The organism is Pedobacter nototheniae (assembly GCF_004335085.1).
Classification (GTDB): domain Bacteria; phylum Bacteroidota; class Bacteroidia; order Sphingobacteriales; family Sphingobacteriaceae; genus Pedobacter; species Pedobacter nototheniae.
On the sequence record NZ_RQRS01000021.1, the window covers coordinates 57672 to 108136 of the forward strand.

A 50465-nucleotide genomic window follows, 5' to 3' on the forward strand; every position below is an offset into this window, starting at 1 on the left:
AAATTAAATCATCTTTAAAAGAAGAAAAACGTAAAATTGCTGAAAATGGAAAGGAAATTTTAGAGCGCAAATTAAAATCTCTTAAAATTACTTACAATACCGATAACTTAAATAAACTGAGTTATTTCTTTAAACTACCATCAACACAAGAGCTTTTTGTGAATGTTGCTTTAGGTAAAATAGAACTTAAAGACATTAAAGAATATTTATCCAGCGAAAAGGAAATTGAAACCCGTGGGCCTGAGCGTCCAGAAAATTTATCTGTTGATGGAATTAAGAGTAAAATTAAAGGTTCAGAATCTGACATTTTACTAATTGGCGAAGATATGCAACGCATTGATTATACACTTGCTGCATGTTGTAACCCAATTCCTGGTGATGACGTTTTTGGTTTTATTACCGTAAGTGAAGGCATTAAAATACATCGAACCAACTGTCCTAATGCGGCTCAATTGATGGCGAATTATGGCTACAGAGTAGTTAAAGCCAAATGGAATAAGCAACAAGAACTTACTTTTTTAACTGGTTTACACATTGTTGGTATTGATGATGTTGGCTTAATTAACAACATTACCCGTGTAATTTCTACCGATTTTAAAGTAAATATGCGCTCCATTACTGTTGATACTAACGAAGGGATTTTTGATGGTTCGATTATGATTTTTGTAAATGATACCGAGCACCTTGAAAACCTGATTAAGAATTTACTTAAAGTACGCGGCGTAACTGGTGTAACACGATTCGACGCTTAAAATTAGCAAGCAATCTGCTCTAAATATCTAATTTATAAAGACTTAGATATTTGTATCATTATTTATGTAAATGAAAATACTAATTCTCATACTAATGTTGTTTGGGCTGGGCTGTAAGCAAAAAGTCGATAAACAAACTTTCACAAAAAATAAAGCTAACTCAAGTAATAACGTTGCAAAAAACACGAAAATAAATACAGCAAAACCAAAGGATGATGAATCCAATGCTATTGAAGAAAAAGATGTTTTCCTAGCAGAGTTTAAAGGCAAATCAATCAAATATGACCGGGTTTCTTACGATTATGGTGATGGATATGCAACCATTTATATAAAAAATGGCATCAAGAAATTGGTTTTGCTAACCTATGATTATAATGGTTATCATCCTGGTGATATAAAAATAGTGACCCTAAATGGTCATCCGTTTATTTATATAACTTCTACCCATAGTCATGGGCATTTCAAAGGACAGCTTTATGCATTAGATTTAAGAGCTGGTAAAGCAGACTTGGTTGATGAAAACAAAATAAGGTCTTCGGCAAGCATAATTAAATCTTATAAAGAAGATGGTTTAGAATTTAGAAATGAGAACGGGCTTTTATTAGACAAAAACAATAATATTACTTCACAAGATTACTATAGAAATAAAGATGGCGAAAATTGCACTTATAAATGTTCCTTTAAACTAAAAAAAATTAAAAACAACACTTATATTTTAAACTTGGTAAAAGCAAATATGATATGTCAGTATTAATTTTTATATAATATGTTCTAACCAAAAGAATTATAGATTATCTACTAAATGAGGTCACAACTTTTCTTGAGTTAGGTTTTAAGCAATTAGAAAGAAGATTTATACCTGTGATTAATAGCCACTTATTTTATAATCTGAGAACATTTAAACTTTAAAATAGCTCAATAATTCTTACAACAATTAAACAATTGAACGCTACAACAATCAAACAATTTACCTACCTTTGATTGGAGTTTAAAAACTATGTCTGAACAAAAAACAAATGAGCTCGTTCGCAAGATTTTTGAGGCTTATTTAGAAAACAAAAATCTTAGGAAAACGCCGGAACGTTTCGCTATCCTGGAAGAAATCTATTCTCGAGACGATCACTTCGACGTTGAAACCCTATACATCCACATGAAAAACCAAAAGTATCGTGTAAGTCGTGCTACGGTTTACAATACTTTAGAGTTATTGGTTTCATGCGATTTGGTTACCAAACATCAGTTTGGTAAAAACATGGCTCAATTCGAAAAATCTTATGGATACCGCCAGCACGATCACGTAATCTGTATAGAATGTGGTAAAGTGGTAGAATTTTGCGATCCCCGAATCCATCAAATTCAAACGATGGTTGGCGATTTGTTAAAATTCGACATCAAACACCATTCTTTGAATCTTTATGGTTTCTGCTCTGATTGTAGCGTAGCTAGAAAAGTAAGCGAAAATGCTGCCGAGGCTGCAAAAACTGAAGCAAATTAAATAAATCCACAAAATAAAACCAGCTTAATTTATTAATAATGACGCAAGTAGATGTACTTCTCGGCCTGCAATGGGGCGATGAAGGAAAGGGAAAAATCGTTGATGTTCTAAGTCCAAAATATGATCTTATCGCTCGTTTCCAGGGCGGACCAAATGCCGGGCACACGTTAGAGTTTGATGGCAAAAAGTTTGTCCTAAACACCATTCCATCAGGTATTTTTAATGAAAAAACCATGAACCTTATCGGTAATGGTGTAGTAATAGATCCTATTATCTTAAAAAGAGAATTAGATAATTTAAAAAAAGCTGGTCATGATCCTGTTGCCGAAGGCAAATTGGTTATTGCACGTAAAGCACACTTAATTTTGCCTACGCACCAATTATTGGATGCTGCAAATGAGGCAAGAATGGGTAAAAATAAAATTGGTTCAACCCTAAAAGGTATTGGCCCAACTTATATGGATAAAACCGGCCGTAATGGTTTACGTGTTGGTGATACTACGCTTCCTGATTTTAAAGAGCGTTACGCTAAATTAGTAGAAAAACATACAGAGATTCTTTCTCACTATGATTTCGAATATGAATTGGCAGAAAAAGAAGCATCATTCTTTGAAGCTATCGAATTCTTAAAAACTATTCCTCATGTAGATAGCGAACACTTTGTAAACGGCTATTTAAAAGAAGGAAAGGCTGTTTTAGCTGAAGGTGCACAAGGAACTTTGTTGGATGTTGATTTCGGATCATATCCTTTTGTAACTTCAAGCAACACTACAACTGCAGGTGCTTGTACTGGTTTAGGTATTGCGCCTAATAAAGTTGGTGCTGTTTATGGTATTTTTAAAGCCTATTGCACACGTGTTGGTGGCGGTCCGTTTCCAACAGAATTAGATGATGAAGTTGGCGAAAGTTTACGTCAAATCGGGCACGAATTTGGTGCGACAACAGGTCGTGCACGTCGTTGCGGATGGATTGATCTTCCTGCTTTAAAATATGCAATCATGTTAAACGGTGTAACCGAATTAATTATGATGAAAGCAGATGTTTTAGATGGTTTTGATACCATTTATGCTTGTACACATTATGAACACAATGGTGAAACAATTGATTATATGCCTTACGACATTATTACAATTGAACCAAAACCTGTATTAAAAGCAATTAAAGGCTGGAAAACTGACGTTACAAAAATCACTTCCGTTGATCAAATCCCTACAGAATTAACAGAATATATTCAATTTTTAGAAAAAGAATTAGAAGTGCCTGTTAAATTCTTATCAGTTGGACCAGATAGAGCACAAACTTTAGAGTTAAATTAAGATGCGCTGAACTAACATTCAGAATATAATAAAAAAAGCAATCCGCATGGGTTGCTTTTTTGTTAAACAATACTTTTAAAATTTAATCTCGGATAAACATAACTTTTAAACATACAATTTTATCTATCCTCTAATCACAGTTGTTTTATCTGCCTGATTCATTCTCTATCTGTGGTTAAATCCTATTTTTATACCTCGGCATATTTCCACTTATACTACGATTAATTACCTTTGCGGCAACTTGAAAAATCAAAATAATATATCTGATTTCAAACACAAGGCATTAAACTGGGCAAATCAGTTTGATGTGTGTTGCTTTTTAGATTCTAATCATTATGAAGACAAATATTCTGCTTACGATTTCATACTGGCAGCTGGAGTTGCAGAAGAATTAAATTCGACTTCAAAACAAACATTTGAAGAATTAATAATCTTTTACGAGACATACAAGCAATGGATTTTTGGCTTTTTTAGTTACGATTTAAAAAATGAAATCGAAGATTCAAAATCAGAAAACTTAGATTATCTAAAGTTTCCAGATGCTTATTTCTTTATACCAAAATACCTGATTGCTTCCAAAAATGGTAAAATAGAAATATTAATTGGCGATGTTTCCATTTTAAAGCAAATTGAAACTTTTAAAGCTTCACAACAAAATAATCCATCAGGTTTATTAATTCAACAGCGATTGAATAAAATCGAATACAAATCAAAAGTAGAAGCTTTAAAACAACATATTTCCAGAGGCGATATTTACGAAATTAATTTCTGTCAGGAATTCTTCTCAGAACACGCAGAAATAGATCCAATTCATACTTTCGAATTACTAAACAATCTCTCTCCCACCCCATTTGCAGGCTTTTTTAAGGTATACAATCATTATATATTATCGGCAACACCAGAACGGTTTTTGTGCAAACGCGATCAAAAATTGATTTCTCAACCTATCAAGGGAACTGCAAAAAGGAGTTTAAATAATGTAGAAGATCTTCATATTAAAGCAGCGTTGAGGGCTGATATTAAAGAACAGACAGAAAATGTGATGATTGTTGATTTAGTACGTCACGACCTTACAAAATCTGCGGTTAAAGGCTCCGTTAAAGTTGATGAACTTTTTGGAATTTATACTTTCCCCCAGGTACATCAAATGATTTCGACTATTAGCTGTGATTTAGATCCTAAAGTACATTTTATAGATGCTATAAAGAATGCTTTTCCGATGGGCTCCATGACTGGGGCACCAAAAGTTAAAGCCATGCAATTAATTGAAGAATATGAAGTAACTAGAAGAGGTGTTTATTCTGGCTCTTTTGGTTGTATCAATCCTGATGGTGACTTTGATTTTAATGTAGTTATTAGAAGCATTTTATACAATGCACAAGCAAAATACTTGTCCTTTCAGGTTGGTGGCGCAATTACATATCAATGTGATGCAGAAAAGGAATATGAAGAGTGCTTATTAAAAGCGAGTGCAATTTTAAAAGTATTAAGCTAAAAAGGTGATGAAATAAATTCAGCATTACAATAAAAAAGGTGGAAGGTTATGCGCTATACATAACTTTCCACCTTTAACCTTCAGTCTTTCAGAAAGTTTAAATCTATTTCTTGTAGTACTGTCTTGCCTCAGGCAAGTATTTTTGAATTTGAGCAATACGTGTTGCATCACTTGGGTGAGTACTTAAAAATTCTGCTGGTTTTTGAGCACCTGCTGATGAAGCAGACATTCTTTGCCAGAAACCCACTGATGTTTGAGGATCATAACCAGCCATAGCCATAAAAATAAGACCTAAACGATCGGCTTCTAACTCTTGGTTTCTGCTAAATTTTAACATTGCAACTGGAGTTCCGATACCGTAAAAGGTATTAAATATAGACTGTGTTTTAGGATTTTTAGATAAAGCTACTCCAGCAGCACTGCCAATTCCTTGTGCTATCATTTCGTTAGACATGCGCTCTGCAGAGTGCCCAGCAATAGCGTGGGCAATTTCATGACCCATAACGGTAGCTAAACCGGCATCATCCTGTGTAACTGGTAAAATACCTGTATAAACTACAATTTTTCCACCGGGCATACACCATGCATTTTTCTCATTATTTTGAACTACGTTAACTTCCCACTGATAATCAGCAATTAAATTTCCGTAGTTATTGTTATTCATATACGATTTTACAGCCGTAATTAACCTGCTACCAATTGTTTTAACTCTCAAAGCCTGGGCATTTGAAGCAGGTAAAACCGTTGATTTATTTTCTGTTAAGAAAGTACTATACGCTTGGAAAGCCATTGGCAAAACCTGATCGTTACTTACCAAATCAAATCTGCTACGGCCCGTTAATGGTACTGTAGAGCACGAGTTAAACAAAAGTGTTGCAGCAACACTTGCTGTTAATAATATTTTTTTCATGAGTTTAGTTTTAAATCCTTTATCTGATGACTTGATTGAAGCTTACCTATAAACAGGAACACTTAAATTAAGTTTCATTGAACTGATAATTTGTTAGTTAATTAGTCTTTTTCCTAAACAAATACACTTTGGATTCTTTGCCTTTCAGCAATCTTTCAAGATTTTTTTGGTGTGTAACGAGGATTAGAATGCACACAACCATTCCATACAGCACCTCGGATTTTATAGATACATGAAACAAAAATACAATACTAAGCGGAAACGTAAATCCTGCACATATTGAGCTTAATGAAACATACTTAGTTAAAAGCAAAACCACCACAAAAACCAGAACGCAAAGCATAGATGCCGAAAAGTTAACTGCCAAAATCATTCCAAAAAGTGTAGCAACTCCTTTCCCGCCCCTAAAACCTGCAAAAACTGGAAATAAATGGCCCATTACAGCCGTTACGCCCAAAGCAAGTTGATAATTAACGAAAACAACTGAATTTTGTGGCCCGGTTACAGACATGCCTATTAAATAAGCAAGATTTGTTGCTGTATAACCCTTTGCGATATCAATAATCATTACGGTTATACCTGCTTTTTTACCTAATACCCTAAAAGTATTGGTTGCTCCAGCATTACCGCTACCATATTCTCTAACATCCACACCGTAAAAGGCCTGGCCTAACCATACAGCTGTTGGTATTGATCCAAATAAGTACGCTACTAAAAGAGCGCTGAGCGAATAAACCGTAACCATAGCCTACAATGATACAAAAAATAAGCCTTTTATTTTATAGCAAATCAACTTTAATATGCTTTTAAGCTCATATCCAGACTCTTTACCGAATGAGTAAGCGCACCCATAGAGATAAAATCGACACCGCATGCCGCATATTGGGCAACATTTCCTTCTGTTATCCCACCAGATGCTTCTGTTACAAAACGACCATCAACTAGATTAACTGCTTTGGTTAAATTTTCAAAATTGAAATTGTCAAGCATAATGCGGTCTACACCACCAATAGCCAAAACCTCATTTAATTCCTCAATATTCCTCACCTCAATCTCAATTTGGAGTGATTTATTTTGATCTTTTAAATATTTCTTTGCTGCTAAAATTGCATTTGAAATACCACCAGCGTAATCCACATGATTATCTTTAATTAAAATCATATCATACAAACCGATACGGTGGTTTACACCGCCTCCAATCCTAACCGCCCATTTTTCAAGATAGCGTAAGCCAGGAGTTGTTTTTCTTGTATCTAAAATTTTAGTTTTGGTATCTTTAAGTAAAGCAACAATTCTACGAGTTGTGGTTGCTATGCCGCTCATGCGCTGCATACAATTTAACACTAATCTTTCGGCAATTAAAATAGAATGTGTGCTTCCACTCACCGTAAGAGCAATATCTCCAACCTTAACTTGAGCTCCATCTGTTAATAAAACTTCAACTTTTAGATTGGCATCAACTACTTTAAATATTTCAATAGCAAGTTCAATACCTGCTAAAACACCATCTTCTTTAATAATAAGTTTTGCTTTACCCTGAGTACCAGCAGAAATGGTTGATAATGAGGTATGGTCGCCATCTCCGACATCTTCGGTTAGGGCATTTTTTATAAACTGATCGACTAATTGTTTGTCCAAAATAGAAATATTTATGCCGTAAAAATAAGAATTATTTGTTATCAGGCAATTTATACTTGAGGATAAGACGCCTCAAAAGGACAGGAGGGTAAATTAATCTTTAGCGGGTTCTATTCTTAATTCTGTGATTAGGAAATTAGAATTAAACTTTTTCATGGTAACAGAAATCCTAAATGTTTCTTTGGAGGTGCTTAAAAGTATAACTCCAAAACGATAGCTTGGATTGGTATTTATTTTATGAAAAATACTTGTTTTAACTGGCGGATGTTTAACAAAAAAATCTCTTAATATTTGTTCACCCTGTGCTTTAGAGTATACATCTTCTTCATCAACAATAATTAATTCTATCGTTGAAGCAAAGTTTTTAGCAATTTCTTTGGAGTTACTGGTCTTAAAATACGAAGACAAATCATCGATAATATCTGCCTGAAAGGCTGCAGGACGATAAATTGAAGTAATAGAGATAAACAATAAAAATAAGCTCCGGATCATTTCTGTATTTTATACTGAATATCACAGCTAAAATTATGCCATTAGCTTATCAAAAAAAGGATTTCTTAATTTGTATAACCTTCAATAAAGCTATATTTGCTTTTGTAAATAGAATACTAAAACATGTTAAGTACCAAAATGTTTTGATATTATTATAATTATTTGAATGAACATGACAAAAAATAAAAAACTCGCACTTATTATTCTAGATGGTTGGGGCTACGGAAAACAAGATAATTCTGATGCTGCATACGCTGCCAACACGCCTTTCTTCGATTCATTATTACAAAAATATCCAAACTCAAAGTTGGAAGCTTCTGGTGAAGCAGTAGGCTTGCCTGCTGGGCAAATGGGAAACTCAGAAGTTGGGCACATGAACTTAGGTGCCGGACGAGTTGTTTATCAAGAACTTGGACGTATAAATAAATCCATTGCAGATCACGAACTACACCGTAATCCAGTTTTATTAGAAGCATTTGATTACGCTAAAAAAAATAATAAAGCGGTACATTTTATCGGCTTAGTATCAAATGGTGGTGTACATGCGCATATAGAGCACTTAAAAGCATTGAGCGATGCTGCTCAGGAAGCTGATTTAAGTAAAGTTTTTATTCATGCCTTTTTAGACGGTCGTGATACAGACCCTAATGCTGGTTTGGGATTTATTACTGATCTTCAAAACCACATTCAAGGTTCATCAACCAAATTAGCTTCATTAGTTGGTCGTTATTATGCGATGGATAGAGATAACCGTTGGGAACGCGTTAAACAAGCTTATGATGTGATGGTTAACGGTGTTGGTGAAAAAACTCAGGATGCTTTAGCGGCAATCCAAAAATCTTACACGGATGGGATTACCGATGAATTTTTAAAACCAATTGTTTTAACTCAAGATAATGGCGAAGCTGTTGCAACCATCCAAAATGATGATGTTGTAATTTGTTTTAACTTCCGTACGGATAGAGGGCGTGAGATTACAACTGCATTAACACAGAAAGATTTTCCTGAGCAACAAATGCATAAACTGCCATTGTATTATGTTACGATGACTACTTATGACGAAAGCTTTGAAAAAGTGAATGTGATTTTCACTAAAGATGATTTAAGCAAAACGCTGGGCGAGGTTTTAGCCGGAAATCAAAAGAATCAAATTCGTATTGCTGAAACCGAAAAATATCCGCACGTTACCTTCTTCTTTTCAGGTGGTCGCGAATCTGAGTTTGAAAACGAGAAACGTATTCTTATTCCATCGCCAAAGGTGGCAACTTACGATTTACAACCAGAAATGAGCGCTGCAGGAATTACAGAGGCCATTACCAAAGAAATGGAAAGCGGTTGGGCAGATTTTATTTGCTTAAATTTCGCAAACCCTGATATGGTTGGTCATACAGGTGTTTTTGAAGCTGTAATTAAAGCAGTAGAAACGGCTGATAAATGTGCTGAGATTGTAGTAAATAAAGGTTTAGAGAACGGCTATTCTTTCATTTTACTTGCAGATCACGGCAATTCAGAGTTTATGGTTAATAATGATGGATCAGCAAATACAGCACATACTACCAACCTTGTTCCTTGTATTTTAATTGATAACGATTACAAAAACATTGCTGATGGTAAGTTAGGAGACATTGCCCCTACTGTTTTAAAAATATTAGGTGTTGCCATCCCTGAAGAAATGACAGGAAACGTTTTAGTATAATGACGAAAAACCTTTACATCTTGGTATTTGCTTTAGCTTTCTTTTCCTGCAACCAGCGAAAAGAATCTGAAGCAAATACTGATTTACTATATTTTAATACCAAGGGCTATTTTGAGAAAGAAGCTTTACGCTTGAAAAAAATTAATCCTACGGTTCAAAAATCTGTTTTTATAAATGGCTCGATAGAAAGTAAGGCCACAAAAATTGATGATTGGGAAAAAGAGCTTTCCATATTTGTTGATGCTGACATTAATAAAACATCATGGAAAGGTAGTTTTAAGATAATTAAAGCCGCTGATACAGAAAGCTACACATCTGACAACAGAAAAATTCCAGTAAAAAGAATAACGGTTGTTAAGCTAAATGATAAAATTACTTCAATAAAAATTATCAGAGAGAATAAAAACATCATTTATCACTCTACAGATACTTTATCTTATTATCCTGATAGTTTATACGAGATTAGGAAACAGCAAAAAATTAAATTGCTCAATCCTAAAAAATATGTAATTACAGGTAAGCTGAAATAAAAAAGGAGCATTGAAATTTCAATGCTCCTTTTTTACAATTATAATTTCTTACTTACTTTAAGCTTGCAATTTGTGCCTTATCATATGTAATCCAGTCGATAATATCTTTTCTTAACGGCTGCATAGTTAGTACTTTCTGAAAATCTGCAATAGAATTATTAAACAATGCTACACAAGCAACTTTTTCGGGTCCTTTTTTAGCTTTATAAGATTTAAAGATAGCATAATCCTTGTAAGCAAGTGCTCTATTTTGAAGCCCTTGAGTATCTTCTTCGCCACTAATTTCAATTGCTTTGGTAAAATCCTTAATTGCGGTAGTATAAAAGCTTTCACGCATTTGGCTTAAAGATTCTTTAGGATCGTTCGCAATATTTAACCTTGCCTTACCTCTATAATAATAAGCCGAAATTTCGGTCGGTTTTAAAATAATTAAGCGGCTGTAAGTTGCAATAGAATTTTCAAAATCTCCTTTTTGGAAATAAGAATAGCCAAGCATTTTTAAAACATCTGCATTGTTCGGATCTTTGGCATCGGCTTTTTCTAACTGCGCAATAGCAGTTTTATAATCGCCTTTCATCATAGCCTGCATGCTCTTATCAGAACTGTTTTGAGCAAATGCACCGCTTGATGAGAAAATAATTAATCCTAAAATGGTTTGTTTAAAATAGTTCATGTATTAATAATAAGTTAACAAATCTAACACATCGGTTAAGATTTCCATAGAATATATTGCGCAATATAATTGAAATCCGATAATTTAAAAGATTTTTATTTTTCTTTAACTAAACGTACCCAACTAAACAACATTAACGTTAAATATTGATTAATATGATTTTCCTTCTAAAAAAATTAAATTTCTACTGCCTTTTTAACATAACATTAATATAATTTTCACTTTGGCACAAGAGTTGAATTTATTATCCTATTAAATAATATAAACAAATTTTTAACGATATAACTGCCAGTTTGTCGTTATATATAAATTCGAGAATGAGTAAAAACGATATATTTGATTTCAATTCTGCAATGCCCATGATAAACGAGGATACCGAATTTTTCCCTTTAATGTCTCAACAGGATGAGGATGACATGAATAATGAGGAAACTCCTGAAACATTGGCGATATTGCCGTTAAGAAATACTGTTTTATTTCCTGGTGTGGTAATTCCGATTACTGTTGGCAGAGATAAATCAATCAAATTAATAAAAGAAGCATACAAAGGGAACAAGATTATTGGTGTTGTTTCGCAAAAGGATGTTTCGATAGAAGACCCTACTTTTGAGCAATTAAACAACGTTGGTACAGTTGCCAACATCATTAAGTTGTTACAAATGCCTGATGGCAATACCACTGTAATTATTCAGGGAAAGCAACGTTTCAGGTTATTGGAAGAAGTACAGAATGAGCCTTACATTAAGGCAACTGTTAAGAAATTTGAAGAGCAGAAACATAAAACAGATAAAGAGTTTAAAGCGCTAATTGCCTCTATCCGTGAAATGTCCTCTCAAATTATTCAGCTTTCGCCAAACATTCCAAGCGAAGCTAGTATTGCGCTTAAAAACATTGAAAGTAATTCATTTTTGATCAATTTTATTTCTTCAAACATGAATGCCGAAATGGCGGATAAGCAACAAATCCTGGAAATGGATAAATTGCAAGAAAGAGCGCAAAAAGTAATGGAGCTTTTAATGGTCGAATTGCAGATGCTTGAACTGAGAAATCAGATTCAATCAAAAGTTCGTACCGATTTAGATAAGCAGCAACGCGATTATTTCTTAAATCAGCAATTAAAAACCATTCAAGAAGAACTTGGAGGCAATTCTGCCGATTTAGAATTTGATGCTTTACAAGAAAGAGCTAAAAAGAAAAAATGGGCTAAGCCTGTTGCAGAGCATTTTGATAAAGAATTAGATAAGTTGGGCCGTATGAATCCGGCTGCGCCAGATTATTCTATTCAGTTAAATTATTTAGAATTGCTTTTGGATTTACCTTGGAGTGAATTTACAAAAGATAATTTTGACCTTAAAAGAGCGCAACGTATTCTGGATAAAGACCACTTTGGCTTAGAAAAGGTGAAGCAACGTATTATAGAATATTTAGCTGTTTTAAAGCTTAAACGTGATATGAAAGCGCCTATCTTATGCTTAGTTGGCCCTCCAGGAGTTGGTAAAACTTCTCTGGGTAAATCAATTGCTAAGGCATTAGGTCGTAAGTATGTGCGTATGGCTTTAGGCGGTATTCGCGATGAAGCCGAAATTCGCGGTCACCGTAAAACTTATATTGGCGCAATGCCTGGTCGTATCATTTCATCAATTAAAAAGGCTGGAGCTGATAACCCTGTTTTTGTATTGGATGAGATTGATAAAGTTGGTACCGATCACCGTGGCGATCCTTCTTCTGCTTTGCTTGAAGTTTTAGACCCTGAACAGAATAGTGCTTTTTACGATCATTATGTTGAAATGGATTACGATTTATCAAACATTTTGTTCATTGCCACCGCAAACTCTTTAAGTACCATACAACCTGCTTTGTTAGATCGTATGGAGATTATTGAAGTTAATGGATATACGATTGAAGAGAAAGTAGAAATTGCCAAGAAATATCTTTTACCGAAACAAAAGGAAAATCACGGTTTACAAAATAAAGATATTAGCATTAAACCTGCTTTAATTGAAAAAGTAATTGAAGATTATACTCGTGAATCTGGCGTACGTGGTTTAGAGAAAAAAATAGGTTCGCTAGTGCGTGGTGTTGCAACAAAAATTGCAATGGAACAAGAATACAATGCAAACTTAACAAATGAAGATGTGGAGCGTATTTTAGGTGCTCCAATTTACGATAAGGATTTGTATGAAGGCAATGAAGTTGCTGGTGTAGTTACAGGTTTAGCCTGGACAAGCGTTGGTGGTGATATTTTATTTATAGAATCGAGCTTAAGCCCTGGTAAAGGTAAATTGACTTTAACAGGTAATTTGGGTGATGTAATGAAAGAATCGGCGGTAATTGCTTTAGCGTATTTACGTGCACATGCGGCAGAATTTGGTATTGATTATTCATTATTTGATAACTGGGATGTTCACGTACACGTACCTGCAGGCGCAACGCCAAAAGATGGCCCATCGGCTGGTGTAACTATGCTTACCGCCTTAACATCCGCATTTACACAACGTAAAGTTAAACAAGATTTAGCCATGACGGGCGAAATTACCTTGCGTGGTAAAGTGCTGCCTGTTGGTGGAATTAAAGAAAAAATATTGGCAGCGAAAAGAGCAAACATCAAAGAAATTATTCTCTGCAAAAGCAACCGTAAAGATATTTTAGAAATTAAAGAAAGCTACATCAAGGATTTAAAATTCCATTATGTAACTGAAATGAGCGAAGTGATTGATTTAGCTTTAACCAAAAATAAAGTTAAAAAACCTTTGGATTTGAGCATTAAAATTGCACCAATTGTAAACTAATTTGTAATCTTTTGGCTTAACAGTCAATAATTTCAGATACAATAAATACTTTTACAGCCCGGGATAAAATGCCCGGGCTTTTTTATGAAATTAATTTTATCATCTCTCTGCTTTATCCTGATTTCTTTGAGTGTTAATGCCCAAAGTTTTAAAAACGAATTTGGCTTTAAAACCGAAAACGATGCCTATTTGGCAACACTAAATGATAGGTACTATACAAATGGCTTGTTTATTTATTTCAGAAGGGCTTTAAATCCAAAAAAATTTACCAAAAATATCGAAAAGAAAACCTACGAAATTTCTGTAGGACAAAAAATGTATACGCCTTATTGGGGATCAGTGCCTAATAAAGAAGATCAAGACAGACCTTTTGCGGGTTATTTATATGCAGGCGGTGCTTATTCTATTTTCTACAAAAATGAAAGTGTTTTAAAATTAAGTGCAGAAATTGGTACGGTTGGTCCAAACTCTTTAGCACAGGATGCACAAAAGTTTTTACATCAAACGGTTGGTTTTTATACACCAGCGGGATGGGATTATCAAATAAAAAATGAAGTTGCTGTTAATCTATCCGGAAATTATAGCAAATTGCTTTACCGCAGCAACAACAAAATTATAGATTTTAGCGGTCAGGGATATGCCAATTTAGGAACTACCTTTTCGGGTTTAGGAACTTCTTTACTTTTTAGAGTGGGGAAATTAAATCAGCTTTTCAACAGCGCTTATCATAACGCAGTAATTGGTGAATCTAAAACTAAAAGTTTAAACAAAAATGAATTTTTCTTTTATATAAAACCGCAATTAAATATTGTGGCTTACGATGCAACTATACAAGGCAGTTTATTTAACAATAATAGCCCGGTTACTTTTGGTGTTAAACCTATTGTTTATGAACAGCAATTTGGCTTAAACTATAGCTCCAAACGTTTTACAGCAGATTTTAATGTGATTTTTAAAACAAAAGAAGTTGAAAGCATAGCTAAGGCACAAAATTATGGAGGACTGAGCCTATATTATAGGTTTGGAAAAATATAGATAAATTACAACCCAATTAAAGAGCCGTAAAAAATCAATCGAAACTTGGTTTTTTACGGCTTTCTTTTTTAAAGGCAGTTACAGCTTTTGTTTTTAACCGTTTCTGAATAACAGCTTTGGGTATTTTAGTCGGCTTGCGTTTCTTTTGTACCAACAGAGATCTTTTTAATAAATCCAATAGCTTGGCTACTGTTTTTTCTTTATTTAAAAGTTGACTTCTGTCTTCTTGGGAAACAATGTGTAATAAACCATCTGAATCCAAACGATTTTCAAGTCTATTTTTTAGGAGTTCTTTTTCTTCCTCGGTAAAAACTCCAGCTTCCTCAAGGTTAAAAATAAGCTCAACCTTACTCGAAACTTTATTTACATTTTGCCCACCTTTACCTCCACTTCTCGATGTTTTGAAGGTAGCTAATTTTAATATTTCTTCTCTTGTGGGTAACATGCCACAAAAGTATTAATTGCTTTAACAATTAAAAAGCTTTATTCCTCTTCTTTACTTTCGCTTACTTTAGTTCTTAAACCAACAATATCTTTATCCAGTTGGTAAATTCCTCCCCTATCATTACCTACTAATTGAAGTTTCTCTAACATTGTTTTAGCCATTTTCTCCTCCTCTAGCTGTTCATCCAAATACCATTGTAAAAACTTAAAGGTTAAATAATCCTTTTCATTTAATGATAATTCCACTAAATCATTAATGCTTTTAGATACAAGTAATTCATTATCTAAAAAATCCTGAAACACCTCAATAACCTGGCTATAGTTATTTTTAGGCATATCTAAGGCAGTAATAATAGCGTGTCCATCTCTATCATTTATATAATGAATTAATTTAAGCATATGATGTCGTTCTTCATCGCTTTGCTTATAAAAAAATTCTGTATAGCCTTCTAAACCGGGCTGTGTTTCTAACCAAGAGGCAATGCCTAAATATACTTGTGATGATTCGGCCTCAAGTTTAACTTGATTGTTTAATGCCGTTAACATTCTTTCTGATAGTAACATAATATTCGATTTTACATTAAAACAGCTGGTTTGGCGTAATGTTTCGGCTAAGTCTTGTTTAGAATTCTTCTTTATACACTCAAAAAATTCATCAATACCTTTCTATTTTTTTACCTTTGCAAACGATGAGAAAAAATGTAGTAGTAGCAATTGATGGCTATTCATCTTGTGGAAAAAGCACTTTGGCTAAAGCTTTGGCTAAAAAACTAGGTTTTATTTATGTTGATAGCGGCGCCATGTACAGGGCTGTTACCCTATATTTTTTAAGAAATAAAATCAATATTGCTGATGATGCAAATGTTACAGATGCATTACAACACATTGAATTGAACTTTCACTCTCGTGATTACGAATCTCATATCACACTCAACGGCGAAGAAGTTTCCGATGAAATTCGCTTAATGCCAGTTTCAGAAAATGTAAGTGAGGTTTCTGCCCATAAAATTGTACGCCATGAAATGGTGAAACAACAACAAAGAATGGGAAAATCTAAAAATATCGTTATGGATGGTCGCGATATTGGTACAACAGTGTTTCCTGATGCTTCTGTGAAGTTTTTTATGACAGCTGACCCGAAAATCAGAGCAGAACGCCGATTCAAAGAACTAGAAAGCAAAGGCAATAACGAAACTACATTAGAAGAAGTTTTTGAAAATCTTGCTCACCGTGATTATGCCGATACAACTAGAAAAGAAAGCCCTTTGGTTAGAGCCGATGATGCCATAATTTTAGATAACACCGAACTTACACAAGAAGAACAATTGGCTTTTGCATTAGATAGAGTTGAGCCTTTTTTAATTAAAACAGCATAACCCTTTACTGAAATTAGAACTGGTATAATTAATTTCTTACTTTTAAGCGCTAACCATAGCTTCTGAATATGAAATTTAAACTATGTCTATTTACCATTCTTTCATTATTATATGTGAGTCATGCTTCAGCGCAAAAGGGCTGGATTAATCTTTTTAATGCAAAAGATTTAAAAGACTGGAACATCAAAATTTCTAAACATAATTATAATGAAAACTTTGCAAATACTTTTCGGGTAGAAAATGGTTTGTTAAAAGTAAGTTATGATGGTTATCAAAATTTCGACCAGCAGTATGGTCACATTTTTTATAAAAAACCTTTTTCTTATTATCTGTTACGTGTAACTTATCGCTTTGTTGGCGAGCAAGCCAAAGGTGGCGAAGCCTGGGCATTAAGAAATAGCGGTGCAATGCTTCATTGCCAAGCACCCGAAACAATGTTGAAAGACCAGGATTTCCCAATATCTATTGAAGGACAAATTTTAGGCGGAGATGGTGAACATGAACGCCACACAAGTAATGTGTGTACGCCAGGTACACAAATTTTCTATGAAGGCAAATTATTTACGCCACATTGTCTTGATTCTAAATCTAAAACTTATGCAGGCGACCAATGGGTTACAGCAGAATTTTTAGTCCTTGGCGATTCAGTAATCAAACACATCATTAATCATGAAGTAGTACTCGAATATACCAAACTGCAAATTGGTGGTGGAAACGTAGCAAATTACGACCCTAAAGTAAAAGTTGACGGCAAACCATTAACCGGAGGCTATATTTCTTTGCAAAGTGAAAGCCATCCTATCGAGTTTAAAACGGTGCAACTATTTAACTTAGAGCCCTACGCAAAAGATAAAATGAAACTTAATGGCGTACTGGCGAAAATTTTAAAAGAATAAATGTCACACATATTTAATTCTAATTGTTTCTTTTTTTAATCTTCTTTAGCCTTATAGAAAGTATTTCATACTTTTGAGCCATCTGATAAACACTCGCATTCTACTTTAAATTTTGCATGCATTGGCTATTACTAATGCTTATTTACCTATGATTATGAAAAGAATATTCTTCCTATTAATTGCTTTCCTTACACTCACTATACATTTAAATGCTCAAGATATGTACCGCGTAACAGCGGATAAGTTAAGAGTAAGGGAAACAAACGATCCAAAAAGTAAAATCATAGGTTTTATTCCACAAAATGAAAATGTAGCTGTTCTCGATTCGGCAAATGCCAAGTACTTTAAAGTAAAATTAACCAATGGCGAGGGATGGGTAAGTAAAGAATTTTTAATAAGAGTTAGCCCCGTTCACCCTAAACCTGTAGTAAAACCAGCAAATATTGCTACTCCTAAAGCCGTAACAGATAATTCAAATCTTATTTTCTTCGGCATCGTTGCTCTAATATTAGTTACTATCTTATTCTTTATATTTAAATATTTAAGACAAAACAGAATTTTAATAGCCTTTTCTACTCTTGTAGTACTCGTAACAGGCTATTTTTGCTACATTACTTTTATTAAAGAAAAAGTGGTTTCCGGAACTTACACAGGCGATACCGATGCGCAATACCAAAGTTTTGATTTTAAATCGAAGGATTCTGTTGTGGTTAAAGACATTTATGTTGATTCTGTATTTACTGCGCATTATGTAATTGAAGGTGATATGATTAAATTACAACAACAGCAAAATACAATTTTATTACTCATTAGAGATGAAAACACCTTAATTGGTGAAGGTTTTACAAAAGGTACTTTCGTTAAAAAGTAAATAGATCATTTTAACTTTGCCTTTGTTATGGAGGGCCGATTAAACGTTCATTTTCAAATAATTAAGAAAAACAACATAATGCAAGCCTAGTTTTCATGACCTAAATTTTGAAATAAATACAGAATGAGGAATTAAGGTTTCATAATATGCTAAAAATCAGCAACATTTATTAAAAAAATCTTTTCTATTAATTAAAAAATTTTTACCTTTGCAGTCCCTAAATAGGGAAAAAAGGAGATAATTAATTAATGGCTAAAAAACAAGTAGCAGAAAAAGAACTAGCAGCTAAGACAGCTGAACTTCAGGATGCAGGCGGACGCTTGACTGAAAAAGAAACTATTGAATCAGAAGCTGATTCAGTATCGATCGAATCGATCAAATCATCATTAGCAACACCATCAGAAGATTTTGACTGGGATGCAGATGAAAAAGTTTTCGGTAATTACAATGATGCAGACCGTAAAAAGTTTGAAGATATGTATGCTGGAACATTCAATCAGATCACTAAAGGTGAAATCATTAGCGGTATCGTTGTTTCAATTAACAACAAAGATGTAGTATTAAACGTAGGTTTCAAATCAGACGGTTTAGTTTCTACTTCAGAATTCCGTGATACACCAGATCTTAAAATTGGCGATTCAGTTGACGTTTTCGTTGAAGCACCAGAAGATGCTAACGGTCAGCTAATCCTTTCTCGTAAAAGAGCTAAAACTCAAAGATCATGGGAAGCTATTAACGAGGCGCTTGAAAATGATAGAATCATCAATGGTTTTGTAAAAAGCCGTACTAAAGGTGGTTTAATTGTTGATATCATGGGCGTTGAGGCTTTCTTACCAGGATCTCAAATTGATATTAAACCTATCCGTGACTACGATATTTACGTTGGTAAAACAATGGAATTCAAAGTTGTTAAAATTAACCATGAGTTTAAAAACGTTGTAGTTTCTCATAAAGTGTTAATTGAAGACGATTTAGAATCACAAAAAGTAGAAATCGTTTCTAAATTAGAAAAAGGACAGGTATTAGAAGGTACTGTTAAAAACATTACTGATTTCGGTGTGTTCATCGATTTAGGTGGTGTTGATGGTTTACTTCACATTACTGATATTTCTTGGGGCCGCATAGAGCATCCAAAAGAAGTATTATCATTAGATGAAAAAATCAACGTTGTTGTTTTAGATTTTGATGATGAGAAAAAACGTATCGCATTAGGATTAAAACAATTAACTCCACACCCTTGGGAAAACTTAAGTGCTGACATTCAAGTTGGTTCTAAAGTAAAAGGAAAAATCGTAACTGTTGCAGATTACGGTGCTTTCTTAGAAATTATCCCAGGTGTTGAAGGTTTAATCCACGTATCTGAAATGAGCTGGTCACAAAACTTAAGAAATCCACAAGAATTCTTAAAAGTTGGTGATGAGATCGAAGCTGAAGTTTTAACTTTAGACAGAGACGAGCGCAAAATGAGCTTAGGTATTAAACAATTATCTAACGATCCTTGGCAAGAAGTTGCTGCTAAATTCCCAGTAGGAAGCAAACACAAAGCTGTTGTTAAAAACATGACAAACTTTGGTGTTTTCGTAGAAATTGAAGAAGGTATCGACGGTTTAATCCACATTTCTGACTTATCATGGTCTAAAAAAGTTAACCACCCTAACGAATTCACTAAAGTTGGTGATGTATTAGACGTAGTTGTTTTAGAATTAGATGTTGATAACCGTAAATTAAGCTTAGGACACAAACAATTAGAAGAAAACCCTTGGGATACTTTCGAAACGATCTTCACTTTAGATTCGGTTCACCAAGGAACAGTTGTTAAAGTAACTGATAAAGGTGCTGTTATTGCTTTACCATATGGTGTAGAAGGTTTCGTACCAACTAAACACATGGTTAAAGAAGATGGTACTTCAGTTAAAGCTGAAGAAACCAATGACTTCAAAATCATTGAATTCAACAAAGAAGCAAAACGCATTGTAGTATCTCACGCCCGCATTTGGGAAGAGGTTAAAGCTGAAGCTGTTGCTGAAGAAAGAGCAACTAAGAAAAAAGAAGCTAAAGCTGCTGTAACTGCTGTTAAAAAAGTTAAAGATTCTGTAGAGAAATCTACTTTAGGAGACTTAGACGTATTAGCTCAATTGAAATCGCAATTAGAAGGCGAAGAAAGCAAAGCTAAAAAAGGCTAGTTCTTTTTAACTGATAATTTAATCCCGATAGCGAAAGTTATCGGGATTTTTTTTGTGCTCAATTTTTCTGACAAAGAAACACTGAAAGCACAGAACAAAGTTGATGCATGGAACCGCTTGAAAAAAGGAATATTGAAATGATCTTTCCGAATTTCGGCTTCCACTCCTACTATACTATTTGGCTAGTTCTTCTTGTTGTAACAAAGCCAAAGTACTATTTCTTCGTTTCACGTTAAACCCCGGCCTAATAAATTTTTCGGATTGCACAGTCAAAGCCTTCCTCCTTCCTTTAATAGAAAAAATTTTCATCCGGCAATTTTTGTTTCTTTTTGTTGTCAAAAGAATAAAGCCTCCGCAGCGAGCGGATAAATATCATAAATCGAGAATTTTGTTAGTTTTCAAAGACTTAGCTTTTTTCTTACTTTTGAGGGCAACAACAATCTAATTATGATGAGATTTTTTACTTTCCTTTTTTTACTTGGTCTTACTTTCAATCTTTCTGCACAGGAAGTAAATATTATTCCGCAACCCGTAAAAGTTGAAGTAAAATCAAAAGAATCACCATTTACCATAAATGATCAAACACGGATTATAGCAGCAGACTCTTTAGCAAATTGTGCTTTGTTTTTAAAAGATTACATAAAAAAAAACTATAACATAGAACTAAAATATGATAAGGATTTAAAATATGACCTGGAGCAAGAAAGTGATGACGCGAAAAGAAAAAATGTAAACGTAATCAAACTTGGTGTTAGTAGCGGTTATGATGAAGATTTAAATAAATATGAACTTTCAGCAAACAGCAAGTATATTGCGTTATGGTCATCTTCTTCTAAAGGAATTTTTTATGGTATTCAAACCATAATTCAACTTCTACCTTATTCTAATAAAGCATTTCCAGTTCAAATCCCAGCAGTTTTTATAACAGATTATCCCCGTTTCGATTACCGAGGAATGCACCTAGATGTAAGTCGACATTTTTTTGATGTTGCTTTTGTAAAACAATACATCGACTATTTGGCTATGCATAAAATGAATTATTTTCATTGGCATTTAACCGATGACCATGGCTGGCGAATAGAAATAAAGAAATACCCTAAACTAACCGAGGTTGGAGCCTGGCGTAACGGAAGTATTATTGGTTTATACCCTGGCACAGGCAACGATGGAATAAGATATGGGGGTTTTTATACACAGGAAGAAATTAAAGAGGTTATTAAATATGCTTCAGATCGATACATTACTATTATTCCTGAAATTGAAATGCCTGCACACAACATGGCTGTGTTGGCTGCTTACCCAGAATTAGGTACCGAGCCTAATAAAAAACATGAAGTGGCGCAAACTTGGGGCATATTTAACAAGTTTAATAATGTTTTACAACCTACCGAAAAAACTTTCTCTTTTTTAGAAGACGTTTTAACTGAGGTAATGGAATTATTCCCTTCTCCGTATATACACATTGGTGGCGATGAAGCTGCAAAAACCTGGTGGAAACAATCTCCTGTTTCTCAACAAATCATGAAATCCAATAACTTAAAGGATGAAAGTGCTTTACAAAGTTTCTTTATCAGAAGAATGGAAAAATATGTAAATAGTAAGGGTAAAACCATTATCGGCTGGAATGAAATTTTACAAGGTGGATTGGCTCCAAATGCTATTGTAATGAGCTGGCAAGGTGAAAAAGGTGGTATTGAAGCTGCAAAACAAAAACATAAGGCTATTATGACACCAGAGTTGAAGTTATATTTTAACCACGCACAATTTGTTAAAGAAGATAGCTTAACGGCCAATAAATTATCGCCTATTGCTGATGTTTATAATTATGAGCCTATACCGGCAGAATTAACCACTGAACAGGCAAAATACATTTGGGGCGGTCAGGGCTGTTTATGGAGCGAATACATCACTAACCCGGCAAAGGTACAATACATGCTTTTCCCTAGATTAGATGCTTTGAGCGAAATTTTATGGAGTCCGAAAAGTAAAAGAAACTACGTTGATTTTAAAAGAAGACTAAAAACACAATTTAAACGCTACGATTTAATGGGTATCACCTATAGTAAAAGATATTTAACAGATTCCTTTTAAATAAATTATTTCAATACTAATGAACCAAGTTATTGAGCACCTGTGTTTGATATGAACCAGGTGTAGTGCCAACTAATTTTTTAAAAGCACGAATAAAATAATTAGAATCGCTAAAGCCAAGCTCATAACTAATGGCGCTGATTTTTGCACCTGGTTTAGCTAAAAGTTGCTTAGCTCTGTTCATTTTCTCTGCTAAAATATAATCATTCGGACTAATACCGAGCTCTCTTTTAAATAAACGATAAAAAGTAGCCTTACTCATACAAGCTTTATCACTCAAACTATTTATACTGATTTTCTCATTTAAATTAGCTTTGATATATCCAATCACATAAGCCAGTGGATTGTGATTATTACTTTCTGCCTGCGTAGTCATCAAATTTTGAGTCTGCATAATTCTTACCAGCAGCTCCTTTAAGGTTAAATCGGCAAGCACATCTTTTTCAGTTGATTTTTCTGAACAAATTCGAATTACCTTATTAATTAAGTAGGCAATTTCTTCATTATTATAAAAGTGATACTCGTCGTAATTTAAAGTCCAAAGTTCGCCAGAAGTGCTTTTAGGGAAATATTCATTCAAATATCTAATAGTTTGTTTAATTTGATCATTATCTATTGCCAGCGCAATACACTGTGTGGGATTAGCATCAGTTGCTTCCGGAAAATCAATTTTCATGGTTTGAGCAGGCGGAACAATAACCGTTTCACCTGGTAAATAGTCAAATTCCTTTTTATCAAAAAGATGCATAACCTTTTTACCCCTCAACATGCTGGTAATCACAAAATCATTAAAAGTTAAGGGCACTTTGTAAGATTGCGTATAAGTTTCAAAAACATTCAATTCGCAACGCTCAAGCGTATACGCCGTTCTGTTTTCTATAAGTGTTTGTAATCTTGATTCATGACTCAGATTAACCAGATCTAATTTATGGTGCATCATACATTTAAAATTGGTTAGATAAAAAGGACTAATTCAAATATAACTTTATTTCATTACTGTTACACGCCATGAAACAATAATGCTATCAATTGCTACAATTTTACTACACAACAGTTTTATAAGCGAGTAGGTTTGTATTAACCAAATCATTTTTCACAAAAGTCAACAGAACAATTCTCTCAGTTTTATAAGACTTTCTAAATTAAAAATATTAATAATTATGGAAAATTTAATTGCAAAACCGTCATTTAAACCACATTACGATAATTACATCGGAGGTAAATTTGTTCCGCCAGTAAAGGGTGCGTACTTCGATAATATTTCGCCAATTGATGGAAAAATCTTTACGAAAGCGGCACATTCTACCAAAGAAGATTTAGAGCTTGCTGTTGATGCTGCTCACGAGGCTTTTAAAACCTGGAGCAAAACCTCATCAACAGAAAGGAGCATTATTCTAAATAAAATTGCCCAGCGTATGGAAGATAATTTAGAATATTTGGCTACAGTAGAAACTATTGATAATGGAAAAGCAGTAAGAGAAACACTTGCTGCAGATTTGCCTTTGGGCGTAGACCACTTCAGGTATTTTGCTGGCGTAATTCGTGCAGAAGAAGGTTCTCTTTCTGAGCTAGATCAAAATACCGTTTCATTAATTGTACACGAACCAATTGGTGTTGTTGCACAGATTATCCCTTGGAATTTCCCTTTATTAATGGGAATCTGGAAGTTGGCTCCTGCCCTTGCCGCCGGAAATTGCGTGGTTTTAAAGCCTGCAGAAAGTACGCCAATTTCAATCATGGTATTGATGGAATTAATTGGAGATTTACTTCCTCCAGGTGTTGTAAACGTTGTTAACGGGTTTGGTGCAGAGCTTGGTCGTGCTTTAGTTACCAATCCAAAAATATCAAAGGCTGCATTTACTGGTTCTACGCCCACCGGAAGATTAGTAATGCAATATGCAACTGAAAATATTATTCCAGTAACGTTAGAATTAGGTGGGAAATCGCCAAATATCTTTTTCAGTTCTGTAATGGCAGAAGATGATGCCTTTTTAGATAAAGCCGTAGAAGGTGCCGTTATGTTTGCCTTAAACCAAGGCGAAATCTGTACTTGCCCTTCAAGACTTTTAGTGCAGGAAGATATTTACGATAAATTTATTGCTAAAGTAATTGAAAGAACCGAAGCCATTAAAATAGGTAGCCCTTTAGATAGAACAGTGATGATGGGGGCGCAGGCATCTAAAATTCAGTATGAGAAAATAGCCGCTTACATTAAATTAGGTAAAGAGGAAGGTGCAGAAGTTTTAACCGGCGGCGATGTAAATACGCTTGAAGGCGAACTTGGAACTGGCTACTATATTAAACCAACAATTTTTAAAGGGCATAATAAAATGAGAATCTTCCAGGAGGAGATTTTTGGACCAGTGCTAGCCGTTACCACCTTTAAAACTGTTGAAGAAGCTATTGAAATTGCCAACGACACGCTATATGGATTAGGTGCTGGCGTATGGACACGTGATGCACACGAACTGTACCAAGTGCCAAGAGCTATTCAGGCCGGTCGTGTTTGGGTAAACCAATATCATTCTTATCCTGCAGGCGCACCTTTTGGTGGTTATAAACAATCTGGTGTAGGTCGCGAAAATCATAAAATGATGTTAGGCCATTATCGCCAAACTAAAAATATGTTAATTTCTTACGACAAAAATAAATTGGGATTCTTTTAGGAAACATTAATTATGGGCGCATGTTAATATAATGCGCCCTTTTAGTTGACTAATAAAATTCATATTATGGTTAGTAGAATAAACAGTACGGATAAAGCAAAAGAACTTATTGCCTTACTTAAAGAAAAACATGGTGAACTAATGTTTTATCAGGCAGGTGGTTGTTGTGAAGGCACCCAACCTCAATGTTTTGAAAAAGGTGGTTACTATTTAAGAATGCGTGATGTTTGTATTGGAGAGGTTGAAGGCTGTGAATTTTGGGTAGATCGTGACCTTTTCGAATACTGGAAATTTTCGCACTTTAACCTTGATGTACTCGATGGTTTTGGCGTTGGCGGGTTTTCCCTTGAAACACCACTTCAAAAAACTTTTAAAATTCATTACCGTCTTTTTACAACAGATGAATTAAAAGATCTTGAACCAGTTAAAATTGCAGAATAATTTATTTTTAAACTTAAATTAAATCAGTTGGAAAATAATCCAGCTGATTTTTTTTTTCAGGTACAAGCTAAAGGTTTATTTTATTTTAAAAATTAATCCAATCTTTGCCAAAATTATAATCATGAGGAAAGTTTTAGCGATTTTATGTACCATTATTACATTAGGCGCATTAAAAGAAACCATAAGAATATTTACAACTAACGATGCAGATGTTGCAGGGCAAAGGCCAATATTGATTGTTATCGCCTTAAGTATTTTAATTCCGCTTATCGTTCTTTCGCTTTGGTTATGGTCGCCACGTAGAAAAGACACACAATAAATTAACTATAAAATTTATTTTTTAATGCTGGAGTTGGCACCCAACAACTCTCCTGTTTCCCCCACCATTTATATCGGTTTCGGGCAATAATGTCATAAAACCAATCTCTTATAAACTTAGGAACAATTATAAATCCATATAATAAAGGGAATAATCCATTTAGGTTTTTAGCAATTCTTAAAGCAGCTGAAGACTTTGTATAAAGTTTATTATTCTCTACCAGTAATATTGAATTTATTTTGTTGAGATCGACATTAAATGCTGGCAAAACGGTCTTCGCATAATCTCCCTGCAGGGCGCTAAATTTAAAATAATTATTTTTATCATGTGCAATTGCAAACTGAACCGAGGCATTGCAAAGGTTGCAAACACCATCAAAGAAAATTACCGGATTCTGCGACATAACCGTCATAAAGTTAGCTAATTTATTAGTTTAATCTCTAAAACCCTATCTTCGCACTAAAATTAAAACTTATGTCAATCACTACAGAAGAAGAATTAATCGGCATGCAATTGGTAAGCAAAGCCGTTGCTTATACACTAAAAGAAATGCGCAATTTCGCAAAGCCCGGTATGTCGACTAAACAACTTGATGATTTTGGTGGTGAAATTCTGAATGATTTAGGCGCAAAGTCTGCCCCTCGCTTAACTTATAATTTTCCTGGTTGGACATGCATTAGTGTAAATAATGAGATTGCACATGGAATTCCAACGGATAAGAAAATTTTAAAAGAAGGTGATTTGGTCAACGTTGATGTATCTGCGGAATTAAATGGCTTTTGGTCGGATAATGGTGGTTCATTTGTATTAGGTCAAGATTTACATCAGCACAATATATTAGTTAACGCTTCTAAGGAGATTCTTAAAAAAGCGATTAACAACATTAAAGGTGGCGTTCGTATTGCTGAAATTGGAAGATTAATAGAAACTGAAGCCAGAAAATCAGGTTTCCGTGTAATTAAAAACCTAACAGGGCATGGCGTTGGTAGAAGCTTGCATGAGGCACCCCACGATATTGCCAATTATTACGACAGATATAATCACGATAGATTTAGAAAAAATACAACCGTTGCCGTTGAAACTTTTATTTCAACAGCTTCGAGCATTGCCGAAACCGAAAATGACGGATGGACGCTAACTGGAAATAAAGGTGGCTACGTGGCGCAACACGAACATACTATTATGGTAACAGGCGATAAACCTATTATTTTAACTGCTGAAAATGATATTTGGGCTTAACATTCATCAAATTTCAAATTCAAGTTTCCAACCTTAAAACATTTTTCTATATTTGCCCAATCCTTCTTCAATGCAAAAGAAAACACTTCTTGACGGACAAAAAATTCAGATTACAATTAAGAGGCTTTGCCATCAATTAATTGAAAACCATGACGATTTCGCGAATACCGTTTTAGTTGGCATTCAGCCAAGAGGAATCTTTTTGGCGGATCGAATTCAAACTGAACTTCAGTCGATTTTAAAGAATAAGAAAATATTAAAGGGCAACCTTGATATTACTTTTTTTAGAGATGACTTTAGAAGAAAAGATGGTTTGGTTACTGCCAGCAGCAACTCTATAGACTTTATAATTGAAGGCAAAAAAGTAATTTTAATTGACGATGTACTTTGGACCGGAAGAACAATTAGGGCAGCACTTGATGCTTTATTGGCTTATGGGCGACCAGAGAAAGTTGAATTGTTGGTTTTAATCGACCGCAGATTTAGCCGTCATCTACCTATTGAGCCAGATTATATCGGTCATCAGGTAGATAGCTTAAACTCTCAACAGGTAAAAGTAAGTTGGGCAAATGAAGAAGGTGAAGACAAGGTTTTATTATTATCAGATAAGCAATAGCAGAAAAAATGGCAGCAGACAAACTATCAACCCGACATCTTTTAGGTATTAAAGATATTAACCGGAATGATATCGAATTAATTTTCGAAACTGCAGATAATTTCAAGGAAGTGATAAACAGGCCTATTAAAAAAGTGCCTTCTCTTCGTGATATTACGATTGCCAATATTTTCTTCGAAAACTCTACCCGCACAAAACTTTCCTTTGAGCTTGCCGAAAAAAGACTATCCGCCGATGTAGTTAATTTCGCTGCTTCATCATCTTCTGTAAGTAAAGGCGAAACTCTGATTGATACCGTAAACAATATTTTATCCATGAAGGTGGATATGGTGGTTATGCGCCATCCTTACGCAGGTGCTGGTCAGTTTTTAAGCAAACACGTAAAAGCGCAAATTGTAAATGCTGGCGATGGTGCACATGAACACCCTACACAAGCTTTGTTAGATGCGTTTTCAATCCGCCAGAAACTAGGTGATGTAGCAGGTAAAAAAGTAGTTATTGTTGGTGATATTCTTCACTCAAGGGTAGCCATTTCTAACATTCTTTGCTTGCAACGTTTGGGTGCCGAAGTAATGGTTTGTGGACCTACCACGTTGATCCCTAAACACATCCATCAACTTGGAGTAAAAGTTGAACATAACTTAATTAAAGCATTAAACTGGTGCGACGTGGCAAATATGCTTCGTATACAGTTGGAGCGTCAGGATATTAAATATTTTCCATCTCTTAGAGAATATGCCATGATGTATGGCTTAAATAAGCAAATTCTTGATAACCTTGACAAAGAAATCATTGTAATGCACCCTGGCCCAATAAATAGAGGCGTAGAAATTACCAGTGATGTAGCGGATAGCAAGCAATCTATCATTTTAGAGCAAGTAGAAAATGGTGTAGCCGTAAGAATGGCTGTACTTTATTTACTAGCGAGCCAAGGATAATAAGTGAATTGTTTAAATTAGGTTTTGTTAATTGCAAAAGCAGTTAACCAATTTAAACAATTAACTAATTTCCTTCTTTTTTCCACATTCGAACAGACTTAATACCAATTCCAAAATCCCTTCGTTAAAGTTGTGTTATCAACAGATGTTAATTACTTATGTTGATAAGCTTTGATACTATTTATAATTTAGTACCAACCATATTTGAAACCGATGCAAAAAAAATATTTACTAATTCCGCTACTTTTAGCAGGAAGTTTTAGCAGTTATGCGCAGATAAGCGCAGTGCAAAGCCTCAATAAAAACTATCAATCCGGGTTAGAATTATTAGACAAAGAAAAATACACTGCAGCCGCTCAACAATTTAAATTAGTTGAACTGCAACGCTTTAAACCCTCAACGCAATCAGAAAGCAATGCTGAATTGTCGTTACTAAAAGAGAATGCAAAATTCTATGCTGCAGTTTGTGCTTTAGAATTAACCAATAGTGACGCTGAAAGCCTATTTCAAGCTTTTATTCGTGATTATCCTTTGAACCCGAACACTAAACTTGCTTATTTTTATGTTGGAAAAACTTATTTCAACCAAAAAAACTATAAAAAGGCGCTGGAATGGTTCGAAAAAACTGATCCTTCTACCCTTTCTGGTAAGCAACGCTTAGAATATCAATTTAAGCAGGGCTACGCTTATTTTGAATTAAAGGACTACGATAAAGCAGAACCATTATTTGAAAAAGTTAAAAAAGAAAGTGGCGATTTTCAAGAAAGTGCAACTTACTACTTCGCTTACATCAATTATTTGAATAAGGAATATAAAACCGCTTTAGCAAACTTTGAAAAATTAAAAGGTTCGCCAACTTATGAAGCTAGTTATCCTTATTACATCACTTCGATGTATTATTTGGATGAGCGTTATGATGATGTAATCAGCTATGCTATTCCTGCGATGCAAAAAACTAAGCAACAGTTTGAGCCTGAAATGTTGAGTTTAGTTGCAGCATCTTACTTTGCAAAATCAGAATTTAAAAATGCAGAGAAATATTTCGCTGAGTTTTATGCTAAAGATCAGAGCGAAACAAAAAATAACCTATTTATTTACCAGTACGGATACTCCTTATTTCAGAATAAAAAGTACAAGGAATCTGTTGCGGTTTTAGAGAAACTTAACTCTGATGATATTTACCTGCAAAACGGCATGTACACCTTAGGGAAAGCATTTATTCAATTAGGAAATAAACAAAAAGCCCAAAGTGCGTTTTTCAGAGCTTCACGTTTAGATTTTGATAAAGCCATACAAGAAGATGCTTGGTTAAATTATGCCAAGTTAAGTTATGAGTTGGAGTTTCACCAGCAAGCATTAGATGCTACGCAAAATTTCCTTAAACAATTCCCTAACTCTAAAAAGATAAACGAAGCCAAAACTTTATTGGGTGAGGTATTATTAACCACCAAAAATTACCAGGCAGCTGTTGATATTTTAGAACCTATCCCGAATAAAACTTTAGAAGCAAGAGAAGCTTTTCAAAAAGTAACTTATTTCCGTGGTCTTGAATTTTACAACGAAAGAGCATTCCCGAATGCTTTATCAATGTTTCTTCGCTCAGAGAAATTCCCTGAGGATAACGAAATCAGTGCTTTAAGCATGTATTGGAAGGCCGAATCAATGTACGAATTGCGTAAATATGGTGAAGCAGTTTCTACCTTCGAGAAGTTTTTAAAAATGCCTGATGCAGATAAAACGGGTGTTTATAATTTTGCTAACTACGCCTTAGCCTATGCAGCTTTTGAAGATGAAAAATACAGTAAAGCCGCAAACTATTTCGAAAAGTTCTTATCAGGAAATGATAAAGACCAGAAAACAATTGATGATGCAACCATTCGTTTAGCCGATTCTTACTTTGTAAATAAGAACTATGGTGATGCAATGGCAAATTATAACAAAATCATCAATCGCAAAACTACCGCAGAAGATTATGCCCTATTCCAAAAAGGAATGATCCAGGGATTAGAAAACCAGTACGACACTAAAATTGCAACGATGCAAAGTTTGTTAAAACAGTTTCCTAATTCTAATTATGCTGATGATGCTGGTTTCGAAACCGCTTATACTTACTTTAATAAAGGTGATTTTGATAAATCTAAATCTGATTTAGTTGAATTGGTAGGCAAATACCCACACAGCAGTTATGTTCCAAAAGCTTTGGTTACTATTGGTTTAGTTCAATATAATCAAGATCAGGACGATGCCGCTTTAGCTTCTTTCAAAAAAGTAATTCAGGATTACCCAAGTGCTGATGAGGCTAAGCAAGCTTTAGAATCTATTAAAAATATTTATGTAGATCGTGGTGATGCAAATGGATTTATTGCTTACGCTGGTACTACCCCGCTTGGTAATTATTCAAATGCAGAGCAAGATAATATCGTTTTCAGCGCTGCAAATAACTTATACTTAAAAGGTGATGCAAATGGTGCTTTATTAGCGGTTAATGCTTATTTCGATAAATTTCCAAAAGCTATCCACGAGAAGGAAGCTAAATTTATCCGTGCAGAATCCTTAGTAAAATTAAAACGCCCAGATCAAGCTATTGCCGATTATGAGTTTATTTTAAACGATTGGACAAGCGATTATACGGAGCGTTCGTTATTAAGTATTTCTCAGGTTTTTCTGGATCAGAAGAAATATAACGAAGCCATTGTTTACTTAAAAAGATTAGAAACCACAACCGATTACAAATCGCATTACGGGTATGCCATCAACAATTTGTTAAAAGCCTATACAGCTTTAAACCTGCCTGATGATATGCTAAAATATGCAGCGCTAACTAAAGAATCAGAAAAAGCCTCTCAAGAGGAGAAAAATAGTTCTGGTTTGTTTTCTGGTAAGGCCTATTTATTAAAAGGTGATACAACAAGCGCTGTTAAAGAATTTAAAAATGTGGTAGCAAGCACTAAAACTGTTGCAGCAGCAGAAGCTAAATACAATCTGGCTTTGCTGGAATATACAAAAGGTGATTTCAAAACATCTTCAAAAACCTGTTTCGATATAATAAATAACATGCCTTCTTATGATTATTGGGTTGCCAAATCGTTCATTCTACTATCAGATAACTATGTGGCATTAAAAGATAATTTGCAGGCAAAAAGCACGCTTCTTAGCATTATTGATAATTACGATGGCAAGGATGATATTATCCCAACAGCCAAACAGAAACTTGAAAAACTTAACCAGAAGAAGTAGAATTATGAAGTCGATTAAATATATATATAGTTCTATGTTTTTTTTAGCCGCCGGAATGTTGACCGTTCAGGCACAGGAGAAAAAAACAGAGGAAAAATCAACAGTAAACGAAGAAATTGAAGTTGTTCGTCCTTACAAACCAATTTTAGCAGAAGCAGTTAAATTGAGAAGAAGTCCGGATTTAAACGATGTTAAAATCTATAAGGCTAAACTTAACTACAGTATTACGGATAGAAAGCTGGAGCTAAATAGCGACATTAAAAAGTTGCAGGCACAACAACTTGCCGATGAAAAACAAACTGAATTAATTAACAACTACGTAAAAGGCGGTTTTGGTAACTTAGGAACGCTATTGGGCGAAGTTTATATCAATTTGGGTAAAGATGAGGGTATGCAGGTAGGTGGTTACTTTAAACACTTTAGCCAGGAAGGTAAGCTGAATAAGCAAAACAGCAACAGCCAGCAATTAAGTGTATTTGGTCGTAGTATTTTAGATCAAAATACAGTTAGCGGGCGTGTTAACTTTGAGCGTAATGGTCTTTATTTTTATGGTATTGATGATGCCCGCCCTACTTTAAATCCTAATCCAGAAAGACAAGCATTCAATATGTTTGAAGCAGAAGGCGAATTGGTTAAAAACTTTACAGAAGATGAGGATGCTCTAAGTTATGCGGTTAAAGCTAATGGCTACATTTGGAACGATAAATATAGCGCAAAAGAAAACTACATTACTTTAAACGGATACTTAAATAAACGCATTAGTTCTTTAAATCTTGGTCTTGCGGCATCAACTGAATTTGGAAACACTAAAGATGCCCTGACCAGTGTTGGAAACAACTTATTACGTTTAAATCCTTACATCCGCCTACAAGTTAAAGGTGCAAAAATTACTGCAGGCATTAACTTTGTACAGGAATTTGGTGCTTATAGCAGTTCAAGAATTTTCCCTGCTGTTACTGCAGATTTCACCCTAATTCCTGATTATCTACAAGTATTTGGAGAGGTTAAAGGTGATGTTAGTAGAAACTCATTAAAAAACTTTACAGATGAAAACCCATGGTTAAATAATAATATCAATATTAAAAACACAGTTGAAAAATTAAGCATTAGTGCGGGTATTAAAGGTACAGGCGGACCAGGTTTTGGTTATAAAGCCCGTTTCTACATCAAACAGATTGATGATATGCCATTATTTGTAAACAACTTTACTGATTTTAATAAGTTTGATGTAATCTACGATTTCGGAAAAACTAAAGTAACAGGTTTAGAAGGCGAAATTTCTGTTCAGGTAAGTGATGCGTTAAAATGGACTGGTAAGTTAAATGTAGACGATTATAAACCTGCTGCTGAAACTTACAGTTGGTTTAAGCCAGGTTTAAAAGTAAGCTCAAACTTTGCCTATACCTATAATAAAAAATTAAGCTTTAACGCGGCAGTCGTTATTCAAGATGATGTAAAAGCAAAAATTTATACAGCTAACCCGGTTCCTGCTGGCCAATATATTGTACCAAACCCAGCGATAGAATCTATAGTAAACGTTAAAGGTTATGTAGATTTAGGCTTAGGTGCAGAATATCGCATCAACAACAAATTCTCGGTTTTTGCAAAAGCTAACAACCTTTTAAACAAAAATTACAGCAGATATTTATATTATCAAGTAAATGGTATAAACGTTTTCGGCGGAGTAAGCTACTCGTTTTAATCTTATTGCAAGGAAGAATAGCAAAGCGATCTTCCATTTTTAAAAAGGCCAGTCTTCAGTTTGAGGATTGGCTTTTTTGTGACTACGAAAATTGCAACTAAATCTTAAATTTGCATTTTAACCCATTTTTATGCCGATTACAAAAGCCACACTTGCAGATATCCACGAACTAAATAAACTCGTTAATAGTGCCTATCGTGGCGAAGAATCCAAAAAAGGTTGGACTACAGAAGCCGATCTCATCGAAGGTATCCGAATAGATATAGAAACTTTAACTGAATATTTGAAAAATGAGAACATCACTATTTTAAAATATACAGATGATAACGCAAAAATTATTGGTTCGGTTTATTTGGAAGTGAAAACGCCAAAATTATACTTGGGCATGTTTAGTGTATCGCCAACATTGCAAGGCGGAGGCATTGGGAGGGCATTAATTGAAGAAGCAGAAATTGTTGCAAAACAGCTAAATTGCCATACCATTACCATGACGGTTATAAAAACCCGTAAAGAGTTAATCAGTTGGTATGAGCGTCGTGGTTATTCTTTTACAGGCGAAATTATACCGTTAAACACAGAGGGACGATTCGGAGATCCAAAGCAACCAATAGACCTTATCGTGATGGAAAAAACAGTTTGAGGCTGGTATCGCTTTGCTTAATTACTTTAGATATTGTGATTAAACAAACAGCCTGAAATAAATTTTATCTTTGGAGATCAATATTTGAAATTGTACAAAAATGAAGTATATTAATCATTTAAACAGTTTAATGGCTAGAAATATTTGCCCTCATTTTAAAAATATTAATATAAAATAGCGTTTTATATTGTCTAAACGCAGAGTTGTAATTTAAAACGCTTAATTTTACCGGAATGGATATCTTATCATACCTTTTAGAACTTTTGCAACAAAGCAAAGAAGTTGGTATTACCGGCTTGGGCACTTTTTATAAAAAGAAATTTCCAGGCAGATACGATAAAGAAAAACAATCGTTTTTACCACCAGCATATGCCCTTCAATTTACCCATGAGGTTAAAGGAGAAAATGCATTAGCGACTTTTATTTCATCAAAGAGAAATATTTCTGTTGAAAGCGCACAATATTATATTGATCAGTTTGTTGAAGAAACCAACAAGAAACTTGAACTAGAGCATGAAGCAAACCTGGAAAACCTCGGTCGCTTATTTTATACAGAGCACGATGGTTTAAGTTTTGAAGCTGAAAAAAACATCAACTACGGATCAGAATTTTTTGGACTTCCATCACTTGCGGAAACTGATACAGAAGCGTCAAAACCTGCTGATTTACCTTTTAAAGCCTTAACAGAAGACGAAATTTATGAAGAAATAGACGAAGCGCCTGTGGTAAAAGAGCTGCCTAATAAAGATAAAACTGAACAAATACTTCCACAGATTGAAAATGTAGAACTGGATGAAGTTAATGATGATTTAAAAAACACTTTAAAACATTCGGAAACTCCCGTTGAACATGAAATTGAAGTTCCCGAATCTGTTAAGGAGCAACATGAAGAACATCCCGATCGTTTCGGCCAAAAACCCGAATCGGAAGAAGTTCACGTTCCGGCGCCAAGCGATGAAATTATTGAAAACAGCGTAGAAGAAACTCCTGCTGAAGTAGAAGTTTCTAAAACGTATATTAATTTACATGATGATCTTCAAAAAGAGGAAGAAGTTGTTCATGAAGCGCCAGAGTTTATAAAGGAGCAACATGCCGAACATCCAAACCGTTTTGGTCACGACCCAATAGACCCTGAATATGCTGAAAAACGCATGGCAACATGGGTAAAAATCTTAATTGCTATTGTTATTCTAGTCGTTATCGCCGCTGTTACATATTATGTTAAACCAGAACTATTTGGACAAAACAAAGCAGTAGAAACGAAAACGATTGCACCTGTTGATAGCAATAAAGTTGCTGTAGACAGTGCTAAATTTAAACAGGATTCTATTGCAAAAACCGACAGCATTTTAAAAGCTAATCAGGTAAATGCAGCAAAAACTGTAAAAACAGATACTGTAAAAAAGATTAAAACTCCAGTATCTGCCCCAGCACCTATACCAAATGCAGGTATGGTTACGTTTGAAGTTATTGGAACCTCAGTAAAAACAAAGAAAAGAGCTGAGCAATTTGTTCAATCAATGAAAAAGTACGGGATAGATGCTAAAATTATTGATGCTATGCCAGGCAAATTGATTAAGGTAAGTTTGGCATCATTTAAAACTGAAGCGGAGGCCAACGCTCAAAAACAAATTTTAGCAGAGAAAACAAAAATTGTAGGACTTTACACACAACAGATAAACCACACACAATAATGATTACACTATTAACCATTCAAGACACTTCAAAAGCATTACAAGACACATTAAATGCCGCTAATTCTAATTTAAGTCAGCCAGCTCCAGAACTTCATTTTATTGATTTACTTTTCAAAGGCGGCTGGGTAATGATCCCATTGGCTTTTTTAGCCTTCTTAGCTTTAATTATTTTTGTTGAACGTTATTTAACCATTAGAAAATCGACTAAAGATGAATCTAATTTAATGGTTCAAATCAGACAATATATTCAATCGGGTAACCTTGATGGTGCCATGGCTCTTTTAAGAAATAACAACTCCCCGCTTTCGCGTATGTTGCAAAAAGGTTTAAAACGTATTGGTCGTCCTATTAAAGATATTGAAGGTGCAATTGAAAATGTAGGTAAACTAGAAGTTTCAAAGCTTGAAAAAAACATTAGTATTTTAGGAATTGTTGCTGGTATTGCGCCAATGCTTGGTTTCGTGGGTACAATTGTTGGGGTAATTACCATTTTCCATCAGGTATCTATTAAAGGTGCTATCGAAATTGGAACTATTTCTGGTGGTTTATATACAAAAATGATTACTTCGGCTACGGGATTAATCATTGGTATTATCGCCTATGTTTTATACCACATTTTAAATATTATGGTAGAAAAAATCATTCTTAAAATGGAAACTGATGCAATTGACTTTATTGATTTATTAGAAGAACCAGGTAAATAATGAATTTAAGAAAAAGAACAAAAGGAAGTGTAGAAGTACATACATCGGCATTAAACGATATTATGTTCTTCCTGATGCTGTTTTTCCTGCTCGCCTCAGCGGTGGTAAATCCGCAGGTTGTTAAATTGTTATTGCCACAATCATCAAGCGGACAACAATCTACAGCTAAAAAAGCAGTTACAGTAACGATAGATGAAAATTTAAAATATTTCGTAGATAAAAAACCAACAACTGTAGATCAGTTACAGCCTGCTATAGAAGCTTTTCAAAAATTGGCACCAGATATGACTATCATTTTGTATGTAGCTAAAAATGTGCCTGCAGAAAACATTATGGTTGCCTACGATGTAGCAAACAAACTAAAATTAAAACTTGTTTTAGCTGTTGAGCCTAAGAAATAATGATAGAATTATAAAATGATTAAATTTTGAATGATAGAATGTTTATTCAAAATTCACTCACTCATTCAAAATTTAATCATTCACTTATTAATAAAATGACTTACAAAGAGGAAAATAACTACCCAAAAGCGATAGCCATTTCTACAGGGATAATGGTTTTTCTGCTTGCCATTAGTTTTTTTATCGTAATTGGATCTTTCCAACCTCCAGAAGAATTAGGAATGGGTGGCATGGTTGTAAATTATGGTACTGCAGAAACTGGTATGGGCGATGACTATACGAGTATCGAGGAGCCATCGGCTGATCCTAATGCCAATAATAAAGTACCAGATAAGGTTGTGCCTGAAGAAAAGGTTACGCCTACAACTTCAGTAGAATCAAGCGACAAAGAAATACAAACACAAAGCACGGAAGATGCTCTTGCAGTAAATACCAAACCAACCAAAGTAAAAACCACTACTCCAACTACTGCAACTGAAGAAAAACCTTCAAAACCAGTAATTAACCAAAATGCCTTATATAAAGGGAAAAAGAGTACCGGACAGGGTGGCGGCGATGGAACTGGAAATACGCCTGGCAACCAGGGTTCTGTTAATGGAGATCCTTTAGCTAATAATTATGGTGAAGGTGGCTCGGGATTTGGAAATAAACCAATTGCTTTACGCCAGTTTTCTAATCTTGTAATTCCACAGGATGATGGTCAAAAAACTGGAAAAATTGCGATCAGAATTTATTTTAACAAAGCTGGAGATATTACAAGGGCAAATCAGGAATTAAGAGGTTCGACAATTACCGATACTGAATTGGTAAATAAATGTATTCAAGCCATATTAAAATCTTCACTGAGTAAATCAGAAGTAGGTGGCGATAACCAAACAGGAGTTGTAGTTTTTAATTTTAAAGTTAAATAACTCAATTATAGATTCAAAATCTTTATAAAGTTGTCTGAAAAAAATCAGGCAACTTTTTTTATTTCTATATCTTTAGTTTGGCTGTAGGGAAATAGGTAGACGAAACCAAAGGTTGAGCAAAAAAATATATATGAAATTAATATTCGGAACATTATTAGGATTTTTTATTAGCAGTTGTTCTGCACAAGATTTATCAACGTATACTGATATTAACAATACAGAAAGTAGAAAAAATCCTTTGCAGAAAAATTTTGAGATCACAAAAATTACCAATTACTTCTACGTAACCAACAGTAAAAACGAAAATCAAATAATTGCATATTATCTTGGTCATTTATATAAATTTGACCAAAGCGGCAATTTAATCGATACATTAAATTTAGTTGATAAATCAGATTTGCGTCATTACGAGCCAGTCCTTAACGATATAGCTATACAACCCGAAAATTACTTCATTTATTTAGGGGACGGTTATTTTCCTAATTGGATAAAAACAGGCGACAAAACCAAGCATAAATACAACAAAGTATACAACCAAAATTTGACGATGGAAGCTGATGTCTTGGAACAATATTATAAAGACAGACAAAATATTTCAAACAAAAGTGAAACTGAACGCTGGTTAAAAGAAAAAGAAGTTGATGATGACTTAGCAAAAAAAGCAGAAAATTTTGAATTGCTAAAACTTATCAAACGTTTAAATGGGCAAGCGAGTTATTGTCAAGAGATAACTTTTCCGTCATCGTCTCCATATTAGAGCATTTTTTTTGTTATTGGCAACGAAGTGAATAAGGTAAATGTTCCAAATGAATTAAAATCCCATAGCCGAAAAATCATAGGCAAAAAAGAACTCGAAATGGTTGTTCCTGAATTTACTGAAAGACAAAAATACTTTCATTTTGAAAACAAGGAACGGGTAAAAGGATCTTCAGGTACTACGATATCCACTGGTTACAGTGGCTATTGGAGAGGGAATGCATACTATAACATACAAATCGGGGAAAACACTCTAAAAATAAAAGTAAATACCTCTAAAAGTAAAAATAGCACCATAGAGATAAACAGATCTATTTTTGTGAATTACAAATATTTTGTACTCATAAAAACAACCGACGGAATTTATTTTATTAAAGAAAATTAGATGCAAACAAACACAAATAACTATTTAGGTAAGCTAAAAGGTCATAGCATTTTTCATTCTTTTCTTTATTTAGCCCCAAGTTTAAATTAAAAGAGAATGGCAATAGATGGCATCAGGATAATTGACGGGGATACAGCTTACGACACCTACTGGGGCTTCATGGACTTATACGATAAAGGTGTCGACTTTGAATTGATATACAAAGAGCTTCCACTTATTCAAGCAGATTACTTAAATGATTTTGATAATGAAATATATGTAACATCCTATGCGTTGGCTTTGTGGGAAACAGGCCAAATGACACCTGAAAAATTATTTTATATAAAATCGATCGTTGATAAGGGAGCAAGTGTAAAAAAATGGGCTGAAAACAGCAAAGAGCAAGGTAAGGTGAGACAAAATGAACTTGACAAATTCTTAAAGAAGATCAGCAAGACAAACACTAAAGTAAGACCAAGAAAAAACTATAGAAAAATAAGCAACCTTTATTTCCAACCAGATGATGCATTAACTTTTCAACTTAAAGACGGAAATTATCGAGCCGTCATTTGTGCAAAAATAGAGCAATACAGGGGAAAATGTAATTATATTTTAGTCCCAACAACGTTCAATTCAGATATAAAACCAACAATTAACAACTTGGAAGACGAGGAAATATTGGGTAGGACAATAGGCAGCGGCTATAGCCAGGATACAACAAGAGAAATGCAGCGGGGCATAGAAAGAATCTGGAACTTGTTAGGCGGCAACTGTAATTTCTTTTTTGGTCTTGTTCAACTGGCGGTAGACCACAAAGATTTTATAGGTTTCAAAGATAAATTTGAAAAGTTTGGAACCCTTAAAATAGTGGAGGGGCTTAAAGAAACGGGATCGTTCGGATATGAGCGTAACTTTGAGGGATTTGAAACAATTTTTGGGGACTTAGAAAGACATATAAAAGTATTTGAATACAAAAAATATCCGGTGAAAGCTTTATGCGACTTATAATGTATGCCAAAACTAAAAAAACTACATATTCCAACCAGTTCAGCTGAAAGGTAAATTGTATTGTTTTTTTACTTTTTTGGAACAAGCTTATAATTTCTTTGAAAGCTCTTGGGGTGCACATCTACAAATTCGTAGTATTTTAATGAGTTAATTTTGTTATACCTGTGCTCGGTGTTATCACCAATCGCATATAATAACATATTACTTAGATCACATTTAGATGGTACGGTGATAACACCAAGCGCAAGGGTAACAAACATTTGGAAACTATTAAAATTCAGTTGTTTTGATTTTTTTGTTTTGAAAAAAATCAAAACAAAAAAATCAAAACAAAAATAATTCGGTCTTTAATTTTTCAATTTGTGAAAAACATTAGAGAAGAATTAAAGCCTGCCATTCCTTTTAACAAAAATGAACTTTTCATTTCATAATAATAATAGTCCACTTATATTTGAACTATATTATGAACTATCAGCAAACGCTTGAATTTTTATACAGTAAACTACCAATGTTTACCCGTATAGGTGCATCAGCATTCAAAAAAGACTTGACAAATACCATAGCTCTTTGTGAAGCAATTGATAATCCTCAAACCAAATTCAAAACCATCCACGTTGCTGGTACAAACGGCAAGGGATCAACCTCTCACATGCTGGCTTCTGTTTTACAAGCCCAAGGTTATAAAACTGGATTGTATACCTCTCCACACCTAAAAGATTTCCGCGAACGTATTCGCATTAATGGAAAAATGATGAGTAAAACCGAGGTATGTTCTTTTGTGCAAAAGCAGAAACAATTAATAGAAAAAATTGAGCCTTCGTTTTTTGAAGTTACTGTTGCAATGGCATTTGATCATTTTGCTAAACACGAAGTTGATATAGCTGTTATTGAGGTTGGCTTAGGGGGCCGCTTAGATTCTACAAATATAATTACTCCCCAAATTTCAGTTATTACCAATATTAGCCTCGATCATACTAACATGCTTGGAAATACCCTCGCAGAGATTGCTGGAGAAAAAGCCGGTATTATTAAGAAAGGCATTCCTTCCGTTATTGGCGAAACTCAAAGCGAAAGCCAACCTGTTTTTATCGCAAAAGCGAAAGAAGTAAACTCACCAATAATTTTTGCAGATCAACAACTTAGCGCTCAAGATATTTCTATAAAAAACGGGGAACTTTCTTTATCCATTTATCAAGGTGAAAATTTAAAATATAGCAAACTTCAAAGCGATTTAACTGGTATATATCAACCAAAAAATATGGTTACTGTTCTACAAGCGCTTGATGTTTTGAATCTGAAAACGAGCTTAAAAATCAGTAAAGAAAATATTTACCAAGGTTTAAAACAGGTTAAAAAGTTTACGGGTTTACAAGGAAGATGGCAAACGCTCGGTAAAAATCCTTTAATTATTTGTGATACCGGGCATAACGAAGCTGGAATAACCGAAGTTGTTAAAAATATAAGCTTAACGCCATATAAAAACCTTCATGTTGTATTTGGAATGGTAAAAGACAAAGATATTTCAAAGGTTTTATCCATTTTACCTAAAGAAGCGACATATTATTTTTGTAAACCAGATTTAGAAAGAGGCTTGCCTACTGAAGAACTTGAACAACAAGCCGCTGCATTTGGCTTAAATGGCAAAAGCTTTAGTTCCGTAGCAAAAGCAAAGGCATCAGCTATATCAAAAGCTTATAAAGAAGATTTGGTTTTTATTGGCGGAAGTACCTTCGTAGTAGCAGAATCGATATAAAATCTTTACAAAAACTTCAAAAATACTTCATTCAAAAGTCGTTACTTTAACCCATTAATGAAGTTGATGGTCTATTTTAAAACGATCAAATACTTTAACCAAAATATATTAATATAGATAGAATGAAAAAAACCACTTACTTATTCTTTTCTCTTTCCGTTTTTTCGCTTTCAATAGCTGTCGGACAAACCAAGAAAACAGTCGCTACTCCACCTAAAACTTATCCAGCAGAAGTTGCCCGCCCAAAATTAGTTGTGGGTTTAGTAGTAGATCAAATGCGTTGGGATTATTTATACCGCTATTACAACCGATACACCAATGGTGGATTTAAAAGATTAATTAATGATGGTTTCTCAGTAGAAAACACCTATATTCCTTACACACCTACCTATACTGCTTGTGGGCACACTTGTATTTATACCGGCTCTGTTCCTGCTGTTCATGGTATTATTGGTAACGATTGGTACGATCCAGAGACAAAAAAAAATATGTACTGTACTCAAGATACCTCAGTAGTTACTGTTGGCAGTACACCGTCGACAGAAGGAGAAATGTCTCCTAAAAATATGTTAACCACAACAATTACCGACGAATTAAGGTTAGCAACAAATTTTAAAGGAAAAGTAATCGGTGTATCATTAAAAGATAGAGGTTCTATTTTACCTGCAGGTCATGCAGCAAATGCAGCCTACTGGTATCAAGGTAGCACAGGAAACTGGATTACCAGTAGCTATTATATGAAAGAAGTTCCAACTTGGATAGCCGATTATAATAAATTGAAACTTGCAAATAAGTTTTACGCTAAAAACTGGGAAACACTTTACCCAATTAATACTTACGTAAATAGTACCAGCGATGAAAAAGCTTACGAGGGTAAAAACAGTACTTTCCCACATAATTTAAGCCAATTTGTTGATCGTAATTTCGACGCCATCAGAAGTACACCTTATGGAAACACAATTACGCTTGATTTAGCAAAATTAGCCATCCTTTCTGAAGATTTAGGCCAAGATAATATCACCGATTTCCTTGCGGTGAGCTGCTCTGCTACAGATTATGTTGGTCATGCTTACGGCCCTAACTCTATTGAAGCGGAAGATACATATTTACGCTTAGATAAAGATTTTGAGGAGTTTTTTAATTATTTAGATAAAAAGGTTGGTAAAGGAAATTATATGGTTTTCTTAACCGCCGATCATGGTGCTGCACATGTTCCAGCTTTTATGCAAGAAAATAAGTTACCTGGAGGCGTAGTGAGCGACAAAGAAATTGCAAGTCAATTAAACACTTATCTTAACAATAAATTTAAAGTAAATAACATCGTATTAAAATCTCAAAACAATCAAATCATATTCGATCATGATAAAACTGATAACGGTACGGTTAGTTTTGATGTAATTAAAGCTGCTTCTGTAGAGTTTCTAAAAAGATTAGATGGTTTTGCTAACGCAGTTGATATTTCTAAAATATCATCAAGCACTTTGCCGCAAATTCAAAAAACAATGATAACAAATGGATATAACGCCCGAAGAAGTGGTGATATCTATTATATTTTAAATCCAAATTGGTTTAACGGCGGTCCAACAGGAACCACACACGGAAATTGGAACCCTTATGATTCACACATTCCTTTGGTATTTATGGGTTGGGGAATTAAACCAGGTGCCTCAAACAAGACACACTATATGACGGATATTTCAGCAACATTAGCTGCTCTGCTTCATATCCAAATGCCTAGCGGTTGTGTTGGAGAACCAATTACAGAAATAACGAACAAATAATTTTCAAAAACTATGCTCAAAAGGCTAAGAAACTTTTTAAATTTTGTCTAAAAAAATGATCGTCATTCTGAACTTGTTTCAGAATCTATCTTAAAAGACCGCGAACTAAATTCAGGATGACGGAGTATATTTAGTGAAATTTAAACAGTTTCATAGTTTTTTTTATTTTAACATCATGTCAAAATATATAGCAAATCGCCTTACTCCAATGCTGGAATCTCATGATATGCCAGCTACACTAAAGTTTTACACAGAGGTTTTAGATTTTACTTGTGAAGTTAAATCCGACGATTTAAGTTGGTTAATCCTCGTTAAGGATGAAATAGAAATTATGTTCAGCGCCCCTAACGCACATCGAAATATGCCAAAATCTATTATGAGTGGCTCTCTGTACATCAATACAAATGAAGTAACCGAATTATGGGAAAGGTTAAAAAATATATGTCAAATCTGTTATCCGGTAGAAGATTTTGAATACGGCATGAGAGAGTTTGCTATATACGATAACAATGGCTATTTGCTTCAATTTGGCCACGAATTAAACTGAACTAAAAGCCATAACGGTTTAGAGTATTCTCAGGAGTAAGCTACTTATTTTAGTACATTTGCGCAACCAAATATATTTGGAAACAAGGATCAGCAATGTTAAAATTCTAATCCTTAAAATCCTTTAATATGCAACAAGTAGAAATATATAAGCCCAAAAACAAAATCCGCTTTGTAACAGCAGCCTCCCTATTCGATGGTCATGATGCAACGATCAATATAATGCGTCGTATCCTTCAGTCATCAGGTGCAGAAGTAATCCATTTAGGGCATAATCGCTCTGTTGATGAAGTGGTAAACTGTGCCATTCAAGAAGATGTTCAGGGTATTGCCATGACTTCTTACCAAGGCGGCCACATCGAGTATTTTAAATACATGTATGATCTTTTACAAGAACGTGGATCTGGTCATATCAAAATATTTGCTGGTGGTGGTGGCGTTATTTTGCCTGTCGAAATTGAAGAATTACAAGCTTACGGCATTTCTAAAATCTATTCTCCCGATGATGGTCGGAAAATGGGATTGCAAGGGATGATTAATGATATGCTTCGTCAAACAGATTTTGTAACCAAGACGAGTATTACCGAAGAACTTCAAACAATACCTCAGAAAGATATAAAGGCTATTGCTGGTGCAATTACTGTTGCCGAGAATGATCCTGAAGGTGCACAAGCCTTTGTTGATGAACTAAAAAAATTATCTAAAAATAATAAAGCACCTATTTTAGGCATTACTGGAACAGGCGGAGCGGGTAAATCTTCTTTGGTTGACGAGCTCGTTAGGCGGTTTTTAGTAGAAGTTAAAGATAAAACTTTAGCAATTATTTCTGTCGATCCATCAAAACGGAAAACTGGTGGCGCTTTATTGGGCGATCGTATCCGGATGAATGCTATTAATAACCCAAGAGTTTACATGCGCTCTTTAGCAACCAGACAGGCCAATCTGGCTTTATCTAAAAACGTACAAGAGAGTATAGATATTTGTAAAGCCGCTGGTTACGACCTTATTATTGTAGAAACATCTGGTATTGGTCAGTCGGATACAGAAATTACTGAGCATTGCGATGTGTCTTTATATGTAATGACTCCCGAATTTGGTGCTGCTACCCAGTTAGAGAAAATCGACATGCTTGATTTTGCCGATCTTGTGGCTATAAATAAATTTGATAAAAGAGGTGCTTTGGATGCTTTGCGTGATGTACGTAAGCAATACAAGCGTAATCACAATATATTTGACGCCAAAGATGAAGAAATTCCAGTTTATGGAACTATGGCTTCACAATTCAATGATCCCGGAATGAACAATCTGTTCGTTGCTTTAATGGATCAAATTAAGGTTAAAACTGGAACTGATTTCCATGCAAAAATGGAGCTTACGTCAGATCAGTCTGAAAAAATTTATATCATTCCCCCCGATCGAATCAGGTATTTAGCCGAAATTGCTGAAGCCAGCCAAGCTTATAACGAATGGGTTGATAAACAAGCTGGTATTGCAAGAAAAATGTATCAGCTTAAAGGTGTAATCGACTTGCTAAATGATCGTGGATTACAAAAAACAGGAACTCTTTTGCCAAGTGCCGATGGACTAGAAGAAGCTTATTCATTTTTTGAAGAACAATTAGATGGAGAATGTAGACGTTTGCTACGCCAATGGCCAGAAACGAAAAAAAGCTACAAGCAAGAGTTTTTCATCTATAAAGTTAGAGATAAAGAAATTAAGCAACCTCTTTACTATGAATCTCTTTCAAAGTTAAATATCCCCAAGGTTTCCTTACCAAGATATGAGGATTGGGGAGACATTCTACGCTGGTTACTAACCGAAAATCTTCCTGGAGAATTTCCTTATGCAGCAGGTGTATTTCCTTTAAAGCGTGATGGTGAAGATCCCACAAGAATGTTTGCTGGAGAAGGTGGTCCAGAAAGAACAAATAAGCGTTTTCACTACGTTTCATTAGGCCAGCCAGCGCACCGATTATCTACAGCTTTTGATTCAGTAACCCTTTACGGCGAAGATCCACATATACGTCCGGATATCTATGGCAAAATCGGTAACTCCGGAGTAAGTATTGCTACTTTGGATGATGCTAAGAAGTTGTATTCAGGCTTCGATCTTTGTGCGCCTTCAACGTCGGTATCCATGACGATTAATGGCCCCGCTCCTATGCTTTTAGGCTTTTTCATGAATGCTGCCATTGATCAGCAATGTGAAAAATATATTATAGAAAATGGCTTGGAAGAAGAAGTAAAAACTAAAATTGATGCAATTTATAAAGCTAAAAATTTAAAAAAACCGTCGTACAATGGTTCACTCCCAGAAGGTAACAATGGTTTAGGTTTAATGCTTTTAGGTGTTACCGGCGACCAGGTTTTACCAGCTGATATTTATGCTAAAATAAGAGCATATGCTATTAGTTCTGTAAGAGGAACCGTTCAGGCAGATATTTTAAAAGAAGATCAAGCCCAAAATACTTGTATTTTTTCTACAGAATTTGCACTCCGTATGATGGGTGATATTCAGAAATATTTTATTGATGAAAAAGTAAGAAACTTTTATTCAGTATCCATTTCCGGCTATCATATAGCAGAAGCCGGTGCCAATCCAATTTCACAACTCGCATTTACGCTTAGTAATGGTTTTACCTTTGTAGAGTACTATTTAAGCCGTGGCATGCATATCGACGATTTTGCACCTAACTTATCATTTTTCTTCTCAAATGGAATTGATCCTGAATATGCTGTAATTGGCCGTGTAGCCAGAAGAATTTGGGCTAAGGCAATCAAAAATAAATATAAAGGGAATGATCGCTCCCAAAAATTAAAGTATCACATCCAAACCTCTGGACGTTCCTTGCATGCCCAGGAGATTGATTTTAACGATATCAGAACTACTTTGCAAGCACTTTACGCAATCTACGACAACTGTAATTCGTTGCATACCAACGCTTATGATGAGGCTATAACAACTCCAACTGAAGAGTCAGTTCGTAGAGCAATGGCTATACAATTAATTATCAATCGCGAATTAGGTTTAGCTAAAAATGAAAATCCTTTACAGGGTGCATTCATTATTGAAGAATTAACCGATTTAGTTGAAGATGCAGTGTTAGCTGAATTTAAACGAATTAATGATCGAGGCGGTGTTTTAGGCGCTATGGAAACAATGTATCAACGGGGTAAAATCCAGGAAGAAAGTTTATATTATGAAACTTTAAAGCATACAGGTGAATATCCTATTGTTGGAGTAAACACCTTCCTAAATAAAAATGGATCACCTACAATCGTTCCAGGAGAAGTGATTAGAGCTACAGAAGAAGAAAAACAATATCAAATTGAGGCATTAAAACAATTCCAAACTAGAAATGAAGATCAAGCAACGAAAGTTTTAAAAGCGTTGCAAAAATCGGCTATTGCTGGTGATAATATCTTTGAACAACTAATGGAAGTTTGTAAAATTTGTTCTTTAGGGCAAATTAGCAATGCACTTTATGAAGTTGGTGGACAATACCGTAGAAATATGTAATTAATGAGGCTTCGAAAAATAATAATTATAGCCCTTCTGCTGATTCTTGGAACAAAAACCTGGTCAGCAGAAGAACCTAAATCAAGTTATATTATTGTACTTGGCATCGCTCAAGACGGGGGATATCCGCACATGGGTTGTCAAAAAGAATGCTGCAAAATGGCTTGGAAAAATCCTAAACTGAGGAAAAATGTTGTTTCTTTAGCATTAGTTGACCCACTCAATAAAAAATGGTGGTTGTTTGAAGCCACGCCAGATATTAAGCAACAATTGCAGGATTTTAAATCTCAAACTAAAGAACAATACCCATATCTTCCTGAAGGCATTTTTATAACTCATGCACATATTGGTCACTATACTGGCCTGATGGAATTTGGTAGGGAAGTAATGGCTACCAATAAAATTAAAGTATATATACTCCCAAAATTAAAGGCTTTTTTGGAACAAAATGGCCCATGGAGTCAATTAGTAAAGCTTAATAATATTGATTTAATTGAGTTAAACGCAGATAAGCCAATATCAATAATAAATAATTCGGTCACCGCATTTACAGTTCCTCATAGAGATGAATACTCAGAAACTGCCGGTTTTAAGATCATTACACCAACTAAAAAATATTTGTTTATACCTGATGTCGACAAATGGAATAAGTGGAATAAAAATATAATAAGCGAGATTAAGAACGTTGATATAGCAATGATAGATGCTACTTTTTATACCAATACAGAACTTGGAAATAGAGCAATATCAGAAGTACCGCACCCTTTAGTTACAGAAACAGAAAAACTCTTGCAAAATGAAGATTTAATAATCAAAAACAAAGTTTATTTCATCCACTTTAACCATACAAACCCTTTGCTTTGGGATTTAAACACTCAAAAAGAAGTACTAAGAAATGGCTTTCATCTCGCCAAACAAGGTCAGATTATTTACTAAAACATATGTAAAATAAAAGCCCCGATTTTGTCGGGGCTTAAAAATTTATTTAGAAATTTTAACCTGCAATCCAGGTAAACTTATAATCAATAGTTGGGTTTTTCATGCGTTCTGCCACACGCAATAAACGTGAAGGTAAATTCATAATATAATCACGAGCTTTTTCACCAGCGTCATTTAAATCACGCATACCTTCAATTTTCCAGTCAATAATCAACTGCTGCATAATATCAACATAATCAATCGCAGTATAAACTCCCAAACGTTGTGCTGCATCTGTAAAGTGACCAAAAGTCTGACCGATTTTTAATCCAACTTCACGTAAGAAGTGTGCTGGCATTACAATCTTTTTGCGCATCATATCTTCAAAAGCAAGCATAGCTTCATTAGGATCAACCATAAAAATTTGATTCATAAAATCTTTATACGCTTTGGCATGTCTTGCTTCATCTGACGCAATAACACCACACATTTTAGATAATAGCGTATCACCATCTTTTTTAGCTAAAGAAGCAACCCTTCTATGAGAAATATTCGTTGCTAATTCCTGAAAGCTAGTATAAACAAAGTTACGGTAAGGATCATGTCCAGTGCCAATATCGAAACCATCAGCAATTAAATATTGTGTTGATATCTCCATTTGTCGCATATCCACACGTCCAGATAAGTATAAATATTTATTTAAAAGATCACCATGGCGGTTTTCCTCAGCTGTCCAATGTCTATTCCACTTCATCCAACCACCATCTTCAGCCATACTAGGACCTTCAACCATTGCTAACCATGATTCATATGTTGGCAATGCCTCTTCAGTGATGGTATCACCTACTAAAACAGCAACTAAATCATAAGAAAGATCTTTAGCGTTATCCCTTAAAATTCGAATATCCTGATAAAATGTTTCGCTTGTAGAATCCGGTAAGAAATCAGATGGTTGCCAGTTAGTATCAATTGGTTTCAAATAGGTATCCATCATCTCGAGCATATATTTTTCAATATGCAACATTACTTCCCTTCTTTTTTCTGCAAAAAAACTCATTGTTGTGTTTATATATTTGTTATTGTCAAAGATAACCAAATAATGTGGCAAACCTCATTATATTAACATATTTGCGTATAATCAGTTGTAAAAATGAGTTAAATCATTCTAAAAAAATACATTTAAGATTTAAATCTGTGGAATGCTTAATAAAATAGTTTTAAAATATAATTAGACATACCTAAAAAGTATTCAAGAGATACTCAGGAAAGGGATGTGCAGTATTTAATGGGTGCTTCAGTCCCGCCCTTTATTGCAATCTTTTTGGATAAGCTTTGCTAAATTGAATAGATCTAACCAAAAAGGATTTCCATTCCGGTCAGGTTTAAGCTGAAGGGTATTGGTAGCAGCAGGAGATGAGAAAGGATAGGGCAAACTCCAGGGTTATACCCTGGTGCTTTGTTTGTTTAAATTTCCTGTAAACTAAGAAAACCCTTGCGACATTAAGTTGCAAGGGTTTCTTTTAAGATTTGGCACCGACCTACTCTCCCACGTGTTACCGCAGTACCATCGGCTCTGGTGGGCTTAACTTCTCTGTTCGGAATGGGAAGAGGTGGACACCACCGATAT

The 50465-nt window shown here is 34.5% G+C and carries 45 protein-coding genes and 1 rRNA gene (1 of these 46 only partly in view); 35 read left to right on the forward strand and 11 right to left on the reverse strand.

The annotated features are described in order from the left end of the window. The 5 genes from EHC72_RS17190 to EHC72_RS17210 form a co-directional block, all read left to right on the forward strand. Positions 1–752, forward strand: the end of a protein-coding gene (locus EHC72_RS17190) for a RelA/SpoT family protein (protein ID WP_131538950.1). It extends 1456 nt beyond the left edge of the window; the window shows 752 of its 2208 coding nt (coding positions 1457–2208); its start codon lies off the left edge, out of view; the stop codon is at positions 750–752. A 70-nt stretch (positions 753–822) separates the two neighbouring features. After that, on the forward strand, positions 823–1506 hold the full coding sequence (locus tag EHC72_RS17195; protein ID WP_131538951.1) for a hypothetical protein: 684 nt from the start codon (positions 823–825) through the stop codon (positions 1504–1506). A 243-nt stretch (positions 1507–1749) separates the two neighbouring features. After that, positions 1750–2247, forward strand: a complete 498-nt coding sequence (locus EHC72_RS17200) for a Fur family transcriptional regulator (protein WP_131538952.1) — start codon at positions 1750–1752, stop codon at positions 2245–2247. A 38-nt stretch (positions 2248–2285) separates the two neighbouring features. Beyond that, positions 2286–3563 carry an adenylosuccinate synthase gene (locus tag EHC72_RS17205; protein WP_131538953.1) on the forward strand — a complete coding sequence of 426 codons (1278 nt, stop codon included), beginning with the start codon at positions 2286–2288 and terminating at the stop codon, positions 3561–3563. Between the two features lie 241 nt (positions 3564–3804). Beyond that, positions 3805–5058, forward strand: a complete 1254-nt coding sequence (locus EHC72_RS17210) for an anthranilate synthase component I family protein (protein ID WP_131538954.1) — start codon at positions 3805–3807, stop codon at positions 5056–5058. Between the two features lie 103 nt (positions 5059–5161). Here the strand turns inward: EHC72_RS17210 and EHC72_RS17215 are convergent, their stop codons facing one another. The 4 genes from EHC72_RS17215 to EHC72_RS17230 form a co-directional block, all read right to left on the reverse strand. Beyond that, positions 5162–5968, reverse strand: coding sequence for a M48 family metallopeptidase (locus EHC72_RS17215; protein WP_131538955.1), 807 nt, complete (start codon positions 5966–5968; stop codon positions 5162–5164). A 97-nt stretch (positions 5969–6065) separates the two neighbouring features. Further along, entirely contained in the window at positions 6066–6713 is a 648-nt protein-coding gene (plsY, locus tag EHC72_RS17220) for a glycerol-3-phosphate 1-O-acyltransferase PlsY (RefSeq protein WP_131538956.1), read from the reverse strand. Between the two features lie 50 nt (positions 6714–6763). Further along, entirely contained in the window at positions 6764–7606 is an 843-nt protein-coding gene (nadC, locus tag EHC72_RS17225) for a carboxylating nicotinate-nucleotide diphosphorylase (protein WP_131538957.1), read from the reverse strand. Between the two features lie 93 nt (positions 7607–7699). Beyond that, positions 7700–8098, reverse strand: a complete 399-nt coding sequence (locus EHC72_RS17230) for a DUF4783 domain-containing protein (RefSeq protein ID WP_131538958.1) — start codon at positions 8096–8098, stop codon at positions 7700–7702. Between the two features lie 172 nt (positions 8099–8270). Between EHC72_RS17230 and gpmI the strand changes: the two genes are divergently transcribed. Together gpmI and EHC72_RS17240 are read left to right on the forward strand one after the other, a co-directional pair. Next, the gene (gene gpmI, locus EHC72_RS17235; protein ID WP_131538959.1) at positions 8271–9794 is read left to right on the forward strand and encodes a 2,3-bisphosphoglycerate-independent phosphoglycerate mutase; all 1524 of its coding nucleotides are present in this window, start codon (positions 8271–8273) and stop codon (positions 9792–9794) included. After that, positions 9794–10324 (forward strand): hypothetical protein, encoded by a 531-nt coding sequence (locus tag EHC72_RS17240; protein WP_131538960.1) that lies wholly within the window; start codon positions 9794–9796, stop codon positions 10322–10324. The genes gpmI and EHC72_RS17240 overlap by 1 nt, the downstream gene beginning before the upstream one ends. A gap of 52 nt (positions 10325–10376) precedes the next feature. On the opposite strand, the gene EHC72_RS17245 is transcribed toward EHC72_RS17240, so the two are convergent. Beyond that, entirely contained in the window at positions 10377–10997 is a 621-nt protein-coding gene (locus EHC72_RS17245) for a tetratricopeptide repeat protein (protein ID WP_131538961.1), read from the reverse strand. A gap of 317 nt (positions 10998–11314) precedes the next feature. Between EHC72_RS17245 and lon the strand changes: the two genes are divergently transcribed. Both lon and EHC72_RS17255 read left to right on the forward strand, forming a co-directional pair. Continuing rightward, positions 11315–13786 (forward strand): endopeptidase La, encoded by a 2472-nt coding sequence (lon, locus tag EHC72_RS17250; RefSeq protein WP_131538962.1) that lies wholly within the window; start codon positions 11315–11317, stop codon positions 13784–13786. Positions 13787–13870: 84 nt separating this feature from the next. Then, on the forward strand, positions 13871–14821 hold the full coding sequence (locus EHC72_RS17255) for a lipid A deacylase LpxR family protein (protein ID WP_131538963.1): 951 nt from the start codon (positions 13871–13873) through the stop codon (positions 14819–14821). Positions 14822–14855: 34 nt separating this feature from the next. On the opposite strand, the gene arfB is transcribed toward EHC72_RS17255, so the two are convergent. Together arfB and EHC72_RS17265 are read right to left on the reverse strand one after the other, a co-directional pair. Then, positions 14856–15266: an alternative ribosome rescue aminoacyl-tRNA hydrolase ArfB gene (gene arfB / locus EHC72_RS17260; RefSeq protein ID WP_131538964.1), complete on the reverse strand. Its 411-nt coding sequence runs from the start codon at positions 15264–15266 to the stop codon at positions 14856–14858. Positions 15267–15304: 38 nt separating this feature from the next. Continuing rightward, a complete protein-coding gene (locus tag EHC72_RS17265) occupies positions 15305–15829 on the reverse strand; it encodes a ferritin (protein ID WP_131538965.1) in 525 nt (174 codons plus the stop codon). Between the two features lie 125 nt (positions 15830–15954). Here EHC72_RS17265 and cmk point away from each other — a divergent pair, with 125 nt between their 5' ends. The 5 genes from cmk to EHC72_RS17290 all read left to right on the forward strand — a co-directional run bounded on the left by cmk (position 15955) and on the right by EHC72_RS17290 (position 22682). Then, entirely contained in the window at positions 15955–16641 is a 687-nt protein-coding gene (gene cmk, locus EHC72_RS17270; protein WP_131538966.1) for a (d)CMP kinase, read from the forward strand. Between the two features lie 68 nt (positions 16642–16709). After that, positions 16710–17537, forward strand: coding sequence for a 3-keto-disaccharide hydrolase (locus EHC72_RS17275; RefSeq protein WP_131538967.1), 828 nt, complete (start codon positions 16710–16712; stop codon positions 17535–17537). Positions 17538–17691: 154 nt separating this feature from the next. Next, on the forward strand, positions 17692–18408 hold the full coding sequence (locus EHC72_RS17280; RefSeq protein ID WP_165585857.1) for an SH3 domain-containing protein: 717 nt from the start codon (positions 17692–17694) through the stop codon (positions 18406–18408). A gap of 248 nt (positions 18409–18656) precedes the next feature. Then, positions 18657–20591 carry a 30S ribosomal protein S1 gene (gene rpsA / locus EHC72_RS17285; protein WP_131538969.1) on the forward strand — a complete coding sequence of 645 codons (1935 nt, stop codon included), beginning with the start codon at positions 18657–18659 and terminating at the stop codon, positions 20589–20591. A 447-nt stretch (positions 20592–21038) separates the two neighbouring features. Further along, on the forward strand, positions 21039–22682 hold the full coding sequence (locus tag EHC72_RS17290) for a beta-N-acetylhexosaminidase (RefSeq protein ID WP_246029453.1): 1644 nt from the start codon (positions 21039–21041) through the stop codon (positions 22680–22682). A gap of 16 nt (positions 22683–22698) precedes the next feature. On the opposite strand, the gene EHC72_RS17295 is transcribed toward EHC72_RS17290, so the two are convergent. Then, positions 22699–23622 carry an AraC family transcriptional regulator gene (locus tag EHC72_RS17295; RefSeq protein ID WP_246029454.1) on the reverse strand — a complete coding sequence of 308 codons (924 nt, stop codon included), beginning with the start codon at positions 23620–23622 and terminating at the stop codon, positions 22699–22701. Between the two features lie 220 nt (positions 23623–23842). On the opposite strand from EHC72_RS17295, the gene EHC72_RS17300 reads away from it, so the two are divergent. From EHC72_RS17300 to EHC72_RS17310, 3 genes are all read left to right on the forward strand, one after another. Continuing rightward, entirely contained in the window at positions 23843–25348 is a 1506-nt protein-coding gene (locus tag EHC72_RS17300; protein ID WP_131538970.1) for an aldehyde dehydrogenase family protein, read from the forward strand. A 66-nt stretch (positions 25349–25414) separates the two neighbouring features. Continuing rightward, a complete protein-coding gene (locus EHC72_RS17305; protein WP_131538971.1) occupies positions 25415–25789 on the forward strand; it encodes a DUF779 domain-containing protein in 375 nt (124 codons plus the stop codon). A gap of 121 nt (positions 25790–25910) precedes the next feature. After that, entirely contained in the window at positions 25911–26108 is a 198-nt protein-coding gene (locus tag EHC72_RS17310) for a hypothetical protein (protein WP_131538972.1), read from the forward strand. 1 nt (position 26109) lies between these two features. Here EHC72_RS17310 and EHC72_RS17315 read toward each other — a convergent pair whose 3' ends face one another. Then, positions 26110–26511, reverse strand: a complete 402-nt coding sequence (locus EHC72_RS17315; protein ID WP_233167019.1) for a thiol-disulfide oxidoreductase DCC family protein — start codon at positions 26509–26511, stop codon at positions 26110–26112. A gap of 71 nt (positions 26512–26582) precedes the next feature. Between EHC72_RS17315 and map the strand changes: the two genes are divergently transcribed. From map to EHC72_RS17405, 18 genes are all read left to right on the forward strand, one after another. Next, positions 26583–27347 (forward strand): type I methionyl aminopeptidase, encoded by a 765-nt coding sequence (gene map, locus EHC72_RS17320; protein ID WP_131538974.1) that lies wholly within the window; start codon positions 26583–26585, stop codon positions 27345–27347. A gap of 70 nt (positions 27348–27417) precedes the next feature. Beyond that, positions 27418–27963 (forward strand): bifunctional pyr operon transcriptional regulator/uracil phosphoribosyltransferase PyrR, encoded by a 546-nt coding sequence (gene pyrR, locus EHC72_RS17325; protein WP_131538975.1) that lies wholly within the window; start codon positions 27418–27420, stop codon positions 27961–27963. An 8-nt stretch (positions 27964–27971) separates the two neighbouring features. Next, positions 27972–28901 (forward strand): aspartate carbamoyltransferase catalytic subunit, encoded by a 930-nt coding sequence (locus EHC72_RS17330; protein ID WP_109932580.1) that lies wholly within the window; start codon positions 27972–27974, stop codon positions 28899–28901. Positions 28902–29114: 213 nt separating this feature from the next. Next, complete coding sequence (locus EHC72_RS17335; RefSeq protein WP_131538976.1) at positions 29115–32138, forward strand: tetratricopeptide repeat protein; 3024 nt, start codon at positions 29115–29117, stop codon at positions 32136–32138. Positions 32139–32172: 34 nt separating this feature from the next. Then, complete coding sequence (locus tag EHC72_RS17340; protein WP_246029455.1) at positions 32173–33840, forward strand: porin family protein; 1668 nt, start codon at positions 32173–32175, stop codon at positions 33838–33840. A 130-nt stretch (positions 33841–33970) separates the two neighbouring features. Continuing rightward, entirely contained in the window at positions 33971–34480 is a 510-nt protein-coding gene (locus EHC72_RS17345) for a GNAT family N-acetyltransferase (RefSeq protein ID WP_131538978.1), read from the forward strand. 233 nt (positions 34481–34713) lie between these two features. Beyond that, positions 34714–36174, forward strand: a complete 1461-nt coding sequence (locus EHC72_RS17350; RefSeq protein ID WP_131538979.1) for an HU domain-containing protein — start codon at positions 34714–34716, stop codon at positions 36172–36174. Further along, positions 36174–36881, forward strand: a complete 708-nt coding sequence (locus tag EHC72_RS17355) for a MotA/TolQ/ExbB proton channel family protein (RefSeq protein WP_131538980.1) — start codon at positions 36174–36176, stop codon at positions 36879–36881. Before EHC72_RS17350 ends, EHC72_RS17355 begins: the two co-directional genes overlap by 1 nt. Further along, complete coding sequence (locus tag EHC72_RS17360; RefSeq protein ID WP_131538981.1) at positions 36881–37282, forward strand: ExbD/TolR family protein; 402 nt, start codon at positions 36881–36883, stop codon at positions 37280–37282. The genes EHC72_RS17355 and EHC72_RS17360 overlap by 1 nt, the downstream gene beginning before the upstream one ends. 95 nt (positions 37283–37377) lie before the next feature. Beyond that, positions 37378–38193 carry an energy transducer TonB gene (locus tag EHC72_RS17365; RefSeq protein WP_131538982.1) on the forward strand — a complete coding sequence of 272 codons (816 nt, stop codon included), beginning with the start codon at positions 37378–37380 and terminating at the stop codon, positions 38191–38193. A 130-nt stretch (positions 38194–38323) separates the two neighbouring features. Continuing rightward, positions 38324–38950: a hypothetical protein gene (locus EHC72_RS17370; RefSeq protein ID WP_131538983.1), complete on the forward strand. Its 627-nt coding sequence runs from the start codon at positions 38324–38326 to the stop codon at positions 38948–38950. 27 nt (positions 38951–38977) lie between these two features. Beyond that, on the forward strand, positions 38978–39334 hold the full coding sequence (locus EHC72_RS17375) for a hypothetical protein (RefSeq protein ID WP_131538984.1): 357 nt from the start codon (positions 38978–38980) through the stop codon (positions 39332–39334). A 96-nt stretch (positions 39335–39430) separates the two neighbouring features. Then, a complete protein-coding gene (locus EHC72_RS17380; RefSeq protein WP_131538985.1) occupies positions 39431–40321 on the forward strand; it encodes a hypothetical protein in 891 nt (296 codons plus the stop codon). 463 nt (positions 40322–40784) lie between these two features. Further along, positions 40785–42074, forward strand: coding sequence for a bifunctional folylpolyglutamate synthase/dihydrofolate synthase (locus tag EHC72_RS17385; protein ID WP_131538986.1), 1290 nt, complete (start codon positions 40785–40787; stop codon positions 42072–42074). A gap of 122 nt (positions 42075–42196) precedes the next feature. After that, on the forward strand, positions 42197–43855 hold the full coding sequence (gene pafA, locus EHC72_RS17390) for an alkaline phosphatase PafA (protein WP_131538987.1): 1659 nt from the start codon (positions 42197–42199) through the stop codon (positions 43853–43855). A 175-nt stretch (positions 43856–44030) separates the two neighbouring features. Further along, entirely contained in the window at positions 44031–44402 is a 372-nt protein-coding gene (locus tag EHC72_RS17395) for a VOC family protein (protein WP_211660327.1), read from the forward strand. A gap of 128 nt (positions 44403–44530) precedes the next feature. Further along, positions 44531–47920 carry a methylmalonyl-CoA mutase family protein gene (locus EHC72_RS17400; RefSeq protein WP_131538988.1) on the forward strand — a complete coding sequence of 1130 codons (3390 nt, stop codon included), beginning with the start codon at positions 44531–44533 and terminating at the stop codon, positions 47918–47920. Positions 47921–47923: 3 nt separating this feature from the next. Beyond that, the gene (locus EHC72_RS17405) at positions 47924–48856 is read left to right on the forward strand and encodes an MBL fold metallo-hydrolase (protein WP_131538989.1); all 933 of its coding nucleotides are present in this window, start codon (positions 47924–47926) and stop codon (positions 48854–48856) included. 58 nt (positions 48857–48914) lie between these two features. On the opposite strand, the gene EHC72_RS17410 is transcribed toward EHC72_RS17405, so the two are convergent. Both EHC72_RS17410 and rrf read right to left on the reverse strand, forming a co-directional pair. Further along, positions 48915–49895, reverse strand: coding sequence for an acyl-ACP desaturase (locus EHC72_RS17410; RefSeq protein ID WP_131538990.1), 981 nt, complete (start codon positions 49893–49895; stop codon positions 48915–48917). 468 nt (positions 49896–50363) lie between these two features. Then, positions 50364–50465, reverse strand: a 5S ribosomal RNA gene (gene rrf, locus EHC72_RS17415); the annotation flags it as partial.

Excerpts from the sequence above, each read along its gene's own strand:
- EHC72_RS17385 (WP_131538986.1), top strand. The coding sequence starts at position 40,785 with ATGAACTATCAGCAAACGCTTGAATTTTTATACAGTAAACTACCAATG.
- EHC72_RS17310 (WP_131538972.1), top strand. The coding sequence starts at position 25,911 with ATGAGGAAAGTTTTAGCGATTTTATGTACCATTATTACATTAGGCGCA.
- EHC72_RS17340 (WP_246029455.1), top strand. The coding sequence starts at position 32,173 with ATGTTTTTTTTAGCCGCCGGAATGTTGACCGTTCAGGCACAGGAGAAA.
- EHC72_RS17350 (WP_131538979.1), top strand. The coding sequence starts at position 34,714 with ATGGATATCTTATCATACCTTTTAGAACTTTTGCAACAAAGCAAAGAA.
- EHC72_RS17405 (WP_131538989.1), top strand. The coding sequence starts at position 47,924 with ATGAGGCTTCGAAAAATAATAATTATAGCCCTTCTGCTGATTCTTGGA.
- EHC72_RS17355 (WP_131538980.1), top strand. The coding sequence starts at position 36,174 with ATGATTACACTATTAACCATTCAAGACACTTCAAAAGCATTACAAGAC.
- EHC72_RS17410 (WP_131538990.1), bottom strand. The coding sequence starts at position 49,895 with ATGAGTTTTTTTGCAGAAAAAAGAAGGGAAGTAATGTTGCATATTGAA.
- EHC72_RS17300 (WP_131538970.1), top strand. The coding sequence starts at position 23,843 with ATGGAAAATTTAATTGCAAAACCGTCATTTAAACCACATTACGATAAT.
- EHC72_RS17255 (WP_131538963.1), top strand. The coding sequence starts at position 13,871 with ATGAAATTAATTTTATCATCTCTCTGCTTTATCCTGATTTCTTTGAGT.
- gpmI (WP_131538959.1), top strand. The coding sequence starts at position 8,271 with ATGACAAAAAATAAAAAACTCGCACTTATTATTCTAGATGGTTGGGGC.
- EHC72_RS17315 (WP_233167019.1), bottom strand. The coding sequence starts at position 26,511 with ATGTCGCAGAATCCGGTAATTTTCTTTGATGGTGTTTGCAACCTTTGC.
- EHC72_RS17245 (WP_131538961.1), bottom strand. The coding sequence starts at position 10,997 with ATGAACTATTTTAAACAAACCATTTTAGGATTAATTATTTTCTCATCA.
- EHC72_RS17395 (WP_211660327.1), top strand. The coding sequence starts at position 44,031 with ATGTCAAAATATATAGCAAATCGCCTTACTCCAATGCTGGAATCTCAT.
- EHC72_RS17230 (WP_131538958.1), bottom strand. The coding sequence starts at position 8,098 with ATGATCCGGAGCTTATTTTTATTGTTTATCTCTATTACTTCAATTTAT.
- plsY (WP_131538956.1), bottom strand. The coding sequence starts at position 6,713 with ATGGTTACGGTTTATTCGCTCAGCGCTCTTTTAGTAGCGTACTTATTT.
- map (WP_131538974.1), top strand. The coding sequence starts at position 26,583 with ATGTCAATCACTACAGAAGAAGAATTAATCGGCATGCAATTGGTAAGC.
- EHC72_RS17195 (WP_131538951.1), top strand. The coding sequence starts at position 823 with ATGAAAATACTAATTCTCATACTAATGTTGTTTGGGCTGGGCTGTAAG.
- cmk (WP_131538966.1), top strand. The coding sequence starts at position 15,955 with ATGAGAAAAAATGTAGTAGTAGCAATTGATGGCTATTCATCTTGTGGA.
- EHC72_RS17200 (WP_131538952.1), top strand. The coding sequence starts at position 1,750 with ATGTCTGAACAAAAAACAAATGAGCTCGTTCGCAAGATTTTTGAGGCT.
- EHC72_RS17290 (WP_246029453.1), top strand. The coding sequence starts at position 21,039 with ATGATGAGATTTTTTACTTTCCTTTTTTTACTTGGTCTTACTTTCAAT.
- lon (WP_131538962.1), top strand. The coding sequence starts at position 11,315 with ATGAGTAAAAACGATATATTTGATTTCAATTCTGCAATGCCCATGATA.
- EHC72_RS17295 (WP_246029454.1), bottom strand. The coding sequence starts at position 23,622 with ATGATGCACCATAAATTAGATCTGGTTAATCTGAGTCATGAATCAAGA.
- EHC72_RS17400 (WP_131538988.1), top strand. The coding sequence starts at position 44,531 with ATGCAACAAGTAGAAATATATAAGCCCAAAAACAAAATCCGCTTTGTA.
- rpsA (WP_131538969.1), top strand. The coding sequence starts at position 18,657 with ATGGCTAAAAAACAAGTAGCAGAAAAAGAACTAGCAGCTAAGACAGCT.
- EHC72_RS17265 (WP_131538965.1), bottom strand. The coding sequence starts at position 15,829 with ATGTTACTATCAGAAAGAATGTTAACGGCATTAAACAATCAAGTTAAA.
- EHC72_RS17370 (WP_131538983.1), top strand. The coding sequence starts at position 38,324 with ATGAAATTAATATTCGGAACATTATTAGGATTTTTTATTAGCAGTTGT.
- EHC72_RS17275 (WP_131538967.1), top strand. The coding sequence starts at position 16,710 with ATGAAATTTAAACTATGTCTATTTACCATTCTTTCATTATTATATGTG.
- EHC72_RS17205 (WP_131538953.1), top strand. The coding sequence starts at position 2,286 with ATGACGCAAGTAGATGTACTTCTCGGCCTGCAATGGGGCGATGAAGGA.
- EHC72_RS17215 (WP_131538955.1), bottom strand. The coding sequence starts at position 5,968 with ATGAAAAAAATATTATTAACAGCAAGTGTTGCTGCAACACTTTTGTTT.
- EHC72_RS17335 (WP_131538976.1), top strand. The coding sequence starts at position 29,115 with ATGCAAAAAAAATATTTACTAATTCCGCTACTTTTAGCAGGAAGTTTT.
- EHC72_RS17365 (WP_131538982.1), top strand. The coding sequence starts at position 37,378 with ATGACTTACAAAGAGGAAAATAACTACCCAAAAGCGATAGCCATTTCT.
- pyrR (WP_131538975.1), top strand. The coding sequence starts at position 27,418 with ATGCAAAAGAAAACACTTCTTGACGGACAAAAAATTCAGATTACAATT.
- EHC72_RS17345 (WP_131538978.1), top strand. The coding sequence starts at position 33,971 with ATGCCGATTACAAAAGCCACACTTGCAGATATCCACGAACTAAATAAA.
- EHC72_RS17280 (WP_165585857.1), top strand. The coding sequence starts at position 17,692 with ATGAAAAGAATATTCTTCCTATTAATTGCTTTCCTTACACTCACTATA.
- EHC72_RS17240 (WP_131538960.1), top strand. The coding sequence starts at position 9,794 with ATGACGAAAAACCTTTACATCTTGGTATTTGCTTTAGCTTTCTTTTCC.
- EHC72_RS17380 (WP_131538985.1), top strand. The coding sequence starts at position 39,431 with ATGGCAATAGATGGCATCAGGATAATTGACGGGGATACAGCTTACGAC.
- arfB (WP_131538964.1), bottom strand. The coding sequence starts at position 15,266 with ATGTTACCCACAAGAGAAGAAATATTAAAATTAGCTACCTTCAAAACA.
- EHC72_RS17360 (WP_131538981.1), top strand. The coding sequence starts at position 36,881 with ATGAATTTAAGAAAAAGAACAAAAGGAAGTGTAGAAGTACATACATCG.
- EHC72_RS17305 (WP_131538971.1), top strand. The coding sequence starts at position 25,415 with ATGGTTAGTAGAATAAACAGTACGGATAAAGCAAAAGAACTTATTGCC.
- pafA (WP_131538987.1), top strand. The coding sequence starts at position 42,197 with ATGAAAAAAACCACTTACTTATTCTTTTCTCTTTCCGTTTTTTCGCTT.
- EHC72_RS17330 (WP_109932580.1), top strand. The coding sequence starts at position 27,972 with ATGGCAGCAGACAAACTATCAACCCGACATCTTTTAGGTATTAAAGAT.